The organism is Bacillus sp. M5A3_1b (genome assembly GCF_053345335.1).
Map to the genome: position 1 here is coordinate 1 of NZ_JBKEZY010000009.1, position 57,671 is coordinate 57,671.

Here is a 57,671-nt window from a genome sequence, read left to right on the forward strand (position 1 = left end):
TTGCTCTTTCGTCGAAATCTTATATTACTACTATAAATCACTTTTTCAATACTTTCTGTACACTGCATGTAGCCTACAAAAAGGTAACATTAAACCCCCTCTAAAAACTTGACAATCTTTCTTATTTCAGCATGTTTTCGTCGGATATAGCCTGTACTATAATGCAAGTCAAACGCTATTTGTTCTAAAGTCATTCCATCAACATACTTCATTTTAAGTATTTGATGATCTAATCCAGTAAACTTATTAATTAAAATCTTTAAATCGAACATTTCATTCATCTTATGTCCTAATTCATATTCAATAGCTTCCACACGACCTTCTACCTTAGCACCTTCTGATTCAGTAGTTAATCGTACATGTTGCAAGTCACCACTAGTCCAGCGCTTTAACTCTGCTTTTGATTTGTCTAAGTTAAATTCTATATACGTAATTTCTTCTTCTAGTTTCTGATAATCTTTCATCCAGTCAAGCATCTAATAATCCCCCTACTTTTCTTTAATTAAATTCTGTTTCTTATTAATATCACCAAAGGTAAAGTAACCTTTATTATCCTTTTAATCGAATTCACGAATATTAATTATGATTTATATTTTCTTAATAAAGCTTTTAATCTCTCACGCTCTTCTTCAATAGTTAACTCATTATTTTGTATAGGATGCTCTTCTGGAACTTCTTCTTTTTCACGTAGCCATTCTGGTACCAGTTCTTTTCGTTTGGTATACCCTGACCTAGATTGCTTCTTATTCTTACAAAGATCAAACTGTGCATCTAACACAACTACATCATTAATTGTTTTTACTTTTTGACTTTCCCAATTTTTAAGAATTCCACGTACATACCTCCACTTTGGTATATTCTCATCAATTGATCTCTTTACTGCTTCCAAAATTAGTTCACTACCTAATGCTTCGCAAAATTCACCCAGCTCTGCAATAGCTATTTCACTTAACAATATTCCATTCTTAAGCAAAAATTTATAACTTATTTTGAAATCTTCATTTATCAATCTTTGTGGGAGTGATTTTTCCTTATTATCATGATGATGATCCTTATTTTGTGTATCAGTGTTTAGTTTTTTAGTACTTTTTAAATCAGTATTTAGTAGCTTGCGATTTTCCACCAGTAGATTCCCAGCAACAGGATTATCAACAGGTGGGTTTTCCACTGGTGGAAAATCCTCCAATGGGATTTCGTAAATAATAGTCTCCCACCTAACAATTTTGTTTTTTACATCTTTAATAGGAAATCTCTTAATATATCCGTACTCTTTTAATTCCTTCATTCCAGCTCTTAAGCTATTAATACCATCTTTTGCGTGCTGCGATAATTCTTCCCTATAAAACACCCAATCATCTGGAAGTGTAAGTATGTATGCTAATATCCCCTTCGCCTTCCAAGAAAGCCTTTTATCTTTTAAACCCGTATTATTAATAACGGAATAATTATTATCCTTTTTAACTCTAAAAATCCCCATACTATCTACCTCTCCACTATTGTTAAGATCAAATACCTACATTCGAGATTCTGTACTCACTATCAATAACTTCCCCATGATGAAACCTACTTTTTATTCCTTTCAAACCAACACAACATTAAAAAGAACTTTAAGTTCGATTTATTACTAAAAAAAAGAGCATCTATACTCATATCAAAATACTTAGCAATCTTTTTAGCAATTCTCATTGAAGGGATTCTTTCTTTTTGATCAATCATTCGAATATATCGTTCCGTAACCCCACAATAACCAGCAAGTTCTTTATATAACTTCTTTTCCGGTTCATACATTTTGTTACTAATTAATCCACCTCCGTAAGAACAATTAGTTCTAAATATAGATTAAAGAACTAATTGTTCGTTGTCAATGTAAAAAGGAACTTTTTGTGCTAAAATAAACCCAAAGAGAACAATTAGTTTAATTAGAGAGGTGAACAATGTGATAGGAGTTAGAATAAAATCCTTACGAAAAAAAGAAAATTTAACACAAAAACAATTGGCTGAAAAAATTGGAGTATCCCAAAGAATGATAGGCTACTACGAATCAGAAGAAAGATTCCCTCCACATGATGTTCTAACTAAATTAGCGGATTGTTTTTCAGTTTCAGCTGACTATTTACTAGGACGAGCTGTTACGGACGAAACTAAGAAGCAATTAACGCCAAAAGATGAGAAAGACATAGCAAAAAGAATGGAAGAAATAAAAAAAGACCTTCAAGGAGAAGATGGCTTAATGTTCTCTGGTGAACCTATGAGTCAAGAAGCTGTAGAATCACTATTAGATGCAATGGAGTATATTGTAAAACAAACGAAAGTAATCAATAAAAAATACGTGCCTAAGAAATATCGTAAACCAGACGATAACTGATGCGAGCTTAGGAGGGAATACATTGAAATTCGTCATTAGAGATCTAGTCCAACAACTTAGCAACAAATACAACACGACAAACCCCTATGAGCTTGCAGATTACTTAAAAATACATGTACTAACATGGGATTTACATGAAGAAATAAATGGTTTTTATAAATATGAAAAAAGAAATCGTTTCATTGTTATTAATACTAATTTATCTCCATCTATGCAGAGAACTGTTTGTGCTCATGAATTAGGACATGCAGTCCTACATACTCATGCAAATACACCTTTTCTGCGTAAGAATACATTCTTTTCCGTTGACAAATTAGAGATAGAAGCAAATACGTTTGCTGCGCTTTTGTTAATTGACCAAAAGACCATTCAGCCTGGTGATACAAAAGCATGTATAGCATACAAAAATAATATTCCAGTTGAACTCTTAGAATTTTATAAACCTTGCTAAAGGAAAAAAGACATTTTATTTATTAAAAACAAGGAGAAAGCCCCCATTTGAGTGCTTTCTCCTTGTTTTTATAAGTGGACCTTGTAGGACTCGAACCTACGACCGAACGGTTATGAGCCATTTGCTCTAACCAGCTGAGCTAAAGATCCAGAGCATAAATTTTACTTTATAGGACGTATTCACATATACTACTTCTTTGATCTCAGGTTCCTCAACAAATTTAAGATCGTTCCCGTATAGATTAAAAATCTGGTTCTTTGCATCCTCTTTTGATAGAGTACTAGACTGATTTAAGTCTCCCTGTTGCTGTAAATCTTGAGCACTATCTCCTGAAATGCTTGTAAGTACACCTTCATCAAAATTATTAAGTACTCTTAATATGTTTAAGTTAAAAACAAATCAAGCTATTTATAGCGTAACAAAACATTGAACTCAAGTCATTGAATTTGTATTTCTATATAATAATTGAGTTGCTTATGATATTGAAATTAAATTATTATAGTTATGTTTCAAAAGAATTGGACAAACTAATTCTTAAACTAAATACGGTAAAAGTAGAGGCTTATTTCAATTGCCTAATAGCCTCTTTCCTAAGATCTGTTTCTATATGCTATACTGACTCTTAATTACTTGTAGAAGAAATGATAAAAATAAAGGTTTTTTTATCTATTATTTTGTTTAGTTCTCCTTCATTTAAGTATCTTTCTTTACATTATATTGACTATTAATCATTATATTATATATTGCAAATATAACGATATAAATAATACCAAGGAGGTTTACAACATGAAAAACATAATGGAACTCCTCAACAATCCATATATTAAATATCCATTAATTGTGATTTCAGCTATAGCTATAATAAAAACAGGTTATGATTTAGGTTCCTTTATTAAAAAATTAAAAATGAGCCCGGTACATACCGGACTCACTTTTATCAAGCTGCCTAATGAAATAACCGTGTCTAACTTTTAGGGGGCACTTCACAAAATGCTCTTTTTGTTTTTATTTCTTATGTTCGTGCAAATGATTACACGGAGAACATTGAAATGGAATTTTATCTAAGCAATTAAAGTTTGTTTCACAAATTTGTTCGATCGTTGGGACGAACGGTATGACCACAATATTACTTTCTATTATTTGTGTAACAGGCGGTAACACTGTACCTACTTGATGTTCGAAGCGAATACTCGCTTGATTTATATAATTTCCTGAACCACTTGGCGCGCTCTGAACTACTACTTGGAACGAGACTGTGAGTGCTTCACCTGGATTTAAACTTCCTATAAGAAATCCTGATATTGGGTTTACATTTGGCACTGGCGTATTATCAACCGTTACACTTCCAAGGACAAATTGAACACTACTATCTAACATATCTTGAAAACGAATATTTTGTATCGCTGTATCTCCCGTATTTGTAATAACTGTCGTAAACGTAATAACATCTCCTATTGTTGCTGTTTGATGGTCTGCCACTTTTACAACAGTCGTTGAGACATTTTGAGGAATAAACGGGATAACAACTGTATTGCTATCGCCTTCAACTACTACAGGCGGTTCATTTGGATTCACAATTGCAAGCCCACTCGCCGTAGCTGTATTTGTAACTAAGTTATTTATTTGCCCTCCTGTTATTACAACTTGGAAATTAATAATTGCTGCATCATTTGGCTGAAAATCACCTAACGGAATACCTGTATTCGGGTTGGCAAATGGAAAAGGTACATCATTTACCGTTACCGAGCCATTTATAAATAACGTATTCGGATCAATGATATCCGTTAAAACAATATTCGTCACAGGAACTGTACTATCATTTATAACAGCAATTCCGTAAGTGACGACATCTCCTACCATTGCTACTTCAAAGTTTGCTCCTTTTGCAACAAATAAGATTGCAGTATTTACCGTTACAATAACTGTATTACTCGTGTCCATCACTGTAACTGGCGGCTCTCCTGGTACTAAAATATATTCTGCTGATGCCCCAGCAACGTTCACTACTGTACCACCATCTGGAAAACTTGTAATGGTAGCTTCATATGTTACAAGTGCCGTCTCACCCACTGGGATGTCTGGTATCGTAAATCCAGCCTGTGGATTTAACCCTGGTTGCGGAACTCCATTTATCGTTACACTATTTGGAACAAACTCAGCTTCCTGAGATAACACGTCTATAAATTGAACATTCATCGCATCAGCCGTACCAGTATTTAATATACGAACAGTATACGTTACCGTTTCTCCCACTCCAACAATCGGATGATCTACTTCTTTCAGCATATCTAAACTACCTCGATTTACTGGTGTGACTGTCGTATTACTTGAGTTCGTAATTGTAAACGGTGGTTCTCCTGGAATCAATTCGAAATCACCAGTTACTCTCGCTGTATTCATAATGCTACTAGAAGGGGGAATTGTGATTACATTTACTTCAAATGTAATTAATATACTGTCCCCTACTGCAAGATTTGGTAATGAAAAGCCTACAAATGGATCTAAACCTACTTGCGGAATCCCATTTATTTGTACACTTCCTGGAACGAATTCTAAACTAGGTGATGGAACATCAATAAACTGAACATTTGTTGCAGCTACCGTTCCTGTATTCGTAACTTGCACACTATAAGTTAACGTATCCCCTAATCGTGTTGCTTGCTTATTTACGGTTTTTATAACATTAAATCTCCCTCTATTTACCCTTGTTATTGTCGTATTACTCGGTTCAGTTACTACAACCGGCGGCTCTCCTGGTACTAAAGTAAAGCTTCCTGTTATATTTGCAACGTTCGTAATGGTTCCTGATGACGGGATGTTTGTAACTGTCGCTTGAAACGTCACGATAACTGTTTCACCAACTGGTATATCTCCAACTCCAAAGCCAGTAATCGGATTTAAGTTTGGTTGCGGGGCTCCATTTATCGTTACACTATTTGGGACAAATGACGCTCCTGCTGAAATCGTATCAATAAACTGAACATCATTTGCTGTTACTGTTCCCGTATTCGTTATTTGAACTGTATACGTTAATACATCTCCAACGAGAGTAGCTGCTCTATTTACTTGTTTAATAACATTAAATCGTCCTCTATTTACAGTTGTGAGCGTCGTGTTACTTGGCTGATTCACTACAATTGGTGGTTCTCCTGGTACTAATATAAAACTTCCTGTAACATTTGCCGTATTGACAATTGTTCCGTTTGATGGAACATTGACAACTGTTACTTGGAATGTAACTTCTACACTTTCACCTGGATTTATATCTGGAAGTGGGAATCCATTATTAGGATTGAATCCAGGTTGTAGCACACCATCTATCGTTACACTATCTAGTACAAATGTAATCGAGGACGGCAATACATCACTATATTGAACATTCGTCGCTACCACTGTACCTGTATTTTGAACTACTGTTGTATATGTGATTGTATCGCCTACTGCAACAACCGGCTGACTCACTGATTTTAAAACATTCAAACCGGGTTCATTAATTTCTGTTAATGTCGTATTACTTGTTGTTGTTTCTGTAATAGGCGGCTCTGTTTCACTTACAGCAAATGTAGCTGTAACGTCTACAAAGTTAACAATCGTTCCCCCCTCAGGTATGCTCGTAACCACTTCCTGATATGTGACAAGTACAAAATCATCTACAGAGATATCTGGAACTGTAAAGCCAATGAAAGGATCTAATCCTGGTGCCGGCACCCCATTTATGCTCACACTTCCCGGTACAAATGCTACACCGGCGGAAGTTGTATCTATAAATTTAACATTCGTTGCTGCCACTGTACCGAAATTAAAGATTAATACATCATACGTTAATATTTCTCCAACCGTCGCTACCTCTTTATCAACTAGTTTTAATGGAAATATAGACGCTATATTAATTGTCGTAACGACTAAATTCGTTAATATCGTTTCCGTAATTGGTGGTTCCTGCGGATTTGGTTGTGAAGTAAATGTAACATCTGCATCATTTAATATGACTTCATTATCTGGAATCTCCGTAATCGTCACTTGGAACGTCACAGCAATATTTGCACCTGCATTTAATAACGGACTAACTGGAAATCCTGTTTCTGGATTTAAGCCAAGTTGCTGCCCCCCACCTATCGTTACACTATTTGCTACAAATATCGTTCCTTCTGGTATGACATCTTGAAAGAACACATCTGTAACTGGTATAATTCCTACGTTTGAAATTAGCACAGTATACGTTAATACATCCCCAACCGCTCCAGCAGCAACATCAACTGTTTTTGTTGCTGTTACTTCACCAGGAGGAGGTAACGGTATCGTAACTACTGTCGTATTACTTGAATTGGTTGTTGTTACAGGGGGCTGTAAAGGATTTAATAAAAAAGTGGCTGTTGCAGATGCCGTGTTTAATACGGCTCCGCGCGTGGATGGCGCAACTACTGTTACTTGGAACGTTGCAGTCAATGATGTTCCAGCAGCGATATTAGGAAGCGTAAAACCTATATTTGGATCAAATCCAGGTTGAGGCGTTCCATTTATCGTTACGCTATTTGCTACAAATGTTGTTTCTGGAGCAATTGGATCAATGAAGGAAACATTCGTTGCTGTTACTGTGCCGTTATTTCGAATGACTACAGAATACGTGTAAGTCTCTCCAAGTGCAGCTTGTTGTACAGATGAAGATTTTTGTATATTTAATCGAGCAGTGTTTACTTGTGTCACAACGAAATTACTATTCGTAACAGTCGTTATTGGAGGGTTTGCTGGATTTATAAGAAAACTTGCAGTAACGTTCGATTGGTTTCTTATATTTCCACCGCTCGGAACACTCGTCACTGTAACTTGAAACGTAATCGTAGATGTTTGCCCGACCGGAATATTTGGTACTGGGAAACCTACCATTGGATTCGCGCCTTGCTGAACGACTCCGTTTATCGTCACACTATTTGCTACAAACGCAGCACCAGACGGAATTGGATCTTGAAAAATAATATTCGTTGCAGGAACAGTTCCTGTATTTTGAATGCGAATCGTATACGTTAGCGTATCTCCTATACCTGCTTGGGGTGTATTTACACTCTTCATTACATTAAGTGATCCTACATTCACTCGCGTCACAACAATGTTACTAATCGTTACAATTGTAACTGGTGGCTGGAGAGGACTTACTTGGAAATCAGCAGTTACATTCGCATTATTCGGAAGAACTCTATTTGGTGGTACACTCGTAATCGTCACTTGAAAAGTAACTGTTACCATCCCTCCTACCGGAATGTTAGCAAGTGGAAATCCAATTGTTGGGCTTAAACCCGGCTGAGGTGTTCCATTTATCGTTACACTATTTGCTACAAACGTTGTTCCAGATGGAATTGGATCAACGAATGATACATTTGTCGCTGCTACTGTTCCACTATTTTGTATACGAACTGTATACGTTAACGTATCTCCTACACCTGCTTCAGCAGCGCTTACACTTTTTATTACATTTAATCCTGAAGAATTCACCACTGTCATAACAGTATTACTTGGTACTGTTACAGTTATCGGTGGCTCTGTTGGATTTACAAGAAAATCTCCAGTTACATTCGCATTATTTACGACATTATTTCCTTGGGGAATTTCATCAATTAATACTTCAAACCCAACAATTACACTCGCACCAGTAGGCAAATTATTTAATGGGAATCCAAGTTCTGGATCTGCCCCTTCTTGTAAAACCCCATTAACAACTACACTGTTTTCAATAAATAATGTCCCTTGTGGAATTGAATCTTGAAAAAACACATTTGTAGCTGTTACACTACCTGCATTTATGATTTCAATTGTATATACTAAAACATCCCCTACCGTTGCAATATTCGTATTGACTGATTTCACAACTTCAAAGTTCCCTGATTGTACTGTTGTATTCACAACATTACTCGGAACATTGATTGTTACTGGTGGTTCACTCGGATTCACTTGAAAACTCGCTGTTACATTTGCTTGATTTAAAATATCTTCATTTTCTGGATCCTGTACAATTAATACGTCAAATGTGACTACAACTGTTTGAGCCGCAGGAATATTCGGAAGAGAGAATCCTGTATTCGGATTCAATCCACTTTGTGGTACTCCATTAATTGTTACAGAATTTGCAACGAATGAAACAGCGGAAGGAATAGGGTCTTGGAAAAATACATTTGTTAACAGTACGTTTCCTGTATTTTGGACGGCAATTGTGTATGTTAAAGTATCCCCTACCGCCGCTTGCATTGTATTCACTTCTTTTATTACATTTAAACCGCCTGTATTAACTTGTGTCACAACTGTATTCGTTTGTCTATTAATCGTTATCGGTGGCTGATTCGGAATAACGACGAAATTAGCAGACACATTTCCACGATTTGCAATCGTACCTCCTGATGGTGTAGATGTCACTCGTACTTGAAAAGTCACTGTCCTACTTCCGCCAGGAGATATATTCGCTACGGTAAACCCAGTCGCAGGATTTGCCCCAGGTTGTGAAACCCCATCTACAGTCACACTATTTAGGATAAAAGTCGTTCCAATTGGGATTGGATCTTGAAAAATAACATTCGTCGCAAGTACATTCCCAGTATTCTCAATTGTAACGGTGTACGTAAGAACGTCATTAACTGTCGCAAAAGCTCTATCTACTGTTTTTCTCGTTCTTATATCAGCTATATTAATTGTAGTAAATACAGTATTACTTGTCGCTTGGCCTGAAATTGGTTGTTGACCAGGTACTGGAGTAAAGTTAAATGTTACACTCGCACGATTTGGAATTGGATTTACAAGCGGATTAGATGTTACTCGAACTTGAAAACGCACTACCGTCGTTTGCGAAGCATTAATACTTCCTAGATTAATACTACTTGCTGGATTTGCTCCTGGACGTGCTACCCCATTTACCGTGACACTATTTGTTATAAACGTTGTTCCAGCAGGTATACTATCAACAAAAATAACATTATTTGCAGCGACATTCCCATCGTTCGTGACATTCACTGTGTACGTTAATACATCATTAATTGTTGCCGTCTGTAGATCTACAGATTTTTGTAAACTTACATTTGCGCGATTTACCGTCGTCTGTACTGTATTTGAAGAAGCTGTACTTGTGATAGGAGGACTTCCAACAAAAGGACGGAATTGGTATGACACCATCGCACGATTTGAAATTGGATTCGGATTCGGGAATGACGTAACTCTCACTTGAAACGTGACAACTCTTTGAGCATTATTCGGTATCGTTCCTAAATTAATTCCACTAGCTGGATTGGCGCTCGGCTGAGTTACTCCACCTACTGTAACACTGCCTGCTATGAACGTAGTTCCATTCGGAATACTATCTTGTAATACAACGTTTTCTGCACTTCCTGTCCCTGTATTCGGAACAGTAATCGTATAGGTAAGAATATCACCTACTGCTGCAACGGTTTTATCAACAGATTTAACAGGATTTATAATTGGCCCTGTCGCATCAATTTGAACACCAAAACCAGCTGCAGCATATCCATCTCCATTTGTAACGAAGCGAACAGTCGCTGACGTTTGATTATTTACTAATGATGACGAGGCATCTACATTCGTAATATCCCATCCTTGTCTTCGGACGGCTAAAGCTATCCCTAACGGCTGATTCAAATTTCCAAAGGTGCCAGTTGTATCTAAATTCCCACTATCATTACAAATTTGTGACTGAAAGAAATTATTTGCGGGATTTCTCGGTCCGAATACAGCAACTGTAGCATTCGCATTCGGCCCAAAGCGAAGTTGATCTCCAACAATGTTAGAATCACCTTCTTGAGCAGTTACGAGCACCCGTCCTGTTACAGCTCCTGTGGCTGGAGTAGCAAATCCTGAAATAGTAGCATCCACTGGTGGTGATGAAGCATCGATAATTTCTTGACCTGCATAAACTGATAAATTCCGAAGTGGCAAACTAGCATTTTGATACACAACCTCAAGTGTCCAACCAGCCGAACGACTAATAGTTGGATCAAATGAAGTTCTTGCAGCTGGCACTGCACCTGTAGTATAAGTTCCTGCCCCACCTGCACTAACAAGATTCGTTACATTGGCAGAGCGCGCATAATAAAACTGGTTCCCTACTGAACCTTGCTGCGCAGTTGCAGGATCTGGTGTAACAGAAAACGTTCCTGCCGGTGTTGTAAATGTAATGTTATCATTTAAAAAAGCTGAAACATCCTCTGTATCGGTCCGGTATGTGCCGGCCCATACTAGTTCTGCGTATAAAATACTACTCCCTGCCGGAAGATTCAAAATTGCACTTGAAGAATTTAATGGCCAGTCATTCGTCGTTCCTGCTGGGAATCCAGGTACTTGGAGCGATGTATTTACCGTTGTAAATACATCAATCGTACCGAAGTTATTATTTGGTGCAGGCGATGTAGGACTTAGTCCTAACGTGTTCCCAGTGAACGTGACGGCACCAGTTACTGTTGTTGTAAAGCGATTCATAAAAGGCACACAATCATCTCATTTCAATTATAGTAAAAAGTGCTCTATACTATAAAATGTAGACAAACTATACAATGTACGTTGTCCAACAAAATTCCACATATATGGAGAGGAGTTTACTACACTATGCGCTACGTTATCATAACAGGAACTTCACAAGGTTTAGGTGAGGCAATCGCCACACAATTATTAGAAGAAAATACAACCGTCATCTCTATTTCTAGAAGAGAAAATAAAGAGCTTACTAAACTCGCAGAACAATATAACAGTCATTGCATTTTTCATTCCTTAGATCTTCAAGATGTACATAAATTAGAAACTAACTTTAACGAAATCATTTCATCCATTCAAGAAGATACTGTATCATCTATTCATTTAATTAATAACGCAGGTACGCTCGCACCCATGAAACCAATAGAAAAAGCTGAGAGCGAGCTTTTCATTACAAACGTTCAAATTAATTTACTTGCACCGATGATTCTTACCTCTACTTTCATGAGATATACGAAAGACTGGAAAGTAGATAAACGTGTTATAAACATTTCATCTGGTGCAGGAAAAAATCCTTATTTTGGATGGGGCGCTTATTGTACAACGAAATCTGGTGTAAATATGTTTACACAGTGCGTAGCAACCGAAGAAGCAGAAAAAGAATATCCAGTAAAAATCGTCGCTTTTGCACCTGGTGTTGTTGATACAAGTATGCAAGCACAAATTCGTGAAACAAATAAAGAAGACTTCATAAATTTAGACCGCTTCATCGCACTAAAAGAAGAAGGAAAACTACTGTCACCTGAATACGTTGCGAAAGCAATTCGTAGCTTACTAGAAACTGAGAATTTCCCGCAAGGTGAAGTCATTCGAATTGATGAATAACAAAAAGGCACGCTCTAATAGCGTGCCTTTTCATTTTATTTCTCTAAAAATATAAGTACAGACTCCGCAATTTTTTCATAACCAATTTCTTGATAAATTTTATTAGACGTAGGGTTTGCTAGATCAGTATATAACGTAGTCGTCTTATATCCTTCATCTAACATACGTTGACTAAGTGCAGCGACACAACTAGATGCGTACCCTTTTTTCCGCGCTTCTTTCGGTGTATATACGAAATTAACTGTTATATTGTTTGTAGTTGGTCTCGTTTTTGCAGCTACAGAAACAAGCTTCCCATCTACTTCTAAACCAAATAGACGACGGTTCGTAATTAATGTATGAGCGGTTTGTTTCGCTTCTTCTTTCGTAGTAGGAAGCCTTACATCTTCGCAAAATTGATAAATCCACTGTTCTATTAATGTTAGCTCATCACTACTTACTTCTCGAAATACTCCATCTCCGTTCCACTTTTTCTTCACTTGTTTTAATTGATATATACCTTGCTCCATTGCAACAGTAGTTTTCTTATTTTCTAACACTGCAATCTCTTCCGCTAATTTCTGTACAATTTTCTTATTACCAATTAATCCAGGAACATTTGAATATACTTTCGTTAATTTTTTTGCAAGTTCCACGATATCCTCTTCCGCAATTTCAGACGTAGCAACAATGATTTGTTTCTTTTCTTCTGTTTGAAGAAATACAACTGCAATTTCTTCCTCTTGTTTTGCTACCCCCATAAATATCGGTTGTTGGACCATTTTTAATACACCTAATATGAGATTATTTTCCTGCTCATTCTTTTCTAAAAATGGTGTAACCTCTTCTTTAAAATTAAGAATCTCTTCATATACATGTAATTGAATCATCGACAATCTCTTCCCTCTATTTATAGTTTCATTAAGTATTGGCGATTATTTCATTAAATCCTTCTTTTACGATTCAATACTATGCGAAGTTAACATATTCAAATCAGTTTCAGCTTGTAAAATTCTCTGTTTTTCTTTTTCAAATACCTCTTCTTCTTTTTGAAATGACTCTTTTCGATTTTTAATCATACGCTCCATTTCTTTTTTACTCGGTCCACCGTATACATTTCTTTTTTGAATAAATGCTTCTGGCGATATAATTTCATTCCACTCTTTTTCTAATAAATTCACTTTCAAATTTTCTTGTAAGTATACATTTATGTCTTTGAAATTTAATTCATGTAACTCCTTTTTCTGCTCCAATGACATATTCGCAATCGCACTTGCTGCATGATGTGCATGCCGAAATGGAATGCTATAGTTTTTTGTTAAAACATCTGCGAAATCAGTTATCGTAATTGCATGTTTATAAGAACGACTCTTCAACGTTTCTTCTTCTACTTTCATCGTTCGAATCACTGCATTCATAATACAAAAAACACGAATGGTCTTTTCAATCCCTTTATATAAATACGGCTGCAAATCATCTTCTGTATCGACAATATCACCAAATGGTGTATTATGGATCATTTGAAATACTGTAAATGCTTCTCCTAAAGCGCTACTCGTAATCGCACGGGCATGTTCAATGGAAACTGGATTTCGCTTTTGCGGCATAATGCTACTTATTTGTACATATGGCTTTGCAACAGTAATACCATCATATTCTTTCGTCGCTAATAATAAAAAGTCATGAATCCATCTGCTCGTATTCGTCATAATTACCATAAGTAACGAGCTAACTTCTAATAAATAATCCGCTCCAGCAACAGCATCATATGAGTTCTCAATTACATTTGTAAACCCAAGTAAATTGGCAACTCGCTCTCGTTTAATTGGGAAACTTGTTGTAGAAAGAGCGGCGGCTCCCATTGGAGACTGATTTAAAAGTTTGTACGTTCGTTTCATTCGTTCTAAATCTCTCTGCATCGTATCATAAATCGCTAACGTATAATGACCAAATGTTGTGGGCTGCGCTGGTTGTGTATGTGTATAAGCTGGCATAATCGTTTCTTTATGATCAGCAGCAAGTTGTAGTATACTTTCTTGCAATAATAAATGATGTTCCATTAATCGTAATACATATCGTCTTAAACTCATACGATACATCGTTACACCCATATCATTTCTACTTCTACCAATATGCATATTACTTACAAAATCGCTTTTCGCTTCTTGAGAAATTAAATGTTCCACTAAAAAAAAGAGATCTTCATGCCGCTCTGTATAGAGCAATTGCTCTTCTGGAATTCCCTCTACCTTTTTTAATGCGTGTAGTATAACTTTAGCTTCTTCCTTTTTCATTAAATTTTCTTCAGTCAGCATCATGATATGCGCTTTATGCACTTGAAACATATCTTTCAATAAGTAATTTCGCTGAAAATGAAATACATGTTGTAATACGCAATCTACATATGTTTTTCCAGGGAAATCAGCGCCTTCACTCTTTATAAACTCTTCTTTACTTTGTTTCATCACCTTTTCCCCTCTCACCTAAGTATTACTCCCCATCATACCCAGAGATAGGAAAAAAGTGCTTGTACATAAAGTGAAACTTTAATCAGTGGGGGTTTTCTTCATCCCCACTGATTATCAGCCCTCACCAATCGGACTTTTAGGGGCAGCCCGACCCCCACCTAACTTCTTTGCTTCCGCTGAATTTTGAGGTGGGGGTCTTACTGCCCATTAAAGCGGGATAAAAATAAACTCGATGCTCTCTGCACCGAGTTTACTTAATAAAAGTCGCATCATACTTATCACTTTGCAACACTTGGAAATGTAAGTTTGCTAAATGTTTCCGTATTTCTGCACTGTCGTCCTCATTTAAATTATTGGCTAAAAACACTATTTCTGTACAGTTCCCACGTTTATCCATCGCATAAACTGCTTTTGTAACTGTCCATGGCGTATAACCATTCTTTTGCCCTGCATGTCTAAATGTTTTACGATATTTTTTAGCACTCATATCCGTTTCAACGATATTAGCCCACACTTTTTCTTCTGCGTCTGTTAGGCCACCTTTATGATTTGCCTTTTGAAGCAGTACCATATAATCGTTTGCAGAAGCTGCTGGTAATCGATCTGACCAAATTTTATCGTAACGTTCCTCTAAATAAAGAGGTATGTCCTTCTGTAATAATGGTCCCTTCTTTTTTAAGCGCTCATGAATAATCATCGCATATTCACGATATTGCTCTTGAGACATTTCTTTTAATTTTTTCTCTATTTTATATTTCGGAACATGTAATTCTTTATGCAAATATCCAGGGATGTATAAAGATGAAACAATCGGAAATAGCGGCTGATGTGCTGGAAGGGATAAACTTTGTAAATTTCGATTAATATTATCTAACCCTAACACTTCCATTAAATATTCAGCATTCGCATTCGAACTAAACTTAACCATTCCTTTTGCCACTTCTTCTAAAGAAACTGCCCCTTCTGTTATCTTGTCTGTCTTTTGCAAATACCTTTGCCATCTATCTTGTGCACCGCCATCTGTATTCGGCACATAATAACGATTTATATCATTAATAGAAATGAAACTAGACGGATCAATTTTCCCTTCCGTAACTTGTTTCGTATATTCAAGCGCCACAATTAACTTCATCGTACTAGCAACTGGCAATACAACATTTGGATTTACAGAATAAACAACTTTATCGTTTCTCTTAACGAGAAGCGCACTATTTTTTTCATCTTTATGTTCTTCAATAAAGGATGCGATATACTGTGCATCATCATTATTTGAACTCCACACTTTTTTCACTAAAAAATTACCCGATATTAGCAAAACGAAAATACCCACAATCACTGCGCATACTATAGTTTTTTTCAAGTAAAATTCCTCTCCTATTGTATAACTCTTCTCTATCTATCTCTTTCAAACAAAATAATGGAGATGATTATTTTAGTAATCATCTCCATTATTTTAACTTGTATTCTCCTATTATGTCTACGTCATAATTTTCACGAAGTCTTCGAGAAATTTTTTATAGTGCAATGACCAACCAATTCGCACCCAATTCTTTAAGGATTTCGCATCAGGTTGTGGACGGAAATCAGCAATACTTTCTCCCTTTGCAATCCCCACTGTATCTACATCGACACGACGGTACACATAATCCAAAATAGACGGATTCGCCGCAACCATCATTGTAACAACATCATGTACTGGGCTACCTGTTATTTTCGGATTTAACTTTTTATACGCTTTATAATAATACGTAAATATTGGTTCAATTAATTTATTAAAATTCGTTTTAGAGTGTTTCGTAATATATTTCACCATTTCTGGCGTAATAATTGCTTCAGATGTAACGTTAAGTGGCACTAATGTCAAATTCTTGGCATTTTGCATAACTAATTGTGACGCAATCGGATCACCATGAAAATTCGCCTCTGCGACTGGTGTCACATTGCCGGGCATTAAAAAAGCACCACCCATTATATAATATTCTTTCACATACTTCATCATCGGCTTTTCTAAAATAAATGCTGTTGCTAGTGTCGTTGACCTACCAGCATCAACAATGATTAATTCTCCTTTATACTTTTCAAGAATATCAAAAAAAGCACAAAAAGGTTTTATATTTGGAGAAAAAGCTTTTGGAGGTTTAATTGGCCCTAAACCGTCTGCCCCATGAATTTCTGGATAATACGTTGTAACATCTCCGGATAAAGGAATTTTCGCACCATTAATAACAGGTATATCTTCCCGCCCTGCCATTTGCAGCAAATATGCTGCATTACTTGTCGCCTTTTCTTGTGTTACATTTCCATATCCGGTTACAACACCAACAATATCTATATCAGGATGCATAATTCCATACATGATGGCTAAAGAGTCATCAATTCCTGGGTCTCCCAAAAATAACACTTTTTTCATCGACCTCAACTCCATCCCCTCAATTGTTATTAATTTATGAATAACCTTACATATACAGAATAAAAAAGAATAAATTCACACAAAAAAACGTAGTCCTCTATAAGGACTACGTTCTTCCTCTAACCTATACTGTTTTTCTTCACAGCACTCATACTTCCAATGATATAAGCGATAAACGCAAAACAAATTGGGAAGACAACTGTATGTATACCGAACGGATTTGGATAGAAAAGATGAATACACATATATGAGCCTACCCCAACTAAAATAGAGGCAAGCGCTCCTGTTGCATTTCCTTTTCTCCAATATAACCCTAATACGATTGGCCAAATGAATGCTGCTTCTAACCCACCGAAAGAAAATAAATTTAACCATATTAAAAAATCTGGTGGTTTAATTGCTGATGCATAAACGAGCAGCCCTACGATACCAGTAATCCACAAACTTCCTTTTCTAATCGTACTGTCTGCTGCATCTTTATTTATGTAATTTACGTATATGTCTTTAATAATTGATGAACTTACAAGTAACAATAACGAGTTTACTGTAGACATAATTGCTGCCATTGGCGCAGCTAAGAAAACTCCAGCTAGCCAAGGTGGCAACACTTCCATCGCGAGTAGCGGCATGACTTTATCCGGTACCGTTATCCCCGGAAGTACGACTCGCGCAAATACACCTGTTAAATGCATACCAATCATGATTGTACCTACAACAACCGTTCCAATTATTAACGCTTGGTGCATAGCTTTTGAATTTTTATAAGACATGGCACGCACGCTAATTTGCGGTAACCCAACAACACCAATTCCAATTAAAATCCAAAATGATGTCACATATGATTTCGTTAAACTACCATCCGCTCCGAATGGTGTAATTAAATTTGGATTGATTTGAATAAGCTCCTGCATAATCTTTTCAATTCCACCACCAGCAATGACAGTAGCAATTAAAATGATTGTCGTTCCAACTAACATAATGATTCCTAATAACGTATCTGATAAAGCAACTGCACGAAATCCACCAATTAATACGTACACAAGTACAGAAAAAGTAAATAAAAATAGTGCTGTTGTATAAGATAGACCCGTTAGTGATTCAATTAATCGGCCACCGCCGACCCATTGAGCTACTGTTGCTGAAAATAAGAAGATAATAATACATAACGCAGAAAGTATAACAACTGCTTTATTATTGTATCTTCCCTTTAAATAGTCGATAAGAGTAATGGCTTCCATCTTCCTAGCGATAATTGCAAACTTTTTACCGATAACCGTTAAAACGATATACCCTGTTACAACTTGAATCGCAGATAATAATACCCATCCGAGGCCCATATTGTACGCAATACCCGGACCACCAATAAAGCTACTAGCACTACCGTACGTAGCAATCATTGTCATCGCTAATAATAAACCGCCAAGTTCACGCCCACCAAGAAAATATTCTTGTAAAAATTTATTATTAGCAGTCGCTTGTACGCGTCTTGAAGCATATACACCAATTAAAAATACAACGATAAACGAAATTATCATTGGAATGATTACATACCAATTCATCTATTATTCCTCACTTTTTTCTTCCTCATCGAGTGAAATATCTTGAAATACAAAACGAACAACTAAACTAAGTAAAATAACCATAACGATAAATCCAACGATACAGCTATAAAAAAACCATGCTGGAAAACCGAATACATATGTATATTCACTTGGATTTTCACTACCAAGCCCATAAGCAAATCCGTACCATATTATAAAATTGATAATTGCAAGTCCAAGACCAATTAACGCTTCTCTATGGGCAATTCGAAAGCGTGGATCATCATGATAATTCTTCATTTTCTCCCTCCTCTCACGATGTATTATTGTACCATTGTTCTTCTAGTTTTTCCTACTAGAAAGCAAAAACAAGCAGGATTTTTTATAATCATATAGAAGTTTCTCTTACATTACATATTTTTTACAATTGTAACACAAATGAAATTTGAATTTTCAGTATTTGTTAATTATGATTAAAATTAGAGGCTTTCCATCTAGTTCCCACATCCTTGATTTCGGAATAAACGCCGTCTCGTACTGCGTTTACATTATATTTTCAAGGGGGTTATACAATGAGTCAACTAGCTGTAAATCTTCATGAAAAGGTAGAAAAGTTTCTTCAAGGTACAAAAAAGTTATATGTGAATGGATCTTTTATCGAAAGCGCTTCCGGAAAAACATTTAAAACGCCTAACCCAGCAACCGGCGAAACACTTGCCGTCGTTTCTGAAGCTGGTCGAGAAGATATTCATAAAGCTGTCGTTGCAGCTCGCATGGCTTTCGACGAAGGTCCTTGGTCTCGCATGAGCACTGCTGAGCGAAGCCGTCTTATGTACAAGTTAGCTGATTTAATGGAAGAACATAAAGAAGAGCTTGCACAGCTCGAAACGTTAGATAACGGAAAGCCAATCCGTGAAACAATGGCAGCAGACATACCACTTGCAATTGAACATATGCGCTATTATGCTGGCTGGGCTACGAAAATCGTTGGTCAAACAATTCCTGTTTCCGGTGATTATTTTAACTATACACGCCATGAAGCTGTTGGTGTCGTTGGTCAAATTATTCCTTGGAACTTCCCACTTCTTATGGCAATGTGGAAAATGGGAGCGGCGCTTGCTACAGGATGTACAATCGTTTTAAAACCTGCAGAGCAAACCCCATTATCCGCTCTATACTTAGCTGAATTAATTGAAGAAGCTGGATTTCCGAAAGGTGTTATTAATATTGTTCCTGGATTCGGTGAATCAGCTGGACAAGCTCTCGTTAATCATCCACTCGTTGATAAAATTGCATTTACTGGTTCTACTCCAGTCGGTAAACAAATTATGCGACAAGCATCTGAATCATTAAAACGCGTTACACTTGAGTTAGGCGGTAAATCACCAAATATCATCTTGCCAGATGCTGATTTATCTCGCGCTATTCCTGGTGCACTTTCTGGTGTTATGTTTAACCAAGGACAAGTATGCTCTGCTGGATCACGCTTATTTGTTCCGAAGAAAATGTATGATAATGTCATGGCTGATCTCGTCCTCTATTCAAAAAAACTAAATCAAGGTGTCGGTCTTAACCCTGAAACAACAATCGGTCCTCTCGTTTCTGAAGAACAACAAAAACGTGTAATGGGCTACATTGAAAAAGGGATTGAAGAAGGCGCTGAAGTACTTTGCGGAGGAAGCAATCCATTCGATCAAGGCTACTTCGTTTCTCCTACAGTATTCGCTGACGTAAATGACGAAATGACGATCGCAAAAGAAGAAATTTTCGGTCCAGTTATTTCTGCAATACCTTTTAACGATATTGATGAAGTAATTGAACGTGCAAATAAATCACAATTCGGCTTAGCGGCTGGTGTGTGGACAGAAAATGTTAAAACAGCACATTATGTTGCAAGTAAAGTACGTGCTGGTACTGTATGGGTAAACTGTTATAACGTCTTTGATGCTGCATCTCCATTTGGAGGATTTAAACAATCTGGTCTTGGCCGTGAAATGGGATCTTACGCATTAAATAACTATACAGAAGTGAAGAGCGTTTGGCTCAACTTAAATTAACGAAAAAAGAACCTGGCCTATCCGGTCAGGTTCTTTTCATTATGTATTCCTTTAAACTTGTAGTCCTCCGCTCACATTCAATACTTCTCCTGTAATATAGGATGCGTATTCTGACGCTAAAAAGGCTGCTGCGTTCGCAATATCTTCTGGCGTTCCAATTCTACCAACTGGAATCGCGCCAACCATCTTTTCTTTCACTTTATCTGGTATCGTTTTTGTCATATCTGTATCCATAAACCCTGGACAAATCGCATTGCACGTAATGCCGAAGCTTCCAACTTCTTTCGCCGCTGTTTTCGTTAAACCTACAACTCCTGCCTTTGTAGCAGCATAATTCGCTTGACCTATGTTTCCTTCTCTACTAATTGAAGATATATTAATAATGCGTCCATACCCTTGTTGTCTCATGTAAAGAAGCGCTGGCTGCATACAATAAAAAACACCTGTTAAATTTACTTGCAGTACTTGTTCCCATTCCGGTTTCTCCATTTTATGTAACATAGCATCTCGCGTAATGCCTGCATTATTTACTAAAATGTGCAGTGTACCAAATGTTTGGACAGCGTATTCAATTAAGGATTTCGCATCATTTTGATTACTCACATCACAACGATACTGCTTCACTTCATATCCTTCATCTGCTAATTCACGTGTCGTTTTTTGTAGCTTCTCTTCATTTACATCGCTAATTAATACTTTCGCCCCTAGTTTTGCATAAACCCTTGCAATCTCTTTTCCAATTCCCTGTGCAGCTCCTGTTACTACAGCTGTTTTCCCATTTAAAAACTCCATCCCTATCCCTCATTTCTATTACTTATACTGTATATTTCGGCTCTTTGCTTCCCAATTCCTCTTTGTATAAAAAAGTCTATTTGTGTCAAACTAACTTTGCAACGTCGCATAAAACACAAGGAGATTGTGTCGAATGAACAAAAAAAATTTCAAGCAAAACAAAGCTGCTGATGGCATTGATGTTGAGTTCTCTCGCGAACTCGCTGACCACAATGACTTAGAAGCAAACGCACGTGCAAATGCCGCTGATGCACGTCAAAAACGCCAGTCAACAGAAAAATAAGGAACGCACAACCTTATTCTTTTCAACAGGGACCTACTACCCAACAAAATAAACCGAGAGATATCCTCTCGGTTTATTCTCTATATTTTTTTATATAATGTGCCAAAGTAAGTAGCGGATATATATATGCATAGCTATGATAACGAATATAAAACCCACCTGGCAAACCTGTTCCGGTAGGATATTTTTCATTCACATAAGGATTCGCAAGCAAATATGAAATACCTTTTCGAATAGCTGGTGTTTCTTCATCATGGTAAGAAATGAGAGCATCTAACGCCCATGCTGTTTGGGATGGTGTACTAAATGGTAAAGTAACGAACCTTTTTTCCACACTACTGTGGCACGATTCCCCCCACCCACCATCTTCATGCTGTATATGTTCTAACCATAAAGCTGCTCTTTTCATTGATGGATTGCTAGATGGAATTCCGAGTGACCGTAAACCAGTCATAACAGCCCACGTACCATATATATAACAAATTCCCCATTTCCCATACCATGATCCATTTTCCTCTTGCACATTCATTAACCAATTTATCGCACTTTGTTTTTGTTTCTCAGGCAATTCATTTTGCGCGTATGTCCCGAAAAGCTCTAACACTCTTCCTGTAATATCTGGTGTAGAGGGATCTGTAATCATATCGCTTGCATTTTCGATTGGTAAATTTGCTAATAAATTGCTCGTCACACCTTTTTCAAACGCTCCCCAGCCACCATCATTATTTTGTAATCCTTTAACCCAATTAACCCCTTTCTTCCAAGCATTATCTACATTTTCGTTCCCTCTACTTCTTGCCAATGCTCTTAGCACAGCTGTTGTATCATCGACATCTGGAATTGTCGTATTCACATCCGAAAAACCCCAACCGCCTGGAGTCAGCGCCGGAGCATGTACGCTCCAATCAGCTTTTTTTGTATGCTGTTTTTTTAATACATACGCTGTTGCATGTTGAATCATCTTATTATCTTTTGAAGCGTGGGCCTCTTGTAACGTATAGCTGAGTAAAGCCGTATCCCATACAGTTGAAGGAGAATTTTGCAAATGATTCCCTCTTTCCATCTTCCATATATAAGATGTTATCCCTGCTATAGCTTTTTGAATCATCGATGATTGAAGAGAATGTCCTAACGCGAGTAAAGCATAAATCATATAAAATGAGGCAGTTGCGTAACTATATAACGTTCCATTTTCATCAATACGCTCTTTCATAAAACGTTCGACTTCCTCATATCCTTTATGGTGTAAAGAAAGTGGATACGATATGATTTGTTTTACATCACTTAATAACGTTTGAAACAACGGAGACCGCTCCTCCCGAAACCATTCCCCTCCCCCGCCTGCGATATGATTTAAATTTGGCAGTAACTTTTTTCCTACTCGAAATCTTTTATTTAAACAAACCATCATCGGAATTAAATGGATACGTGCTGAGCTACTCAATTCAAATATACTGAGGACTGAATCATTTTGCAGAAACATAATCGGTGTTGGCAAATGAAAGAGCGAAGGGTATTCATATTCTCCATGAATTGCTAATAAAAACTTCGTCATAAAATGAGCACGCGCCACGCCTCCACGTTCCTTAATAAACATTTCGGCTCGCCTCATATTCGCATCTTCTTTTGTATATTTTTTTGAAGCTAGTAAGGCAGCATAAGATTGAATTGTAGCAGATAAATTGCCACCCACTTCATCTTCATACAATTTCCATGTTCCTTCATTTGTTTGAAGTGATGCTAATCTTTTTACAAACGGTTCTATCTCTTTATCTCTACCTAATAATTTTAATAAAAAAATCATATGGCAATCTGTTAATGGTGCTCCTTCAAAACAAAACTGCCACGTACCATCTTGCCGTTGCATCGTTTGAAGTGCAGTTGTTCTTCTCACTATTTCTTCATGCACTTTTTCATATAATAACAAGTTACTCACCCACCCTTTCGAAATCCGTATAACGATATTCAAAAAGGTAGCTAAATATGTATGAAAACAAAGAAAAACAGAACATATAAAATGTTCTGCTCATAAGCAATATCCCACTCCGACAATAATCCCTACTAAAGCACCGACTACTACTTCATACGGTGTATGCCCGACAAGTTCATTTAACTTCTTATATTCTGTTTGTCTACCGTGAAAGAACTCATTCAATATTTTCGCTTGTTTACTAACTGCAAGTCTTACTCCTGAAGCATCATACATAACAATTATTGCAAAGATAGCTGCAATAGCAAATAAGGTACTTTCTACACCTTCCACAACGCCAACACCTGTCGCAAGTGCTGTAACAGTTGAAGCATGAGAACTCGGCATCCCACCTGAAGCGAAAAACTTTGCAAAATCAAATTCACCCGTTTTGAATAATTTAAAGACTACTTTCGTTAATTGTGCTAGAAACCATGAAATTACAGCGGCCATAAGCGGATCATTATGTAAAATTGTTTCCACGTTCTCAGCTCCCTACTGACTATAATGGAAATCTATATAGTATCAGTATAAAGAAAAATGCGTAGAAAATACTACGCATTATGATACTTTTGCTGATTTATTTTTTATAAATTTCGGTTGTTTCTGCACTAAAAACTTTGTTTTCGCTATTGAAAACACAAATAATGCAACCCATATACAGAAAAATGCCATCATATGAGTAGATGTGAAATGTTCACCAAATACGAATACACCTAAAATTAAACTAATCGTTGGTGCAATATATTGTAAAAATCCTACCATATAAAGCGGAATAAGTTGTGCTCCTTTTGCAAAATAAAAAAGTGGTAAAGCTGTAACAATGCCTGCTCCTATTAATAGTAACGTCGATGACATGGAAATAGATCCAAACGAACCGAATCCATGCGCTCCTGTCATAACGAGATAAATAATCGCAAACGGCGTCACTAACATCGTTTCCATCGTAAGACCAATTGTCGCATCATAGTTTAACAATTTTTTTGTTAATCCGTATAATCCAAATGAAAAGGCAAGTGATAAAGAAACCCACGGAATAGATCCGAAACGGACTGTTAAAATGATAACCCCTATTCCAGCTAAACCAACTGCAACATATTGCCAAAAGTTTAACTTTTCCTTTAAAACGACTGTACCAAGTAAAATACTAATAAGCGGATTAATATAATATCCAAGACTTGCTTCAATGACATGATTATGATTAACGGCCCATATGTAGACAAACCAGTTTCCGCTAATCAAGACTGAAGCTATTGTTAATGACATTAATAATTTAGGTCGTTTAAAAAGATTCACGAACTCCCCAATAAACTGACGAAACCTCTTCGTAACACCTAACACAAGTAACATAAAAACGAACGCCCAAACGATACGGTGTGCTAATATTTCATCTGCTGGAACTTCCTCAACCCATTTCCAATAGATTGGTAGGATTCCCCACATCGTATAAGCACCAGCCGCATATATAATTCCTTTTTTTTGCTGTGCTGATTGACTCCCCATCTTCCCTTTTCTCCTCTTCTCATTTTTCTCCATTATACGGTCCCGCATGCTCACTTTACCAATAATCAATCTGCAATTCTTTCGACATTTCTCATACAGCAAAAAGTAAACATACTGTTATAACGATAAGTAACGGTATACCGAAAACAAATTTCTTTTTATGTGTTTTATGGTGAAACATATACATACCGATCCAAGCACCAACTGCGCCTCCAGCTGCCGCTGATAAAAACAGCGTACTTTCTGGCGTTCTCCACTGTTTCTTCTTCGCTTTTCGTTTATCAAGACCCATAAGGCTAAAAGCTATAACGTTAATAATAACAAAATAAATCCATTTCATCGCTTTCTCTCCCTATGAAAAATTCGCTTAATGGTAACATGAAAAAACGATGGAAACAACTGAAGAACACTTTTTATTAATTAATTACCTTTATATTTAAATAATCAACTAAAATCGTAGTTAAAGCAATTAAATAGAAAGATATTATGAGCAGAATTTTATATTGCATTCCCTTCATCCACTACTATATCATCGAAAAAACTTCTCTCAATCTCTTTTTCATCAAAATGCAGAACTACAATTAGTCCTACATATAAAGAAACAAAATTTAGAAACCATTCCCCATTATCATCTTTCTTAGCTAAACATTTAAATATCTCTTGAAATTGCATACGTTCATCTGCAGCAACAATCGGGCGCACACCAAAATATTTCAATACGAAATGTAGGTTCAGATGCACGGATAATGATAAAATATATTTTAATATCTCCGTATACTCCGCACTATCTTTTTGACTATACAACTTCACAAGCTTTTGATGTAAAATAGAAATCGATAATTCTTCGTCAGTCACTTTAGTTGCTTCTATCGTTTCAATCATCTTTTTCATATTCATTACATTCACCCCTTCTGCAAAAAAACAAAAGCCAAAGCGTATTTATTTTATAATCAGCAATAATTGAGTATTTCGCATCTCTCGTTCTTCTTCACTAACCAAATCATACTTTTTTAAAAGATGAAAGATATCATTTAATATTTTCTGTGAATGATTCCCTCGCAAAAATACCTTTAACTCTTTAAAAATCACTTCCGGTAAAAAACTCTTTTGACTTTCAAGTTTACTCATTACATCTTCCATAGAATGATCGATATTACACGCCATACTAAACTTCCCCCTCTATCCTCTATAAATAATATCCTCCGCTAACGATGTAAACACTTCTCCTACAAGAGACTCTTCATCATATACAGATGAACCGTTATTTTCTTCTCGTTTTGCAAACGGTATTTGTGCAATCACTTCTGTTTGCAATTGTTCTGCAAGCATTTCGCCGCCACCTTTTCCGAAGAGATAATTTTTCGATCCATCTTGTTCTTCATAATAAGCCATATTTTCTACAATACCTAAAATCTCGTGTTTCGTATGTTTTGCCATAACACCTACTCTAGATGCTACGAATGAAGCTACGTTGTGTGGTGTTGTAACGATAATTTCTTGCGCCTGCGGGATCATTGCTGCAACATCAATAGCTACATCTCCTGTGCCAGGTGGTAAATCAAGAAGTAAATAATCTAATTCTCCCCAGTGCGTATTTGCAAGGAAATTTTGAATCCATTTATTTAACATCGGTCCGCGCCACATAACTGGGTTATTTCCTTCCGTAAAAAATCCCATCGACATAATTTTAACACCGTGACTGACAACTGGAATTGCTGTTTGCTCAATCATCGTCGGTTTTTGATTCGTTTCCATCATAGCTGGAATGCTAAAACCATATATATCTGCATCTAATATCCCCACTTTTTTGCCCATACGAGCTAAAGCAGTTGCAAGGTTAATTGTCACCGTTGATTTTCCAACTCCACCTTTACCGCTCGTTACAGTAATAAATCGTACCCCTGAATCAAGGCGAAGCATGCTCGGCATTCCAGTTTCTGTTCTACTATTTTTCTTTAACTTCTCTGTTAGCGCAGCTCGTTCTTCTTGTGTCATAGAACCAAATGTCAAATCTACTTTAGATGCACCAATTGCCTGAAGAGACTCTTCCACATCTTGTTGAATTTTTGCCTTTAATGGACAACCTTGAATCGTTAGCACTACTTCAAGTTTAACCTCTGTTCCATTCATTTGTATATTTCTAACCATATTTAATTCTACAATACTTTTGTGTAACTCCGGATCCTCTACATGCTTTACTGCGTTCATTATTTGTTCTTGAGTAATCATAGAACTCATCCCTTCTCGTATTCGAATTTATATACAACATCTTCTTGGCGAAAAAGCTTATTATCCTCCACTAACGGGCGGGATTAATGCCACTATATCTCCAGCTTTTATCATCTCTTCATCCGTTACAAACTCTTCATTAACAGCCACCATCACTCTATCAAGCGATTGTAAGCAATAGCTTACTTTGAACCATTCTTTTAATTGCTGAACTGTCATTTTTTGCTTTTCTAAAATTACTAGTCGATCCGATCCGACTTCCTCACGTAAATTTGCGAACAATAAAATTGTAATCATCTTCTCATTCTTCCTTCTTCGGTTTTCCATCCGGATATGCCGTATTTTCAAGTTGATCACCAATCCACATCGTTCCATCTTCCCAAAATTCTTTTTTCCAAATTGGGACGATTCGTTTTATACGTTCAATCGCGTATTCATTCGCTTCATACGCTACTTTACGATGCGGTGATGAAACTGCAATAACGACCGCAATATCCATGATTTCTAGCCGCCCTACTCGGTGCGTAATTGCTACTTTTGCGTCCGGCCATTTTCCATTAATTTCTTCACCAATTTTCGTAAGTTGTTTTACTGCCATCGGTTTATATGCTTCATACTCTAAATGTAATGTTCGTTTTCCTTTTGTTAACTCTCTCACCGTACCAATAAAAGTTGTAATTGCACCTGCTTCTCTTCTTGCGACTTTATTCGTTACTTCTTCAACTACAATCGGTATATCTACAATCTCAAATAGCGCTTGTCCCATTAGAAACACCTCTCACTTTATAAAGTGCCCAAGGCCATTCACTACCTTCGTTATCTTCCAGCAAGAGAACATCTACGAACATATCTTTTTTATAACCTCTCGTACCACCTGGAAGTACAATAAATATATTTGTCTCTGCTAGAGAAGAAACCGAGCTAGATTTATCAAACCCTGACGGATAAGCAATTAATTGCCCTTCGTTATATGTCAGTTTTGCTCGCACAAATCTTGTAAATGGATTTGGTTTTAAAAAATCTTCTCCTAATAACGCTTTTTCTCTTTTTACATGTGCTTTTTCACTAAACATATACGTCCGAATACATGGCCTTACAAATAATTCAAATCCTACGTAACAAGCAGATGGATTTCCTGATAAACCAAATAATAACTTGCCATTTAATTGTGCTACAGTCGTAACACTTCCTGGCCGCATTGCAACTTTATTGAAAAGCACCGATGCACCTAACTTTTCGTAAATAGCTGGTAAATAATCGTAATCTCCTACTGATACACCGCCTGTTGTAATGAGCATATCCACTTGGCTTAACGCTTCTTTTACAGCTGTGAAACATGTATGAAAATCATCGCTAATCTTCCCAAAATATTTTACTCTTCCGCCCGCTCTTCGAATTTGAGACAATATCATATACGTATTACTATTTCGGATTTTCCCTGGCTGTAATGAATCATTTACATCCAGTAATTCACTACCAGTCGCTAACAATCCAATTACAGGCTTTCTCGCCACTGGTACCTCACTATATCCGAACGTAGCAAGAAGAGCTGAAATCCCTGGATGAATGTATGATCCTTTTTTTGCAAGAACCGTTCCTTTACGAGCATCTTCACCTTGAAAAGAAATATTGTCGCCCATTTTGAATGACCGCTTCACTTCCATATAATTGTTGCCAGCTTCCTCATATTGACGGGTCAGCTCTAACATAACAACCGCATCACACCCATTCGGAATTTGTGCTCCCGTCATAATTCGAACCGCTTGAAACGGCCCTACTTTCTCGTGAAATATTGATCCCGCACCAATTTCACCAACTACTTTAAATACAATTGGCGTTTCATAACCCGCTAAATTCGTATCTTCTGCTCTAATAGCAAACCCATCATACGGTGAACGATTGAATGAAGGTACGTCATGGTCAGCTATTAAATCCTCTGCTAATATACGTCCGTAAGCTAATTCAATAGGTAGTAACTCCTTTAATCCCTCATTAGCAAATCCCATTACTTTACGAACAGCTTCTTCAACCGTAATTGGCACTCTTCTTTCCATTATTGACAACCCTTTCTATTAACCGAATACGTGATAATATAATTGTTTCGCTTTCGAAATATCATTTGTACCATGAATGAAAACACGACCATCTCGAAAAATAACGACGCGGTAATCATCTAGTTGGCAAGATAGTAAATACGGATTCCGATCTACTTCCCCCAATTTTTTTAATACTTTTTCTATATCGTCAAAATCGTACTTCCTATTTTCTACCGGCCTAATTTGCACTGTATTTCTTCCGCATAAAACAGCCACCTTCGTTTGGTTTTCGTATGATAAATAAGGATAAGTTCGATTCAAACCGCACGAGGGGCAATCTTCTGTTTTGATTTTCCCTAGTTTTATAAAATGGTTTTGATTACTCCATATATCAAACATGAAAAATGTTTTTCTAATTGCTGAGAAATCTCCAACTAAAATTTTGAGTGCTTCCGCCACTTGATATGCTGCGACGATTTGAACAGTCGGGCTAATAATTCCAGCGGTATCACATGTCACACCTGTAACAGGAACGTTCTTCAGCACACAATGTAAACACGGTGTCTCTTGCGGAATAACCGTATAACTCATACCGTACGATCCAACGCAAGAACCATATACCCACGGGATATTATGTTTTTGTGATAAGTCATTTATTATGAATCGAATATCAAAATTATCTGTTGCATCAATTATTACATCTACACTTTTTAATAGGTCCTCCATATTTTCTGCAACTGCATCCATTACGAAAGCATGTATTTGTACTTCCGAATTAATTTGTTCTAGCCGATTTTTAGCAGCGATTGCTTTCGGCATTTTCTCTCTCACATGTTGTTCAGAGTACAGTTGTTGCCTTTGTAAATTACTCCATTCAACGTAATCACGATCAATAATCGTCAATTTGCCAATACCTGCACGTACGAAACTTTCGGCACTTGCACTTCCTAATGCGCCTGCTCCTACAATTAACACATGTTTATTCCGAATTTTTTCTTGCCCTCTACTCCCAATTGGTTTGAACAACTGTTGTCGTGAATACCGCTCAGCCATTACATATCCTTCCTCTCACGAACTCTATTTCATATTAGAATGTTGTTTTTGATAACAAGCAAAATAAGCAAATCCAACAAATCCAGCTCCCCCAATTACATTTCCGATAAAAACAGGAACAAAATTTCTAGCAAGATCCATCCACGTCAGATGACCTGCAAAAATAACTGCTGAAATAACAAACATATTTGCTACCACTTGCTGAAATCCAATCACTACAAATGCCATAATCGGAATCCAAATTCCGATTATTTTCCCGACAAAATCACTCGTCCCATAAGCGAGCCAAAGCGCAAGACAAACGAGCCAATTACAACCAATTGCTAAAATTAAAGTTCTCCCAAATGATTCATGTAATTTCCCTTCCGCTATCGCTACCGTTTTATTTAAATAATCTCCCTCTGTTAATCCGCCAAGATGACCGAAACAATACGCAACAAAAATAGCTCCCACGAAATTCATGAAAGTAATCCAAACCCAATTATTTAGTACACTTACCAATGTAATTTTCTTTGCATAAAGCGCCATAGAAAGTGACATCATATTTCCGGTAATTAATTCTCCTCCTGCTAATACGACGAGCATTAATCCAACAGGGAAAACCGCTCCTCCTAAAACATTGACTAAACTACCCCAGCGCTCAGGTAAATTACCTAAAACACGAATGTTAAGCAAAAAACCTAACGAAATAAACGCTCCTCCTAAAAAACCGAGAATAAGCATTGCTGGCAACGTCTGACTTACTTTTTGAACACCGGCCTCAATTACAAGCTCAGCAATTTGTTCCGGTTTATGAAATGCCATTACCAATTCCTCCATTTTCTCCAAATAAAAAAGCAGCTTCAAAAAACCTCCTCAAAATAAAGGTTTTTGAATGCTGCTTAATTTCTCTGCACATCTTTTACAGAGATATCAATCATCACTTTTACTATAAAATAGAAAATCTACAAACGTTGCATACTTTCCATTTTGTATATACTTCCTCAAAGCGTCACTCTTATATATCAACCACCAATATGTGACATTTCAATTTTAGGCGATCTTTTTTTACTTGTATGACTTAAGCGTTCATCTGAATAACGATCTTCTCGGTTGTTCCATATATCACGTACGATATCTGTTATTTCCTCGTCAGTGTATCCAGATCGAAGTAGTTCCCTCAAGTCATTTCCTTTAGAAGCGAACAAACAAGTATATAATTTTCCCTCTGCAGAAATACGTGCTCTCGTACATGATGAACAGAAGGAATCTGTTACTGATGAAATAATACCTATCTCTTCTTCATTTCCAATATAACGATAGCGAGTCGCAACTTCACCTGCATAATTTGCTTCTATCCGTTCTAATGGCATAACTTGATGAATGGCATCTACTATCTCTTGTTTCGAGACGACCTCTCTTAATTCCCAACCGTTATAATTCCCAACGTCCATATACTCAATAAAACGAAGAATATGCTTATTTTCCTTAAAGTATTGCGCCATCTGCAAAATATCTTGTTCATTTTTCCCTTTTTGAACGACCATGTTAATTTTAATTTTCATACCAACTTCAGCTGCAGCCTGTATGCCTTCCAGGACCCTTTGCACTTTGCTTCTATTGCCATTCAAATAGAAAAACCGATCTTCTTCTAAGGAATCTAAACTAACTGTCACACGTGATAAACCCGCCTTATATAAATCAGGAGCAAACTTTTTCAGTAGTGATCCATTGGTTGTTAAACCTATATCCTCCACACCCCCTATTTTATTAAGGCGCTCAATAAGCTGCGGAAGTCCTCTTCGAAGTAACGGTTCTCCGCCCGTAATTCGTAACTTTCTTACACCTAAAGAAACAAAAATACGTGTTATCCTTTCAATCTCATCAAAAGATAAAATTTTATCATTAGACAAAAACGAATAATCAGGACCAAATATTTCTTCCGGCATACAATAACGACAGCGGAAATTACAGCGATCAGTAACAGAAATACGTAAATCCTTTAAAGGACGTTGTAGTTTGTCTAATGTGACAGATTTCATATTTATTGCCTCGCTTTTACTTATTTTATATTTAAAACACGCTCCGGATGCGTATATACATTTAAGGATTGATTTCGAATAAACCCTATTGTTGTAATACCTAATTCTTCAGCCAGCTGCAAAGCCAACTCAGTTGGAGCTGATTTTGAAAGTATAATTTCACAACCAATCTTTGCAACTTTCAATAATATTTCCGAAGAAATACGACCACTAAAAACAATGATTTTATCACTTATAGAAATATTATTTTTTAAGCAATAACCGTAAATTTTATCTAACGCATTATGTCTGCCGATATCCATTCGGCTTAAAATAATAGCATTCACATCACACAAAGATGCATTATGAACGCCGCCTGTATGACGAAATGTCTCTGCAGATTGCTGCATTTCTTTCATTAATCGAAAACAGTCTTCTGCAGCAACCTGTACATGTATGCCATTCATTTTTTTCGCGCTTAATGCATCATTTGCAAAAACAAACCCTTGTCTACTCATACCACAGCATGAAGTAATATAACGTTTATTTTGCATTTGTTCGTAATACGGATTCACTTTTTTCGTTGTGACATGTACAAATCCTTCTTTCTCTTGTACCCATATGTCATCAATATCTTCATACTTCCGGATGATTCCTTCAGATGCTAAAAAGCCTATTACCATATCTTCTATATATTCTGGAGTACTAACCATTGTAACAAACTCCTGTCCGTTCATTTTAATCGTGACAGGAAACTCTGTTACAATACTGTCCTCTATATGTTTAAACGCCCCTTGTTCATAACGAAAGATTTCTCTTTCTACCTGTATCGGTTTCACGATCAGTATCCTTCTCTCACGTTATATTTTTATCAAAAACAAATACCGAAACTGCAATATCCTCTTCTACTTTCATATCTGAAAATAAATTCACTAATTTCGCTCCAACAAGTTCCTCCAAATGTTCACGGGAATTCGCAGCATACACTTCTTGAATCATTTTCGTTCTAGCCAAATGAACCATTTCCGCACCGTCCATCGTACTTGAAATGAATTTTTCAGTAGGTGTTAAGTTTCCGTAAAGGGTCGCAATCGCCATATTTTCAGCAAAAACAGTATGAATTCGTTCTGGTCCTTTTCCGAAAAGTTCCTTTCGAAGTTTTCGTATCATATCATTAAATTCATGTACTTTTTTTGACATACAATTATACCTCCCAAAAATCCTCATTTTACTTTATTATATATTTTACCAAAATGACCCTTCCGCCCAAACTATTTCATACAAACATTTGGGCGAAAAGATTCACTTCATGAAGATTATTCGTCTTTTAACCCTTTACCCATACCTTTTAAGAAATGAAGCCCAAACCCGATAGCACGGTTAATATCTGGGTCTTTCAATACTTTCATAAGGTCAAATACCCCTATTTTTTTATTACTCTCTAGATGTTCATTACCTTCTTCTAACCCTACTAATAAGCTACCTATAAGCTTTTTCGTAAGTTCTGGATCAAGTTCTGTTAAAGCACCCGCAGCACCCATCATATTATTAATTAAATTTGTAACAGGTTCACGAGTTACTTGACCAAGAACTATCTTTGCGATTGGTTCTTTCGCCTTTAACATAGAATTTGCAGCTTCTAGCATTCCGATGTCATTTAATTCACCAACAATATTAAACATTTGATTTAAAGCCTCTTCATTATTAGCTAGGAGCTCTTTTAAATCATCTAATTTTTGCTGTTTTATTTCTTCCTCAGTTAATTCTTGTTTTTGAATCATTTTTATAGGTGCAGCCATATTTTTCTCCTCCTACTTATCCGTTAAATGCACATACCCTGGACGTGCCCACTTACGATGTACCTCAATGCCAGCTTGAGGGTGACGTTTTTTATTACGCGGGTTCGCTTTTGGCATCGGATTTGCGCCATCAACTTCTAGCACTTCCATACGCACTTTCGTCTGTTTATAAGCAGGTGTGTTCGTACGTACGTCCACAGCAGGACCTGTTAAGAAATTAATTGCTGTTTCATTATCTGTAGAGTTCATCGGTAAATATAACTCATTCGCTTTTACACGATCTGTTACAAGTGCACGTAATTTTAACGCTCCAAAAGGAGAGATAAGACGAACTAACGAACCTGTTTTTACTCCACGTTCTTTTGCAAGTGCTGGAGAAATTTCAACGAAAACGCCAGGTACTTTCGTTTGAATACCTGTTGATTTATTTGTCATATTTCCTTCATGGAAATGTTCAAGCATACGACCGTTATTAATGTGAAGATCGAACTCTGCTGGGAATTCAGCTGGACGTACCCAATCAGCAATCGCAAAACGAGCTCTTTTATCTGGGAAGTTAAATCCATCTTGGAACAGAAGTGGTGTATTCGTTCCATCAAAACTTCCCCAATGGAAACTATTCCACCCTTCAAGTACTTCATAGTTTGCTTGTGAGAATAGTGGTGATAAACTTGCCATCTCAGCAAAAATTTCACTTGGATGGCTATAATTCCAGTTTGCACCTAATTTATTCGCAATCTCCTGCACAATCCACCAATCTGGCTTCGCATCTCCAAGCGTAGGAAGAACTTGATACAATCTTTGTACACGACGCTCTGTATTTGTGAAAGTACCTTCTTTCTCCAGAGAGGGTGCTGCCGGTAATACAACATCTGCATATTGAGCAGTTTTAGATAAGAAAACGTCTTGTACAACGAAGAAATCAAGGCTTGATAACACTTCATGTACGTGGTTCGCATTAGAGTCTACAAGAGCCATATCCTCTCCGACAAGATACATAGCTTTCATTTTCCCTTTATCAATTGCGTGAAGCATTTCAATATTATTAAGACCTGGTTCACTATTAATTTTCACTCCGTAAGCCATTTCAAATTTCGCACGTTCCATATCGTTCGTAACGTGCTGATATCCAGGAAGCCATCCTGGTAAAGTACCCATATCACAAGCACCTTGTACGTTATTATGACCTCGAAGTGGATATGCCCCAGCACCTGGACGACGATAATTACCTGTTGCAAGCAGTAAGTTTGAAATCGCAGCGGAAGTATCCGATCCACCTGTATTTTGCGTTACTCCCATACCCCAAAGGATACATGTACCATCTGCATCACGAATCATTTCAGCCATTTGAATAAGTGCTTCTTTTGAAATACCAGTCATTTCTTCTGCATATTCAAGTGTATATTCTGTAAGACTCTCTTTAAAATCTTCAAAGAAGTTTACATTCTCATCAATAAATCGTTGATCATGCCAGCCTTGGTCAATCATATATTTCGTAACAGCCATTAACCATACTTGATCTGTTCCTTGTTTTGGACTAATAAAGACGTCTGAACGCTCTGCCATTTCTGTTTTACGAAGATCAGCCACAATTAATTTTTGTCCGTGTAATTTATGCGCACGTTTAATACGCGTAGCTAAAACAGGATGACCTTCTGTCGGATTACAACCTACAATAATAACAAGACCAGATTTTGCGATATCTTTAATCGTTCCAGCATCTCCGCCCATACCAATTGTACGGAATAATCCGTCTGTCGCTGGCGATTGACAATAACGTGAGCAGTTATCAATATTATTCGTTTCAAATACTTGTCGAGCTAATTTCTGAATTACATAATTGTCTTCATTCGTAATTTTAGATGAAGAAATAAAGCCGACAGCATCTTTACCGTACTCTTCTTTAATCGATCCTAATTTACTTGCAACTACATTTAATGCTTCTTCCCATGTAGATTCAACAAACGTTCCATTTTTACGAATTAAAGGTTTTGTAATTCTTTCTTTAGAATTTACGAAATCCCAACCGAATTTCCCTTTTACACAAGTAGAAATTGCGTTAACTGGCGCATCAGAAGAAGGTTGTACTTTAAGGATTTTACGCCCTTTCGTCCACACTTCAAATGAACAACCTACACCACAAAATGTACAAACTGTTTTCGTTTTCTTCGTACGAGTATCACGCATGGCCGCTTCCACTTCTGATACCGCAAAAATGCCGCTATATCCAGGCTCAACTTCTTTAATTAAATCTACCATCGGTTCAAGAATATCTGGTTTTAATCCCGTCATAAATCCAGCTTCACCGAGCATCGTTTTCTCCATTAAAGCGTTACAAGGACAAATGGTTACACATTGACCACAGCTCACGCATGAAGAATCATTAATATTTACTCCTTCATCCCAAATAACTCGTGGACGTTCCGCTTCCCAGTCTATTGATAACGTTTCATTTACTTGTAAGTTTTGACACACCTCAACACATTGACCGCATGCAATACATTGATTAGGATCGTAGCGATAAAACGGATGCGTCATATCAACTTCACTTGCATCTACTTTTGGTTCATAAGGATATTTTTGATGTTCAATCTCCATTAATTCTGCTGTATTATGCAGTTTACAGTTCCCATTGTTATTGTCACATACTGTACAGTATAATAAATGATTTTCTAGTAACCGATCCATTGCCTCTGTTTGTGCTTCTTTGGCATGAGCAGAATTACGTTCAATGTTCATACCTTCTGTCACTACTGCCGAACAAGAGCGCACTAACTTTCCGTCAACCTCTACAATACAAGTGTCACATGTTTGAATAGGATCTACTTCTGGCACGTAACAAATTTGCGGATGTTCAATCCCGTTCTCATTAATAACACCCAATATCGTTGAACCAGGCTCCGCTGTATACTTTTTTCCGTCAATTGTAATATGAACCATGTTGTTATTCATGGTCTTTCCCCCTTTTTGAGAATAAAAAAACTCCACCACGAAAATATACGCACCACATTTCGGCACGTTATTATCATGGTGGAGTAGTTTATTAGCACATCTTGCTAAAATACCAATCCATTTATTCATAAATAAAACGATAGATTCATAACAGGTCATATCACGATTCCATCTTTAACACTATAATTATAGCGTTAAAGATGGAAATATACAATATAAAATTTAAACTACGCATATGTCAGCACGGAACTATCCATAATAACCCATATAAAACATAACAAGGAGTAAGCAAACAAATGGGGTCTTTTAATAAATGGATACGTGGTGAAAAATCTTTCTCTGCACAAGAACAAGCTGATCACCTTTTAAATAAATCTATCTCTTCCTCTCTTTCCCTTAATCTAAAGCACTTGTCCAAACTTTTTAGCGGTATTCCAGAATTAATTACACGTACTTTTCCGTTAAAAAACGGAAAAGAAGCTGCAATTATATATATGGAAGGACTTGTAGACAAAACCGTTATTAACATTGATATTCTTCGCCCTCTCCTATTTAAAGAGTGGAATGAAGTTGATTGTTGGGAATCCTCAGTTACAGTCGGGAATATAAAGAAAGTTCAGCAGTGGTCCGACATTGAACATTCCCTTTTACATGGGAAAAGCATTTTATTTATAAATGGACAACTTACAGCATTAGAACTAGATACGCAATCGGCGCCAAAAAGAAGTATTGAAGAACCTACAACAGAAACTGCTATAAAAAGCTCCCACGAAGGATTTAATGAAGTAGCGAGCGACAGTCTTGCACTTATTCGTCGATATATTCCAAATCGCGAATTGAAAGTGAAGGAATTCACTGTTGGTGAACGAGCTACTTCAAAGGTTTTTTTGCTGTACTTAGCAGATGTTGCAAACGAAGACGTTGTACAAGAAATGGCATGCCGTATCGAATCAATCAAAGTGGATGCCATTATTACTACCGGAGAATTAGAAGGGTTTGTTGAAGATAATTCCTATACTCTCTTTCCGCAATTATCAATAACCGAACGCCCTGATACAACAGCCCATCACATTTTGGATGGACGAATTGCTGTTGTTGTAGACCGCTCACCCGGCGTATTAATTGGACCTATGACCTTTTCATCTTTTTTTCAGACGATAGATGATTACAGCTTCCGGCCAATGATTCCATCTTTCATACGACTACTTCGTTTTACCGGACTATTTATTGCAATATTTGCTCCAGCTCTTTATATTGCTATGATTTCCTTTCATTATGAAGTGATTCCACTTAAATTATTGTTAACAATTGGAGAATCTCGAGCTAAAATTCCTTTCCCCCCCATATTAGAAGCACTTTTGATGGAACTAGTACTTGAAATGCTCCGCGAAGCTGCGGTTCGGCTTCCTGGTCCCGTTGGACAAACGATTGGAGTCGTAGGAGGGATTGTCATTGGACAAGCTGCTGTCCAAGCAGGAATAGTAAGTAATGTTATGGTTATCGTCGTATCTATTACTGCAGTCGCTTCTTTTATCATCCCTAACATGGAAATGTCAGCAGGAATTCGACTTCTTCGCTTTCCAATGATGATAACCGCTTCTTTGTTTGGGGTCATTGGAATTATGGTCGGGATGGCAGTTATCATCATCCATATTCTTTCTATGGAATCACTTGGTGTTCCTTATGGTAGTCCTTTTTCTCCGTCATTTGCTTCAGATTTAAAAGACATTCTTGTACGTTTACCATGGAAACTAATGAAGAAACGACCACTATCCCTCAACTTAAAACAAGAGAATCGACAACGCGATATAGAAGAAACGGAGGAAGATAAGTGACAAAGCGTGCAAAGAGGGAGATTAGTTTATTTCAATACATTTTAACGATTAGTGGTGTTCAAGTAGGGTTCGGTGTACTTACACTGCCACGTGAAGTTGCGCAAGGGGCGAATACAGATGGCTGGATGTCTATTATAATAGGATGCGCTATCACTACTTTAGTCAGTCTATGTATTGTAAAAATTATGGAAAAACATCCCGGATATACTTTACTTGATGTGCTAACTCGTTATCTTGGGAAGTGGCTAGGAAGAGTAGGAATGATTTTTTGGATTTTATATGCTGTTCTTGCAGCTGTATCCTTAATTTTTTCCCTCTTATACGTTATTCACATTTGGATTTTACCTAGATCTCCAATGTTTTTAATCATGATGTTATTATCTATCCCAATGGTTATGCTCGCATGTAAAGGTGTTCTTATTATTAGCCGCTATGCTGTTTTTACTGTCTTATTTACACTCTGGATGCCATTGCTCTTATTTATCCCACTTAAAGACGGGCATTGGGTTTATCTGCTTCCTCTCCTTAAAGAGGGATGGCTACCAGTTTTCAACACCGTAAAATCAACTATTATTGCCTTTCTCGGATTTGAGTTTGCATTTGTCCTTTATCCTTATCTCAGTAATAAATCATCTGCAAAAAAAGGAATCGTTATTGCAAATATGATTACTTTATTCGTTTACCTGCAAGTTACGTTCGTTTCTTTCGTTTATTTTAGCCCAGATGGTATAACTAAGTTTTTATGGCCCACTCTTTCTCTTGTTACACCATTTCACTTTTCATTTCTGGAACGGTTTGAAATTATCTTTTTGTCATTTTATCTCTTCATTATTTTTGATTCTTGCATTCCTTATATTTTTACTGCCTCAGATGGAATCAATCAGTTACTTAACAAAAAAGGGAGTTCATTACCTATTTGGTTTTTATTATTCGGGTGTGTTTTCGTTTTATGTTTTTATATCCCATCCTCGTATCAAATAAGTGCATTGCGGGAATTTTGGGGAACTGCAAGTTATTTTATCGTTTTTCTATTCCCAGTCGTATTTCTCTTATACATGACACTTTATCAGCATTGGAAAAGGAGAAAAATTTAAATGAGACGCTTTATTTTCACTATATTTTGCTTTCTCATAACCTTTTTAACAGGATGTGGAGGAGATCGGCTCGACTTAGAAAAACAATCCATTTCATTAATTTACGGGTTTGATACAAAAGCAAAAGGAAAATTAATTGTATACCACGTAAACCCTATTTTTAATGAAGATGTGGAGAAAAAATACGAAACTCATGAAGCGACAGTACATACCCCTCGAGAAGCAAAAGCAACATTTAATAGTTCAAGTAGCGGTTTAGTATCTACAGAAAAGTTACAACTCATTTTATTTAGTACGAAATTTTTAAAACAAGAAGGAGCTATGCCTTACCTTGATGTTTGGTATCGTGACCCTAAAAATACTGGAAATATGCGCATGGTTGCAGTTGACGGTCCAATTTCTTCCGTTATATATAATAATTTTAAAGATAAGCCTGCACTTCCTGAATATTTAACAGATTTAATTAATACGAACAAACTATACAATCGAACCGCGTTTACGACATTCCATGAATTCCATAGACAAACTTTTAATAAAGGTATAACACCTGCTATCTCAGAAATAAAAAAAGGAAAAAAAGATATTATCGTTACTGGTTCCGCACTATTAACTTCTCGCGGAATTTATAAAATGTCTTTAAATCGATATGAAAGTGCCCTTCTTCTTCTATTACAAAAGAAAGCGAATATACCCGTTTCACTTACACTGAAAATCCCTTCTCATTCAGTTGAAAGTAATAGTCATCTAAAAGATACAGACGGCGACGACTTTGTAACAATAAATGTTCTTAGCATGAATCGTGACATTCACACAGGCTATAACGATAACCACTTCAAATTTAATATTGCAATGAATTTTAAAGTTTCCGTATCTGAACTTACATTCAACATGGATATAGACAAAGGTAGAAAGAAAATAACTTCACTTATTACAAAACAACTAAACAAAGATTTAAATGATTTAATCCACAAAATTCAAAAACAGCAACTTGATCCATTCGGGTTTGGTGATTATGCGAGAGCATTTCAATATAAAGAATGGAAAACGGTTGAAGACGATTGGCCGAGTGCCTTTTCAAAGTCTAATGTGAAAGTAGCACCTACTATTAAAATTTTAGAGAACGGGATTATTAAATAAAAAAAACACGCTACTTGCTCTTATACGTGTAAAGAGTAAGTAGCGTGTTTTCATTTTTATTTTGAAGCTTCCTATGCAGTTACGCTTCTGTTTCTGGTTCTTCGTTTTCCGCCTGTTCCAATCTTTGCTGCTCCGCAAGTTCGGCTGAAATCATTCCATAATAAATTTCTGGATACAATCCAAATATTTGATATACACTTCCTAAAAACGGCATCGGAATCCCTCTTTTCTAAAGTTGTATTGCCACTTTTAAGGATTCCCTATTCATTCATTATACATTCGTTTTTGGTGTTTCCTCTTCATCATGAACGCTTAATAAATTTTGCCATTTTTTATAAGGAGCACTATTTGGATCTACATAACCTTTCGCATACGAACGATCCCACAATTGTTTAATAAACATTTCTTTCTCTTTCTTTGCAACCATATCAGCACCTGTACCGTAATAATTTTGGAAATATAACTCAATTTCGTCAAGGAATAATCTTAATAATTCATCAGAAGTTTCTTCTAACGTTGGATCATATTTCGCTTCACGGTCGTACATTAAAATCATATCTAAAATATTATGGACATGCTCTTTACGAAGCCATCTAATATCTTGAGCACCTAATACGAACGGATGTGTATATAAATGTCCGCCCTGTATCATAGCTTTTTCTTGTTCTTCTTCAAATCTGGACAAGATGTTTTCATAAATAAACGGATTATGAAGCAATGCTCTGTGTAATTTATAACTTTCACTTGAAATATTTTTTCCCATCGACTGAATTAAGAAGCTACGTCCAACACCGTTATATTGATACACGAACTGGCCATCAACAGCAACTAAACTAATCCAGCGATACATATACGCGTATAGAAGAGCGCGATTACATTTATCGTAATCCAACTTCGTTTGCGTTGCATTTAAGTCTGGCATGAAAGCTGGCAAGTGCCAATATTTATCTAAATGCGGCGTTAAACTAGATTTTTTACTATTCAACTTGTTCACACGGCGATAGTAAGACTGAAAATAATCACCTTTATCATTCATAAATCCATTTGCAATATGTCCTGACGACAGCTTAGGAAAGTCTTGTAGTGATAAACCGTAATGCGCACGATAACAAATGACTTCAAATGGCGAAAAAGCTTCATGTACTGTATCTTTTTCTTTAAACATTTCTTGAATTAATTCCTCTTGCAATTCTTTCTTTAAAGATGGATGTATACCCCAATATTGTAATTCCCTATGATGGGAAACTTTCGGAACGAATGGACTTGCTAAATGGAATAAGTCTTCAATTTTTTCACGGACGTATTCATCACGATCACGCTTCTTATAATCCGCCTCTTTTCGTAACGCCTCAACGATATTCAGCTCTAATTTATCACGATAGCGTATTTGTAATTCATCGTAGCAATAACTTAGTATGTGCTCACGATAAAAATCTTCTACTTTTTTCGATTGAATCTCTTCTGTTTTTGCATCCCGGCAATATTCCCCGTATAAACTCATATAAATTTCCGCAGATATATCTTTCGGTAACACTCCCAAATTTAAATGTTGCTGCATATCTTGCCATATCTTTTCTTGCAATTTCTCTTCAGCTAATACGTATACATTCGTTGGGTTTGTTTTCCCTTCAAATTCCTTGCTTCGTTTTTGAATTTCGAACAATAAATTTTCACGTGTTTCGTATAAATTATCAAAAAACCTTTCCCAATATTGAATCATTTTATTAACCGCTTGATATAGCGATTGATAAACGAGTTCTAATAGCATTTCTTTACGATACTCGTTTAATTTGTGTACGTACTGCGTTACAATATCTTCAAATTCTTTTTTAAATAAACGCTGCTGATTATTAATCATTTTTCCAAACCAGCCTTGTTGCTGCGCGATTTCTACCCGGCGAACAGCTGTTACCGTTCCATCAATATTACTCACATTAAATTTCTTATCGTAGTTTTGAATTAAATTGCGCTTTTGTTCATTATTTTCATGTAGTCGATTCATTTTCTCGACTAACTGCTTTCGAATTTCATACAACATAAAACGAGCTGATACTGGATGAACAGGATCCGTTTTCTTTAAAAACCATGTATTTAATTGATAGGACTGCCCTTCAGAACCACTTGGTGCAAAACGGTCTGATTCAATCATGTCATACAATAGTGTCGTTACATGCTCATGTACGCGGCTCGGAATCGCATACGCATATAAACGAACCGCATGATCCACCCTTGCTACTTCACCTTTCATTTGCTCCATCATTTTCAGTTTAGCAGCCGAAATTTTACACTCGTGCTGCAGTCGGTTTAATTCCTCATCTTTTTGCACCGTACGCTGTACATAACTTTCTACAGCCTCTAAAAACAGTTTAGATTTCGCAACACCGACCTTACCGCCCTCTGCTCCTTCACGCGTTTCATTGTACATTTGTCTATAAAAAATATGAGCCTGTTCTGGACGGGTAGCAAGATGTTCTAAGTCTTCTAAATAACTTTTCCCACGCTCTGGCTTTTCACGTTGCATCCCGCGTTTGACGTCTTGGTCATATCTTTGCTTCTTCTCTTGAAACAGTTGATCTAAATGCAGCCAAGACTCATCTAAACCTTGCACAGCCCATTTTAAAGCACAATATTTTAACACGTGCTCATACGGATAAATAATCTTTGCCGTTCCTGCCCCGCAATATCGTCCTTTCCCACTTGATTCTGCTAATTGCTGAATTTGATTATCTTCCTGTGCAAAATGATTTGCAGACATCGGACTAAATAACTGTAAATAAATCGTATTTGCCATTTGCTCCATATAATCTGATAAATTGTGCAGATGGTGTCCATGTAGATTTTCGTAATCGTATAGGAAACAATAATTGTATGGTAAATGATGTTGTTTAATCGTATGATTCGTTCTTCCATCTTCATCTATTTGATCAGGTCGATATTCTAATTCAATCGTCACACCGCCACGTTTTGATAATTCTCCAGTGGAACCGAGTGTAATGGCATGTAATTCTTTTAACGAGGCATAGCCGTTTGCTTGCACCGTTTCAAACTCTTTCGCACTAACCGTTCTCGTCTTAACTAACACATCCGGCATTAAAAACGCACCACGTATTAAAATGTTGTGATGCTGCAGTTTTTTCCGAAGCATTTCACGTAAATATAATGCAATTTGTAGAAACATCCCTGAACCTGTTCCGCCCGCTAGTGATGTTACGATAATGACACGCACTCCATATTCCGTTTGATCGCTTGTAACCGGAAAAATCTTCTCGATTTCTTGCCAAAAGGATGTCAATTTATCTTCTTTCATCGCAGCAAGTAACGCTAAACGGGAAATGACGCGTAACTGTCCTGCCCCTTCTGTCAGTGGTTTATCAAGTATAGTCGGGTCCATCGGAAACCACTCTGGAATCGTTGGATCTCCTGCAATATACTCTCTTGGCGTTTTACTAGAACTCGTTTGCGTCTTAAACTTTCGAATATGATCAAATTTACTCAATGTATTCACATCTGTATCAAATACGTGCATTGCTACCTTTTTTCGGCGCTCCTCAGGTAGCCTTTCATATATTTGATGTGTCACAGTACTACCGATTCCACCTAAACCAATTAATATCGTTGGAACTTGTAACGTCATGTGAACCACCTTCCTATTCTTGCTTGTTTGAAAAGAGGGGAGAAAGATAAGACTCCCTCCTTTTCCCTATCTACTATTCACACTCATATTTGTAAATTTCTTTACCATACCCTCTATCAATTACTAAAAGTTCATTTGGATATAACGTCTTATGTTCCATTCCAACCTCATCTTCTGTTATAAACATCCCATCAATAATCATTCCTACTACTTGTGACTCTTTCGCTACAAATATTGATTTCGATCCTTTCTTTGCTATAAACGTAACGGATTGCACAGTCTTTCTTTCTGCCCTAAACGGAATGCCAAAATAATGTTTCCACCATTTATTTTTAAGTAATTCTGGCTCAGATTGATATAACCAATCTTTCGCTACCTCTTGATCCCATTCGTAATACAATAGTGCTTTTCGGTGAAATCTTGGACGAACAATCCATCCTAAAACGATTATTCCTACTACTAACAATAATAAAGTGATAGGAATAACAAACTTAAAAATAAGCGCATATTTTTCATAGAACGGTGCATTTTGAATATGAAGTGATATATTTTTCTTTACTTCTTGTAATTTTGAATCTTGCACTACGATGGTAGCTTCTACGGTGCCGGTATCTGTAAAATTGAATGTGTCGGAGTAATGAGGGCGAGGATAAATATAAATTTGATTATCCTGTTGTTTTATTTCATAGTTGATTGATTGTTTAGATGTGACACCAGTAGATTTTAATAGTTTCTTTACAGCTTCTTCTGTCATCGGCTTACCATCTAACTGTGGTTGTATAATAAACGGTTTACTATTCTCTAAATTCGTTACTTTTTCCTCATAATCTTTCGTAATAGTTTGCAATGATAATTTTGGTTTTTCAGTTACTTCGATTTTAAATTCCTTCGTCTGTCTGTAAAACCCCTTTATGTTCATATGAACTTTCCCGCGCACTAACCCTTTATCGATCTTCGTTTCGTAGTAAAATACATGTTTTTTATCGTTCCACTTCATCGGATACTGTTTTCCGTCTATTTCTACTTCTGACTGAAAATATGAAGACTGAATTGGTAATTCCGTAGGCTTCGCTTCAATAACAGCAGTAACACCTTCGTACATTTTCTCCACATTTTTTTGACTACGATCATCTTTGTCATAAGTAGAAACAGTATAGTTAAGCGCCGGTTCAACTAGTACCTGTAGTCCTTCTTTCTCAATATCTCGATCCACTTCTATCGTATAAGTTCCTGGTTTAATAACTTCCTGATTTTCCGTACTGATATGAACTATATTTCCGAATAATTTCGCTTCTCCTGGTGCATGTATGGAATAAGAAGATTGTAATTGTAACGGTTTAGAAATTTGTGTGACCTGATAATTAGACAAAGAAGGCGATTGTCGTACAAGCGTCATACGCTTTAACGGGAATGGTGTTGTAATCTCTACTTTCTTTCCTACTACTTTCGTTTTTACAATCGATTCAACCGAGGAGAACGGATCACGATTTGCAACTAATGCTGCCACTTGATTGACGCTTTTTACAATACCATCCTCTCCACTAGATGGCATCGTAACGCCATTTATCTCTTTCTTCCATATTTCTTTAAACGTATTTAGTTGTGCCTTTTCTTGCTGCCCTAAATCCTCTTCCATCGTAATTAAAATTGGATGTAACGATATCTTTTTTGCATCCATTTCTTTCTTAAACTGTGCTAGCTTCTTTGTAATTTGTTCTTTTCCGCCAACCTTATCTTTCTCTAAATCATTAAATGCCCCGTCAGTTAAGACAATAAGCCAAAATTCACGTTTTCCATCTATATCTGCTTCCTTTTTTATAGATTGCATCGCCGTCTCTACTGCGCTAAACGGAGTATTTAAATACGTTTTCCATGCTCCAATTCCCTCAATTTCTGTTTGTCTCTTATCCTTCGTTAACGAAATGTTTAATGGATCATTCGGCTTGCTCATTGGAACATAAGAGAATTTATCTTTTTCATCTAATAGCGCAACTAAACTTTGCAAAGCATAATTGGCATATTTCCAGCGATCGTTATTTCTCATGCTGCCCGAATCATCATATACAAGTGAAACGACCCTTTCCTTTGCCTCCTCTCCTTTTGCAAAAGTCCAAAAAGGATGTAACCATATAAATAGAAACAACATGAATGTGGCACAAATTCGAATTTTCATGATGAGGCTTCGCCACCTTTGTAGACAAATTCCTATGTTTAAATTTATGAGAGGATACAAGATATATGACTTGTATTTTAGGACAACAAGCGCACCATAACTTTATTATGTAAACAGTTGTATAATAAAGTTATGATTCCTTCTAGCATTTTCTATCCGATAATATAAGTAAAAAAAGCCTGTTTAAGCTCTACACTTAAACAGACTTTCCCTACTTTTTATATTGAAAACACATAACAAAAAGTTTGATTTATTGCTTCACATACACTTCAACAATTGGATTATCTTTATGATCCGCATGTAAGCGTATATTCTCTTCACTTGTACTATAAATGTTAGCTAATAACATAATCGTTAACACATTAGGAGTTTTTGCATCGCTCCCATATTTCCTTTCCAGCGCTTCCTTATATTCAAAATCTAAATCCCCCTGCACATATGTATACACTTCAAAACCATCTTTTAAATTGCAAACTACTGTATCAATAATATCTGTCCCAACTTGCTTCTTCATTTCCTCTCGCAAAGCTTCAATAAACTCTTCCCACGGTACTTCGTATATTTGAAACTGATCTGTAGATTTCATTGCCTTTTCCTCCTTATATATCCTTCTCCTATATTTCCCCTTTCCTATAACAATTATGATAGATAGGACATTCGTACAAGCCGCACTTGTCCCCCTTACATATCGTATTACTGTAATGGGGAAGGAGGAAAAAACATGCATAGACAAAAATGTTACGATACGTGCCAACGTTATTTCGGTAAAGTCGTTCGAATTGAAGATCGTGATGGTCGCATTCATTTAGGCAAAATAATTGATGTGACAAACAGCTCTGTATGGATTGAACCAGTGCAACAGCGCTCATCTTTTGATACAGGATTTGGATACTATGACGCATATGCAAACGGTGGCTGTGACCTTTGTGGGGGCCTTAGCAGATGTGATAGTTGCGGATTTGGTTGTGGTGGTGGATTCAGCGGCTGTGGATGTGGCGGTCGTGGTTGCGGTAGTTGTGGTGGCTGGGGCGGCGGCGGCTGGGGCGTTGAACTCGGATTTGGTTTCATCTTCGGAATTACATTAGCTGCATTATTTTTCATTTAACATAGTAAAGAGTTGACTAGCTTTAGTCAACTCTCTTTCTTTATTTTTCACATATAAAAATACGATGTCCTAAAATATGTTGGTACATAAGTCGTACATTTTCATGCTGTACCCATGCCTCATATAATTCATTTGGAATATGCGAGGATACATTCCATTCTGGCTCTTCTATATAGCCCGAGATTGTTTCTGCAATTGTACCACCGCCAGCAATTGTAATTCTTTTAAAATTTGCTTTCTGAAATAATTGTACCCATTCACTCTCAGTTAATAGTTCTTTCATCCCGTATAACTGGGCAATCTTTTCTTCCTCACTCTTCTCAATGTGCCTATCAATAATCATTTCAATGACAACAAGCTTGCCCTCCTTCTGTAATACACGATAGCACTCCGAGATAACCCTTTCTTTCTCTGTAAAAGCAAGTATCGATTCTCCGAGTACGAACTCAAATGAATCATGCAAACAAGGTAATTGCTCTACACTTCCTTCAATTAATTGAATATCTATTCCTTCAAACGACCATCTATCTTTCGCCTTTTGAATCATAATCTCATTCTTTTCAACCGCCGTTACTTTATAACCACATTCTTTTGTCATATATGCCGCTGTTTTCCCCGTACCGCAGCCTATCTCAAGAACATTTGCTCCATATTTAAAAGGCAGTTGTGCTAACAATTGTTTTGTTAACGTAAAACCACCAGGATGAGCACTCCCTATTCCGTAATAAGCTAGGAAATCGATGTAAGTATTTCGTTCCATGGGATTCTCCCTTTTTTATTTTATATATTCGTGGAAGAAATAAAAGTGCATAGAAAAAGCATTTTCAATCGATCTAATACCGCAACTTGAAAATGCTTTTTCTTTTATCCTGCTATTTGCTGGGCAGCCTAATTAAAGTTTCACTTTATTATTTCTCTTCAATATATGCCCATTTGAAGCTATATTCCGGACTAATATTATGTTTCACAATTCCCTTTATATTTGGTTTCATAACATATGATTTAGCACTTTGATATAAAGGTACAAGCGCTACATCTTCCTCAAGTAACAATTTCTCTGCCTTCCCTAACTCTGTCCAACGTTTTTTTGCATCAGCCATCCATTCTGTCTTACTTTTAGTAATAATGTCATCATATTTTGAATCTGAGTAGCTCATCTGGTTTTGAGAATTTGTCGTTTCAAACATATCAAGATACGTCATTGGATCCGCGTAATCTGGATTCCAGCCACCATATGAAAAATCATAATCTTGGTCTGATTCTAATTTTAGCTTTTGCTTAAATGGTTGCAGTTTAATATTTACTGTCACGCCTTTTAGATTTTTTTCAACTTGATCTTTTACATACTCCCCAACTTTTTTTGCATTACCAGTATCATAATTTAACAGTTCAATTGTTACTTGATCTTTTCCAAGTTCTTTTTTCGCTTCTTCCCAAGCTGCTGCTGCCTTTTTAGTGTCTTGTTTTAAACCATTCTTGAACGTTTCTGCGAAATCTTTACCATCTGGTCCACTCGCTAAACCTTTTGGTACTAAGTAATCCACTGGTTTTGAGCCATCATTTAAAATGACATTCGCTAAAGCTTTCTTATCAATGGATAATGCGATTGCTTCACGTAGTTTTTTGCTCTTTAACGGTGTATCTTGCCCACCACGCTTTTGATTTAAACGTAAGTAAAACGTACTTGTTTCCGAATATGCGCCAAACTCCTCCTTATTATTTCTATACTTATCAACAAACTCTCCTGATAAAAGTGCGAAATCAATTGCACCTGTATCATACAAATTTACTCTAGTAGCTGGTTCTTTTACTACACTATAGTTAATTTCTTCTAGTTTTACAGTCTTTTTGTCCCAATACTGATCATTTTTCTTTAATTTCCAGCCTTGCTCATGTTTCCAATCAGTAAGAACGAACGGTCCGTTATATACTGTTGTATCAGACTCTAAACCGAATTTATTCCCTTTTTCTTTTACAAACTTTTCATTTAATGGATAGTATGACGCAAATGCCATTAAGTTCAAGAAATATGGTACTGGTCTTTCTAATTCCACTTCAAGCGTATAATCATCTACCGCTTTTACACCTAATGTAGAAACTTCTGCTTTTCCTTGATTAATTGTTTCTGCATTTTTAATATAGTAAGCAATAAATGCATACTCAGCAGCTGTTTTCGGATCTACTAGACGTTGCCATGCAAATACGAAATCTTTCGCTGTTACTGGATCACCATTTGACCATTTTGCATCTTTCCGTAATTTAAATGTATATTTTTTACCATCCTCGCTTTTTGTGCTAGATTCTGCTACAGCTGGGATTGGCTTATTATCTTTATCAAGACGATATAAACCTTCCATCGTATTCCCTAAAATTTGTGCGCCAAGTGTATCTGTACTTTTTGAAGTATCCATCGTCGGAATTTCATTCGTTTCAGTACGATTTAGCACTTGCTTTGCCGCATATTTAATATCAGATTTCTTCTCTTCTCCACCATTATTAGATGTCGTTGTCGTTTTCTTCTCCCCACCAGAAGATCCAGAACAAGCTGTTAACGCCATACTCATCGCTAAAACTGGCGCTACAACTGCCGTGAGCTTTTTCATCTTTTTCTTCATTCTTGTACCCTCCCCAATTATATGTACGAAACTAACTTTGAGAGATTTCCAATTTAAATTATCAGAAAATTATTACTAATTATCATTCTACTAATTTTTCTTGATTTGTAAAGTGTTTTTAATGAATATTCATAATAATTAATTTATTTAAATCAATAACAATCTATTACTACTATACGAATTCTCCCCCATCTACTATATGTAAGTACCACTTTTCTTATTCTTCTCTATTTATTTAAATTTAATTGAATAGTAAAAGAGCGTTTAAAAAATAAATAATATATTTTTCAAACGCTCTTTTTTCTTATTTCCCTTCCCTTACATACGCCCACTTAAAGCTGTATTCTGGACTGATGTTATGTTTCACAATTCCTTTAACATTCGGTTTCATTACATACGCTCTTCCTGTTTGATATAAAGGAACTAGCCCAGCATCTTCTTCAAGGAATAGTTTTTCAGCTTTTCCTAACGTTTCCCAACGTTTCTTCGCATCACCCATTAATTCATTACCTGCTTTTGATACCATATCATCATATTTGGCATTTGAATAACTCATTTGGTTATATGGGCTCTTAGATTCAAACATATCAATAAATGTCATTGGATCCGCATAGTCTGGACTCCAACCTGCATAAGAAATTTCATAATCTTGTGCAGTCTCTAATTTTAATTTTTGTTTAAACGGCTGAATTTTTGTATTAATTGTTACACCTTTTAAATTTTTCTCAATTTGATCTTTAACATAATCAGCAATCTTTTTCGCAGTTCCATCATCATAACTTAGTAATTCAATTGTAACTTGATCTTTTCCAAGTTCTTTTTTCGCTGCTTCCCACGCTGCTGCACCTTTTTTCGGATCATATTTCAGACCATTTTTAAATGTATCTTGGAAATCTTTACCGTCTGGTCCTGTCGCAAGTCCTTTTGGTACTAATTGATCTGTTGCTTTTGAACCATTATTTAAAATAACATTTGCTAAACCTTTTTTATCAACTGATAATGCGATTGCTTCACGAAGTTTTTTGCTCTTTAACGGCGTATCTTGTCCGTTACGCTTTTGATTTAAACGTAAGAAGAATGTACTTGATTCTGCATACTCGCCATATTCTTCTTTGTTCGATTTATATTTATCTACAAACTCTCCTGATAGTAGTGTGAAATCAATTGATCCTGTATCATATAAGTTTACTTTCGTCGCAACTTCTTTTACTACACTATAGTTAATTTCATCTAATTTCACAGTCTTCTTATCCCAATACTTATCATTTTTCTTTAGCTGCCATCCTTGTTCATGTTTCCATGAAGACATCACGAACGGCCCGTTATACACCGTTGTATCTGCTTCTAAACCGTACTTATCGCCTTTTTCTTTTACGAATTTTTCATTTAACGGATAGTATGACGGGAATGCTAGTAAATTTAAGAAGTATGGTACTGGCTTTTCTAATTCTACTTCTAGCGTATAATCATCTACCGCTTTTGCTCCTAAATCTGTAAGAGGTTTTTCACCTTTATTAATTGCTTCTGCATTTTTAATATAGTAAGCAATAAACGCATATTCTGCAGCAGTATTTTTATCGAGTAAGCGTTGCCATCCGTATACGAAATCTTTCGCTGTTACAGGGTCACCGTTCGACCATTTTGCATCTTTACGTAATTTGAATGTATATTTTTTGCCATCCTCGCTTTTCGTACTAGATTCTGCAGCAGCAGGAATTGGCTTATTATCTTTATCAAGACGGTATAATCCTTCCATCGTGTTTCCTAAAATTTGCGCCCCTAGCGTATCAGTAGATTTAGACGTATCCATCGTCGGAATTTCCTGTTGTTCTGTACGATTTAACACTTGTTTTGCTGCGTATTTAATTTCAGATTTGTTCTCTTCTCCACCACCACTAGACGTCGTCGTTGTTTTCTTCTCCCCACCAGACCCAGAACACGCTGTCAACGCCATACTCATCGCGAAAACTGGCGCTACAACCGCCGTGAACTTTTTCATCTTTTTCTTCATTTTTGTACCCTCCCCAATTATATGTACGAAACTAGATTTGAGTAATTTCCTAATAATTAGTTATCAGAAAATTCTTATTAATTAATATTCTACTATTTTTTCCGGTTTTGTAAAGTTATTTTTAAAATATTCTAAAAATTATTCTTTTCACAATAGAAACCTTATATTCATTACTTTTTACATTTAATCTCATAATAAAAAGCATTCCAAAAGTAAAGAATCTACCTTTGGAATGCTCTATTATTTTATCCTTCTATTGTGGACAGCGAGATTCTCAATGCAAGAATAAGATAAGGAACTTGCATATATCCACTTAAAGATAAAACCACTATTTAAAAATTATTTTCCATCTTTTTCAGTCATGTATGCCCACTTGAAGCTATACTCTGGGCTAATGTTATGGTGAACGATGCCTTTTGCGTTTGGTTTTTGAACGTATGCATCACCACGTTGGTATAAAGGTACAAGCGCTACATCTTGCTCAAGAAGTAATTTCTCAGCTTTTCCTAGCTCTTCCCAACGTTTCTTCGCGTCACCCATTAATTCTCCGCCAGCTTTTTTGATCATATCATCATATTTTGAATCAGCGAAGCTCATTTGGTTATGAGAATGATTAGACTGGAACATATCTAAGAATGTCATTGGGTCAGCGTAGTCAGGTCCCCAACCAGCATATGATAAATCATAATCTTGCTCTGTTTCTAATTTCAGCTTTTGTTTGAACGGCTGAAGTTTAATATTAACAGTTACACCTTTTAAGTTTTTCTCAATTTGATCTTTTACATATTCCCCAACTTTTTTCGCATTACCAGTGTCATAGTTTAATAGCTCAATTGTAACTTGGTCTTTCCCAAGCTCTTTTTTCGCTTCATCCCATGCAGCTGCTGCTTTTTTCGCATCTGGTTTAATACCATTTTTAAATGTCTCTTGGAAATCTTTACCATCTGGTCCAGTTGCTAATCCTTTCGGTACTAAGAAGTCCGCAGGTTTAGATCCATCATTTAAAATAACATTTGATAGATTCTTCTTATCGATTGAAAGCGCGATTGCTTCACGTAATTTTTTGCTCTTTAACGGTGTATCTTGTCCGCCACGTTTTTGGTTCATACGTAAGAAATAAGTACTTACTTGTGAGTATGTGCCAAACTCTTCTTTATTGTTTCTATACTTATCAACAAATTCACCTGATAGAAGTGCAAAATCAATTGCATTTGTATCATATAAGTTTACTCTTGTAGCTACTTCTTTTACTACACTATAGTTAATTTCATCTAGTTTTACAGTCTTTTTATCCCAATATTGATCGTTTTTCTTCAGTTTCCAGCCTTGCTCGTGCTTCCAATCAGTAAGAACGAACGGTCCGTTATATACTGTTGTATCAGACTCTAAACCGTATTTATCCCCTTTTTCTTTTACGAACTTCTCATTTAATGGATAGTACGATGGGAATGCTACTAAGTTTAAGAAGTATGGTACTGCTTGTTCTAATTCAACTTCAAAAGTAAGGTCGTCTACTGCCTTTACTCCTAGTTCAGTTACAGGTTTTTCCCCTTTATTAACGGCTTCTGCATTTTTAATTGGGAATGCGATAAATGCATACTCAGCAGCTGTTTTTGGATCTAATAGACGTTGCCAAGCATATACGAAATCTTTCGCTGTTACAGGATCACCATTTGACCATTTTGCATCTTTACGTAATTTGAATGTATATTTTTTACCATCCTCACTCTTCGTGCTTGACTCTGCCGCAGCTGGGATTGGTTTGTTATCTTTATCTAATCGATATAAACCTTCCATTGTGTTCCCTAAAATTTGAGAACCTAATGTATCAGTATTTTTAGAAGTATCCATTGTTGGAATCTCATTTGTTTCAGTACGATTTAGCACTTGTTTCGCTGCTAATTTTTCTTCTGATTTGCTATCTCCGCCAGAGCTAGAATTTGTGCTTGTCTTCTTATCTCCGCCTGATGTAGAACATGCTGTTAATGCCATACTCATTGCTAAAACTGGTGCTACAACTGCTGTTAGTTTTTTGATTTTTTTCTTTTTCACTTTCTGTACCCTCCCTAATTCTTAACGCTCTCATTTAAGAATTTTCTGATAATTCTGTTTTTCTTTATATATTTATCAGAAGATTCTTATTAACTATTATTCTACTAATTTTTTGAGTTTTGTAAAGTGTTATTATTGAAAATTTTTAAAAAATTATTTTTTTACAGTAATATTCATAAAAATTCCATAATCTTTCGAAACACTATATCTCATTGAATTCTATGTATTGATTTAATAGCCTTTATATCCTTCCACTATAAAATACTTGTAAATTATTGTTAATAAATAATGTATATCATAACAAACCTCTTTTCTACAAAAATAAAAAAGCAGGCATTACGCCTGCTTCAATTCTCTTCAATCTGCTTTTCACTTAATCCTAGATGTGTTCTAAGCGTATTACTCAAACTCTGTAGATCTTTTTTATTAGGGTTATAATAATATACACGTTGCCCATTTGGACCGTTAGGTAAATATAAATCATCTCCGCCTAATTGAATCTTTTCAACTGAACCATTTAAACCGTATTTATAAAAAGATAAAATATCATCCATTACTAAATTTGTTTTAAAATCGCCGTCAATCGCCTCAACTATTTTTTCTATCTTCGTAATCGAGCCTACACTTTTTAATTTACTTAACATCGCTTCAATAACAAGTTGTTGGCGCTGACCTCTCATTGCATCACTATCAATATGACGCGTTCTTGCCAGTGCAAGTGCTTCTTCCCCTGTTAATTTTTGTATTCCTTTTTTCAAATGGATTGCGTCAGGTTCATCTTTACTATTTTGCTCCGTAAATTCAACTGGGACATTTACTTCAATTCCATCTAATCCATCAACAATTTTAGTAAATGAATTAAAATTAAACTTCACAAAATAATCAACAGGCACTTGTAACAACTTTTCTACTGCTTCCACTGAAGCTTGCGGTCCTCCATCTTTACCATTTTTAACGAAACCACTTCCATATGCATGCGTTATTTTATCTTTTTTCTTTTCAACTGGAACATATGTATATGTATCACGTGGTATGCTCGTTAATTTCACTGTCTTATCATCTTTATTAAAAGTAGCTAACAGTAGTGCATCTGTATGGAAAGCACCATTATACTCCTTTTGTCGTTCTTGATTTTCATCAATTCCCATAATTAAAAGTGAAACATTGTTTGCAATTGGCTTTACAGTTTCCTCACGTAAATGTGATTTTTCACCACGCGCTAAATTTAAACTAGACTTTTGTACGAGATTAGAAGTTTTCATATACACATAAGCACCATATCCCACTCCGCCAAATAGTAATACTACTAACAATACACTTATTATCATTGTCTTCTTATATTTTCTTTTATTTTTCTTTTCTCTTGAAGAAGAGGTATTCTCCATATATTTCCCCCCGTTTTCTATTCATCTAATATGTTTTTCAATTTTTCATACTTAGCGCTATCCTTTTGAAATACATTCTCTTTCAATCCTTTATTTATTTGTATCCATTCAGTCGTAATCGAATATTGAATCATACCTTCGTGGAAACTAAGGAACTTTAGCATAATCCCCGTATTTTTCTCTACAACCATTTCAAATTTCCCTCTTAAATCTTCAGATGTACTTACAGGCATTTCTATGTTTATTGTCCCTTCTATTTTGTAGCAATCCAGTCCAAGATACTTCGTTTCTTTATAATTCCAATCTTTATATCGAATTAATAGCTCAGCAAATTCTGATTGCATACTATACTTCGCAAATCCCACATATTCGTCATCATATCGTTTCTTTTCACCTGATTTTCTCAATAATCTTTCCGTAGGATTTAATTTTAATAGTTCATAGTTTCTTTCCTTCGGGCTCCATTTTGTCTCTCTATATGTATACTTCTCATCATCAAATTCTTTTTTCTTGCCCTCGTTATATATAATTGTTCGTTTTTTCGTTAGTTTATCTTCTTTCGAAGAGATACCTCTTTGTTGCTCCGTATCAATCGCATATTTGTATGTTGTAGCAATTCTTGACGAACTAGAATATTCCTCAAATTGTCCTGAAATATTTTTAAAATGATCAATGGAATCCAGCATCTTTTCATGAATCTTTTCTTTATCTGGATAGTTTACGTTCGATTTTATTTCTTCTTCATTTTCATAATCAGAAAACGCCTTTTTCTTTACATATTCAAATACCCCACCATTTTGAGCAAAAATTTGATCAGAAAACTCCGACATAGACACAATGGACAGTGTTAGAACCGCAGCACTTATAGCCATCATATAAACTTTGTAACCTTTCTTTTTTACCGGAAGATTATGTAGTGTACGATTAATCTTTTCATTTAACTCTGGTGGTACTATAACATTCTCTTCTTTTATTCTCTTTTTTATTTTCTCATCAAATAATTTTTCGTTATCCATCCTATACACCCCCTATTCCATCTTTAATCGCTTTTCCAATTGTTCCCTCGCGCGTGACAATCTCGATTTCACTGTTCCTTTTGGCACTTCTAAAAGCTTCGCTATACTTTCTTGATTCATATCTTCATAATAAAAAAGCACCGTTACAGCTCTTAACTCTTCATGTAATGATTGAATCGCATTACACAAATCTATATCTTCATACTGATCATAAGCACTCATATTGTAATCATTTTCTTCTATTACCATTATCTTTTTGTATGATCTAATAATGTTGTTACACTCATTTATCAAAATTCGAATTAACCAAGTTTGAAAAAACTCTTCTTTCTTTAATTTTTTTATATTTTCATAGGCTTTTAAAATTGTTGCCTGTATCGCA

At 36.2% G+C, this 57,671-nt stretch carries 49 protein-coding genes, 1 tRNA gene and 1 pseudogene (1 of these 51 running past the window's edge); 10 read left to right on the forward strand and 41 right to left on the reverse strand.

Going from position 1 to position 57,671, the window contains the following annotated elements:
* Window positions 1–89: 89 nt before the first annotated feature.
* The 3 genes from ACLBWW_RS21860 to ACLBWW_RS21870 all read right to left on the reverse strand — a co-directional run bounded on the left by ACLBWW_RS21860 (window position 90) and on the right by ACLBWW_RS21870 (window position 1,800).
* Entirely contained in the window at window positions 90–476 is a 387-nt protein-coding gene (locus tag ACLBWW_RS21860; protein ID WP_098048271.1) for a hypothetical protein, read from the reverse strand.
* 104 nt (window positions 477–580) lie between these two features.
* A complete protein-coding gene (locus tag ACLBWW_RS21865) occupies window positions 581–1,477 on the reverse strand; it encodes a DnaD domain-containing protein (RefSeq protein ID WP_048543948.1) in 897 nt (298 codons plus the stop codon).
* A gap of 86 nt (window positions 1,478–1,563) precedes the next feature.
* On the reverse strand, window positions 1,564–1,800 hold the full coding sequence (locus ACLBWW_RS21870) for a helix-turn-helix transcriptional regulator (RefSeq protein WP_048543950.1): 237 nt from the start codon (window positions 1,798–1,800) through the stop codon (window positions 1,564–1,566).
* A gap of 136 nt (window positions 1,801–1,936) precedes the next feature.
* Between ACLBWW_RS21870 and ACLBWW_RS21875 the strand changes: the two genes are divergently transcribed.
* The gene (locus ACLBWW_RS21875) at window positions 1,937–2,365 is read left to right on the forward strand and encodes a helix-turn-helix domain-containing protein (protein ID WP_048543952.1); all 429 of its coding nucleotides are present in this window, start codon (window positions 1,937–1,939) and stop codon (window positions 2,363–2,365) included.
* A gap of 22 nt (window positions 2,366–2,387) precedes the next feature.
* A complete protein-coding gene (locus ACLBWW_RS21880; RefSeq protein ID WP_000673783.1) occupies window positions 2,388–2,816 on the forward strand; it encodes an ImmA/IrrE family metallo-endopeptidase in 429 nt (142 codons plus the stop codon).
* A gap of 75 nt (window positions 2,817–2,891) precedes the next feature.
* Here the strand turns inward: ACLBWW_RS21880 and ACLBWW_RS21885 are convergent.
* Window positions 2,892–2,965 (reverse strand) — tRNA-Ile (locus tag ACLBWW_RS21885).
* 28 nt (window positions 2,966–2,993) lie between these two features.
* A pseudogene (locus ACLBWW_RS21890) lies at window positions 2,994–3,173 on the reverse strand (M4 family metallopeptidase); the annotation flags it as partial.
* Between the two features lie 429 nt (window positions 3,174–3,602).
* On the opposite strand from ACLBWW_RS21890, the gene ACLBWW_RS21895 reads away from it, so the two are divergent.
* On the forward strand, window positions 3,603–3,791 hold the full coding sequence (locus ACLBWW_RS21895) for a hypothetical protein (RefSeq protein WP_098077977.1): 189 nt from the start codon (window positions 3,603–3,605) through the stop codon (window positions 3,789–3,791).
* 30 nt (window positions 3,792–3,821) lie between these two features.
* Here the strand turns inward: ACLBWW_RS21895 and ACLBWW_RS21900 are convergent, their stop codons facing one another.
* Window positions 3,822–11,294 (reverse strand): DUF7507 domain-containing protein, encoded by a 7,473-nt coding sequence (locus tag ACLBWW_RS21900; RefSeq protein WP_447614236.1) that lies wholly within the window; start codon window positions 11,292–11,294, stop codon window positions 3,822–3,824.
* A 117-nt stretch (window positions 11,295–11,411) separates the two neighbouring features.
* Here ACLBWW_RS21900 and ACLBWW_RS21905 point away from each other — a divergent pair, with 117 nt between their 5' ends.
* The gene (locus ACLBWW_RS21905) at window positions 11,412–12,161 is read left to right on the forward strand and encodes a (S)-benzoin forming benzil reductase (protein WP_098633765.1); all 750 of its coding nucleotides are present in this window, start codon (window positions 11,412–11,414) and stop codon (window positions 12,159–12,161) included.
* Window positions 12,162–12,196: 35 nt separating this feature from the next.
* Here ACLBWW_RS21905 and ACLBWW_RS21910 read toward each other — a convergent pair whose 3' ends face one another.
* The 6 genes from ACLBWW_RS21910 to ACLBWW_RS21935 form a co-directional block, all read right to left on the reverse strand.
* A complete protein-coding gene (locus ACLBWW_RS21910; RefSeq protein ID WP_098633764.1) occupies window positions 12,197–13,030 on the reverse strand; it encodes a GNAT family N-acetyltransferase in 834 nt (277 codons plus the stop codon).
* 66 nt (window positions 13,031–13,096) lie between these two features.
* Window positions 13,097–14,605: an argininosuccinate lyase gene (argH, locus tag ACLBWW_RS21915; RefSeq protein WP_048543963.1), complete on the reverse strand. Its 1,509-nt coding sequence runs from the start codon at window positions 14,603–14,605 to the stop codon at window positions 13,097–13,099.
* Window positions 14,606–14,858: 253 nt separating this feature from the next.
* The gene (locus tag ACLBWW_RS21920; RefSeq protein WP_098048265.1) at window positions 14,859–15,968 is read right to left on the reverse strand and encodes a serine hydrolase; all 1,110 of its coding nucleotides are present in this window, start codon (window positions 15,966–15,968) and stop codon (window positions 14,859–14,861) included.
* Between the two features lie 117 nt (window positions 15,969–16,085).
* Window positions 16,086–17,018: a nucleoside hydrolase gene (locus ACLBWW_RS21925; protein WP_000756434.1), complete on the reverse strand. Its 933-nt coding sequence runs from the start codon at window positions 17,016–17,018 to the stop codon at window positions 16,086–16,088.
* A 119-nt stretch (window positions 17,019–17,137) separates the two neighbouring features.
* Window positions 17,138–18,577 carry a sodium/pantothenate symporter gene (gene panF / locus ACLBWW_RS21930; protein WP_098641693.1) on the reverse strand — a complete coding sequence of 480 codons (1,440 nt, stop codon included), beginning with the start codon at window positions 18,575–18,577 and terminating at the stop codon, window positions 17,138–17,140.
* Between the two features lie 3 nt (window positions 18,578–18,580).
* Window positions 18,581–18,859, reverse strand: coding sequence for a YhdT family protein (locus ACLBWW_RS21935; protein ID WP_000800717.1), 279 nt, complete (start codon window positions 18,857–18,859; stop codon window positions 18,581–18,583).
* Between the two features lie 272 nt (window positions 18,860–19,131).
* Between ACLBWW_RS21935 and dhaS the strand changes: the two genes are divergently transcribed.
* The gene (gene dhaS, locus ACLBWW_RS21940; RefSeq protein ID WP_000080279.1) at window positions 19,132–20,616 is read left to right on the forward strand and encodes an aldehyde dehydrogenase DhaS; all 1,485 of its coding nucleotides are present in this window, start codon (window positions 19,132–19,134) and stop codon (window positions 20,614–20,616) included.
* Window positions 20,617–20,667: 51 nt separating this feature from the next.
* Here the strand turns inward: dhaS and fabG are convergent, their stop codons facing one another.
* Window positions 20,668–21,408 carry a 3-oxoacyl-ACP reductase FabG gene (gene fabG / locus ACLBWW_RS21945; RefSeq protein ID WP_048543969.1) on the reverse strand — a complete coding sequence of 247 codons (741 nt, stop codon included), beginning with the start codon at window positions 21,406–21,408 and terminating at the stop codon, window positions 20,668–20,670.
* A gap of 133 nt (window positions 21,409–21,541) precedes the next feature.
* Between fabG and ACLBWW_RS21950 the strand changes: the two genes are divergently transcribed.
* Window positions 21,542–21,691, forward strand: a complete 150-nt coding sequence (locus ACLBWW_RS21950; RefSeq protein ID WP_001035806.1) for a YfhD family protein — start codon at window positions 21,542–21,544, stop codon at window positions 21,689–21,691.
* A gap of 73 nt (window positions 21,692–21,764) precedes the next feature.
* On the opposite strand, the gene ACLBWW_RS21955 is transcribed toward ACLBWW_RS21950, so the two are convergent.
* The 17 genes from ACLBWW_RS21955 to fdhF form a co-directional block, all read right to left on the reverse strand.
* Window positions 21,765–23,618, reverse strand: a complete 1,854-nt coding sequence (locus tag ACLBWW_RS21955; protein ID WP_098641694.1) for a terpene cyclase/mutase family protein — start codon at window positions 23,616–23,618, stop codon at window positions 21,765–21,767.
* 99 nt (window positions 23,619–23,717) lie between these two features.
* Entirely contained in the window at window positions 23,718–24,143 is a 426-nt protein-coding gene (locus tag ACLBWW_RS21960) for a divergent PAP2 family protein (protein WP_000447816.1), read from the reverse strand.
* Window positions 24,144–24,221: 78 nt separating this feature from the next.
* Window positions 24,222–25,163, reverse strand: a complete 942-nt coding sequence (gene rarD / locus ACLBWW_RS21965; RefSeq protein ID WP_000535553.1) for an EamA family transporter RarD — start codon at window positions 25,161–25,163, stop codon at window positions 24,222–24,224.
* Between the two features lie 91 nt (window positions 25,164–25,254).
* A complete protein-coding gene (locus ACLBWW_RS21970) occupies window positions 25,255–25,503 on the reverse strand; it encodes a DUF1294 domain-containing protein (RefSeq protein ID WP_048543978.1) in 249 nt (82 codons plus the stop codon).
* 158 nt (window positions 25,504–25,661) lie between these two features.
* Window positions 25,662–26,060 (reverse strand): hypothetical protein, encoded by a 399-nt coding sequence (locus ACLBWW_RS21975; RefSeq protein ID WP_447614237.1) that lies wholly within the window; start codon window positions 26,058–26,060, stop codon window positions 25,662–25,664.
* 42 nt (window positions 26,061–26,102) lie between these two features.
* On the reverse strand, window positions 26,103–26,327 hold the full coding sequence (locus ACLBWW_RS21980; protein ID WP_048543982.1) for a hypothetical protein: 225 nt from the start codon (window positions 26,325–26,327) through the stop codon (window positions 26,103–26,105).
* 15 nt (window positions 26,328–26,342) lie between these two features.
* Window positions 26,343–27,392, reverse strand: coding sequence for a P-loop NTPase (locus ACLBWW_RS21985; RefSeq protein ID WP_447614238.1), 1,050 nt, complete (start codon window positions 27,390–27,392; stop codon window positions 26,343–26,345).
* Between the two features lie 60 nt (window positions 27,393–27,452).
* Entirely contained in the window at window positions 27,453–27,689 is a 237-nt protein-coding gene (gene moaD / locus ACLBWW_RS21990; RefSeq protein ID WP_141519874.1) for a molybdopterin converting factor subunit 1, read from the reverse strand.
* 4 nt (window positions 27,690–27,693) lie between these two features.
* A complete protein-coding gene (gene moaE, locus ACLBWW_RS21995) occupies window positions 27,694–28,158 on the reverse strand; it encodes a molybdopterin synthase catalytic subunit MoaE (protein WP_000529380.1) in 465 nt (154 codons plus the stop codon).
* Window positions 28,139–29,446, reverse strand: a complete 1,308-nt coding sequence (moeA, locus tag ACLBWW_RS22000) for a molybdopterin molybdotransferase MoeA (RefSeq protein WP_098122152.1) — start codon at window positions 29,444–29,446, stop codon at window positions 28,139–28,141. The genes moaE and moeA overlap by 20 nt, the downstream gene beginning before the upstream one ends.
* Before the next feature lie 18 nt (window positions 29,447–29,464).
* On the reverse strand, window positions 29,465–30,481 hold the full coding sequence (locus tag ACLBWW_RS22005) for a molybdopterin-synthase adenylyltransferase MoeB (RefSeq protein WP_098068968.1): 1,017 nt from the start codon (window positions 30,479–30,481) through the stop codon (window positions 29,465–29,467).
* A gap of 24 nt (window positions 30,482–30,505) precedes the next feature.
* Window positions 30,506–31,285 carry a formate/nitrite transporter family protein gene (locus tag ACLBWW_RS22010; RefSeq protein WP_033656377.1) on the reverse strand — a complete coding sequence of 260 codons (780 nt, stop codon included), beginning with the start codon at window positions 31,283–31,285 and terminating at the stop codon, window positions 30,506–30,508.
* A 200-nt stretch (window positions 31,286–31,485) separates the two neighbouring features.
* Window positions 31,486–32,502 carry a GTP 3',8-cyclase MoaA gene (gene moaA / locus ACLBWW_RS22015; RefSeq protein ID WP_098077955.1) on the reverse strand — a complete coding sequence of 339 codons (1,017 nt, stop codon included), beginning with the start codon at window positions 32,500–32,502 and terminating at the stop codon, window positions 31,486–31,488.
* Between the two features lie 20 nt (window positions 32,503–32,522).
* Entirely contained in the window at window positions 32,523–33,320 is a 798-nt protein-coding gene (fdhD, locus tag ACLBWW_RS22020; protein ID WP_098068969.1) for a formate dehydrogenase accessory sulfurtransferase FdhD, read from the reverse strand.
* A 16-nt stretch (window positions 33,321–33,336) separates the two neighbouring features.
* Window positions 33,337–33,681 (reverse strand): DUF2294 domain-containing protein, encoded by a 345-nt coding sequence (locus tag ACLBWW_RS22025; protein WP_000039580.1) that lies wholly within the window; start codon window positions 33,679–33,681, stop codon window positions 33,337–33,339.
* Between the two features lie 116 nt (window positions 33,682–33,797).
* Window positions 33,798–34,280 carry a DUF1641 domain-containing protein gene (locus tag ACLBWW_RS22030; protein WP_048543995.1) on the reverse strand — a complete coding sequence of 161 codons (483 nt, stop codon included), beginning with the start codon at window positions 34,278–34,280 and terminating at the stop codon, window positions 33,798–33,800.
* 12 nt (window positions 34,281–34,292) lie between these two features.
* Window positions 34,293–37,232: a formate dehydrogenase subunit alpha gene (fdhF, locus tag ACLBWW_RS22035; protein ID WP_048543997.1), complete on the reverse strand. Its 2,940-nt coding sequence runs from the start codon at window positions 37,230–37,232 to the stop codon at window positions 34,293–34,295.
* Between the two features lie 296 nt (window positions 37,233–37,528).
* On the opposite strand from fdhF, the gene ACLBWW_RS22040 reads away from it, so the two are divergent.
* From ACLBWW_RS22040 to ACLBWW_RS22050, 3 genes are read left to right on the forward strand one after another with little or no spacing between them, the layout of a single operon-like run.
* Complete coding sequence (locus ACLBWW_RS22040; RefSeq protein ID WP_048544000.1) at window positions 37,529–39,067, forward strand: spore germination protein; 1,539 nt, start codon at window positions 37,529–37,531, stop codon at window positions 39,065–39,067.
* The gene (locus ACLBWW_RS22045; protein WP_048544002.1) at window positions 39,064–40,161 is read left to right on the forward strand and encodes an endospore germination permease; all 1,098 of its coding nucleotides are present in this window, start codon (window positions 39,064–39,066) and stop codon (window positions 40,159–40,161) included. The genes ACLBWW_RS22040 and ACLBWW_RS22045 overlap by 4 nt, the downstream gene beginning before the upstream one ends.
* Window positions 40,162–41,298, forward strand: coding sequence for a Ger(x)C family spore germination protein (locus tag ACLBWW_RS22050; RefSeq protein ID WP_048544004.1), 1,137 nt, complete (start codon window positions 40,162–40,164; stop codon window positions 41,296–41,298).
* A 79-nt stretch (window positions 41,299–41,377) separates the two neighbouring features.
* Here the strand turns inward: ACLBWW_RS22050 and ACLBWW_RS22055 are convergent, their stop codons facing one another.
* From ACLBWW_RS22055 to ACLBWW_RS22070, 4 genes are all read right to left on the reverse strand, one after another.
* Window positions 41,378–41,512 carry a hypothetical protein gene (locus tag ACLBWW_RS22055; protein ID WP_001116178.1) on the reverse strand — a complete coding sequence of 45 codons (135 nt, stop codon included), beginning with the start codon at window positions 41,510–41,512 and terminating at the stop codon, window positions 41,378–41,380.
* Window positions 41,513–41,569: 57 nt separating this feature from the next.
* Entirely contained in the window at window positions 41,570–44,932 is a 3,363-nt protein-coding gene (locus ACLBWW_RS22060; RefSeq protein WP_048544007.1) for a tubulin-like doman-containing protein, read from the reverse strand.
* Window positions 44,933–45,005: 73 nt separating this feature from the next.
* The gene (locus ACLBWW_RS22065; protein WP_048544008.1) at window positions 45,006–47,105 is read right to left on the reverse strand and encodes a vWA domain-containing protein; all 2,100 of its coding nucleotides are present in this window, start codon (window positions 47,103–47,105) and stop codon (window positions 45,006–45,008) included.
* 250 nt (window positions 47,106–47,355) lie between these two features.
* Window positions 47,356–47,691: a hypothetical protein gene (locus ACLBWW_RS22070; RefSeq protein ID WP_048544010.1), complete on the reverse strand. Its 336-nt coding sequence runs from the start codon at window positions 47,689–47,691 to the stop codon at window positions 47,356–47,358.
* 135 nt (window positions 47,692–47,826) lie between these two features.
* On the opposite strand from ACLBWW_RS22070, the gene ACLBWW_RS22075 reads away from it, so the two are divergent.
* On the forward strand, window positions 47,827–48,210 hold the full coding sequence (locus tag ACLBWW_RS22075) for a hypothetical protein (RefSeq protein WP_048544012.1): 384 nt from the start codon (window positions 47,827–47,829) through the stop codon (window positions 48,208–48,210).
* Between the two features lie 40 nt (window positions 48,211–48,250).
* Here the strand turns inward: ACLBWW_RS22075 and ACLBWW_RS22080 are convergent, their stop codons facing one another.
* The 7 genes from ACLBWW_RS22080 to ACLBWW_RS22110 form a co-directional block, all read right to left on the reverse strand.
* On the reverse strand, window positions 48,251–48,970 hold the full coding sequence (locus tag ACLBWW_RS22080; protein WP_048544014.1) for a class I SAM-dependent methyltransferase: 720 nt from the start codon (window positions 48,968–48,970) through the stop codon (window positions 48,251–48,253).
* A gap of 148 nt (window positions 48,971–49,118) precedes the next feature.
* Window positions 49,119–50,825, reverse strand: coding sequence for a peptide ABC transporter substrate-binding protein (locus tag ACLBWW_RS22085; protein ID WP_048544017.1), 1,707 nt, complete (start codon window positions 50,823–50,825; stop codon window positions 49,119–49,121).
* A gap of 304 nt (window positions 50,826–51,129) precedes the next feature.
* The gene (locus ACLBWW_RS22090) at window positions 51,130–52,836 is read right to left on the reverse strand and encodes an ABC transporter substrate-binding protein (protein WP_447614239.1); all 1,707 of its coding nucleotides are present in this window, start codon (window positions 52,834–52,836) and stop codon (window positions 51,130–51,132) included.
* Between the two features lie 339 nt (window positions 52,837–53,175).
* Window positions 53,176–54,888, reverse strand: coding sequence for a peptide ABC transporter substrate-binding protein (locus ACLBWW_RS22095; RefSeq protein ID WP_048544021.1), 1,713 nt, complete (start codon window positions 54,886–54,888; stop codon window positions 53,176–53,178).
* A gap of 347 nt (window positions 54,889–55,235) precedes the next feature.
* Window positions 55,236–56,273, reverse strand: coding sequence for an LCP family protein (locus tag ACLBWW_RS22100; RefSeq protein ID WP_048544023.1), 1,038 nt, complete (start codon window positions 56,271–56,273; stop codon window positions 55,236–55,238).
* A gap of 17 nt (window positions 56,274–56,290) precedes the next feature.
* Window positions 56,291–57,289: a hypothetical protein gene (locus ACLBWW_RS22105; RefSeq protein WP_048544025.1), complete on the reverse strand. Its 999-nt coding sequence runs from the start codon at window positions 57,287–57,289 to the stop codon at window positions 56,291–56,293.
* Between the two features lie 12 nt (window positions 57,290–57,301).
* Window positions 57,302–57,671 carry the 3' portion of a sigma-70 family RNA polymerase sigma factor gene (locus ACLBWW_RS22110; RefSeq protein WP_048544027.1) on the reverse strand. It continues 164 nt past the right edge of the window, so 370 of the gene's 534 nt are visible here — the last part of the coding sequence; its start codon lies off the right edge, out of view — the gene reads right to left on this strand; it ends in the stop codon at window positions 57,302–57,304.

What these genes read in the sequence shown, in the direction of transcription:
- fabG (WP_048543969.1), bottom strand. Translation starts at nt 21,408, where the DNA reads ATGGAGTTTTTAAATGGGAAAACAGCTGTAGTAACAGGAGCTGCACAG.
- ACLBWW_RS22025 (WP_000039580.1), bottom strand. Translation starts at nt 33,681, where the DNA reads ATGTCAAAAAAAGTACATGAATTTAATGATATGATACGAAAACTTCGA.
- ACLBWW_RS21925 (WP_000756434.1), bottom strand. Translation starts at nt 17,018, where the DNA reads ATGAAAAAAGTGTTATTTTTGGGAGACCCAGGAATTGATGACTCTTTA.
- moeA (WP_098122152.1), bottom strand. Translation starts at nt 29,446, where the DNA reads ATGGAAAGAAGAGTGCCAATTACGGTTGAAGAAGCTGTTCGTAAAGTA.
- moaD (WP_141519874.1), bottom strand. Translation starts at nt 27,689, where the DNA reads ATGATTACAATTTTATTGTTCGCAAATTTACGTGAGGAAGTCGGATCG.
- ACLBWW_RS22075 (WP_048544012.1), top strand. Translation starts at nt 47,827, where the DNA reads ATGCATAGACAAAAATGTTACGATACGTGCCAACGTTATTTCGGTAAA.
- ACLBWW_RS21950 (WP_001035806.1), top strand. Translation starts at nt 21,542, where the DNA reads ATGAACAAAAAAAATTTCAAGCAAAACAAAGCTGCTGATGGCATTGAT.
- ACLBWW_RS22090 (WP_447614239.1), bottom strand. Translation starts at nt 52,836, where the DNA reads ATGAAGAAAAAGATGAAAAAGTTCACGGCGGTTGTAGCGCCAGTTTTC.
- ACLBWW_RS22040 (WP_048544000.1), top strand. Translation starts at nt 37,529, where the DNA reads ATGGGGTCTTTTAATAAATGGATACGTGGTGAAAAATCTTTCTCTGCA.
- ACLBWW_RS21905 (WP_098633765.1), top strand. Translation starts at nt 11,412, where the DNA reads ATGCGCTACGTTATCATAACAGGAACTTCACAAGGTTTAGGTGAGGCA.
- ACLBWW_RS22010 (WP_033656377.1), bottom strand. Translation starts at nt 31,285, where the DNA reads ATGGCATTTCATAAACCGGAACAAATTGCTGAGCTTGTAATTGAGGCC.
- ACLBWW_RS22030 (WP_048543995.1), bottom strand. Translation starts at nt 34,280, where the DNA reads ATGGCTGCACCTATAAAAATGATTCAAAAACAAGAATTAACTGAGGAA.
- ACLBWW_RS22070 (WP_048544010.1), bottom strand. Translation starts at nt 47,691, where the DNA reads ATGAAATCTACAGATCAGTTTCAAATATACGAAGTACCGTGGGAAGAG.
- ACLBWW_RS21865 (WP_048543948.1), bottom strand. Translation starts at nt 1,477, where the DNA reads ATGGGGATTTTTAGAGTTAAAAAGGATAATAATTATTCCGTTATTAAT.
- panF (WP_098641693.1), bottom strand. Translation starts at nt 18,577, where the DNA reads ATGAATTGGTATGTAATCATTCCAATGATAATTTCGTTTATCGTTGTA.
- ACLBWW_RS22085 (WP_048544017.1), bottom strand. Translation starts at nt 50,825, where the DNA reads ATGAAGAAAAAGATGAAAAAGCTCACGGCAGTTGTAGCGCCAGTTTTA.
- ACLBWW_RS22050 (WP_048544004.1), top strand. Translation starts at nt 40,162, where the DNA reads ATGAGACGCTTTATTTTCACTATATTTTGCTTTCTCATAACCTTTTTA.
- ACLBWW_RS21895 (WP_098077977.1), top strand. Translation starts at nt 3,603, where the DNA reads ATGAAAAACATAATGGAACTCCTCAACAATCCATATATTAAATATCCA.
- ACLBWW_RS22005 (WP_098068968.1), bottom strand. Translation starts at nt 30,481, where the DNA reads ATGGCTGAGCGGTATTCACGACAACAGTTGTTCAAACCAATTGGGAGT.
- ACLBWW_RS21980 (WP_048543982.1), bottom strand. Translation starts at nt 26,327, where the DNA reads ATGGCGTGTAATATCGATCATTCTATGGAAGATGTAATGAGTAAACTT.
- ACLBWW_RS22065 (WP_048544008.1), bottom strand. Translation starts at nt 47,105, where the DNA reads ATGAAAATTCGAATTTGTGCCACATTCATGTTGTTTCTATTTATATGG.
- ACLBWW_RS22100 (WP_048544023.1), bottom strand. Translation starts at nt 56,273, where the DNA reads ATGGAGAATACCTCTTCTTCAAGAGAAAAGAAAAATAAAAGAAAATAT.
- ACLBWW_RS22055 (WP_001116178.1), bottom strand. Translation starts at nt 41,512, where the DNA reads ATGCCGTTTTTAGGAAGTGTATATCAAATATTTGGATTGTATCCAGAA.
- rarD (WP_000535553.1), bottom strand. Translation starts at nt 25,163, where the DNA reads ATGGGGAGTCAATCAGCACAGCAAAAAAAAGGAATTATATATGCGGCT.
- ACLBWW_RS22060 (WP_048544007.1), bottom strand. Translation starts at nt 44,932, where the DNA reads ATGACGTTACAAGTTCCAACGATATTAATTGGTTTAGGTGGAATCGGT.
- fdhF (WP_048543997.1), bottom strand. Translation starts at nt 37,232, where the DNA reads ATGAATAACAACATGGTTCATATTACAATTGACGGAAAAAAGTATACA.
- ACLBWW_RS22080 (WP_048544014.1), bottom strand. Translation starts at nt 48,970, where the DNA reads ATGGAACGAAATACTTACATCGATTTCCTAGCTTATTACGGAATAGGG.
- ACLBWW_RS21975 (WP_447614237.1), bottom strand. Translation starts at nt 26,060, where the DNA reads ATGAATATGAAAAAGATGATTGAAACGATAGAAGCAACTAAAGTGACT.
- ACLBWW_RS21935 (WP_000800717.1), bottom strand. Translation starts at nt 18,859, where the DNA reads ATGAAGAATTATCATGATGATCCACGCTTTCGAATTGCCCATAGAGAA.
- dhaS (WP_000080279.1), top strand. Translation starts at nt 19,132, where the DNA reads ATGAGTCAACTAGCTGTAAATCTTCATGAAAAGGTAGAAAAGTTTCTT.
- ACLBWW_RS22105 (WP_048544025.1), bottom strand. Translation starts at nt 57,289, where the DNA reads ATGGATAACGAAAAATTATTTGATGAGAAAATAAAAAAGAGAATAAAA.
- ACLBWW_RS21910 (WP_098633764.1), bottom strand. Translation starts at nt 13,030, where the DNA reads ATGATTCAATTACATGTATATGAAGAGATTCTTAATTTTAAAGAAGAG.
- moaA (WP_098077955.1), bottom strand. Translation starts at nt 32,502, where the DNA reads ATGAAATCTGTCACATTAGACAAACTACAACGTCCTTTAAAGGATTTA.
- argH (WP_048543963.1), bottom strand. Translation starts at nt 14,605, where the DNA reads ATGAAACAAAGTAAAGAAGAGTTTATAAAGAGTGAAGGCGCTGATTTC.
- moaE (WP_000529380.1), bottom strand. Translation starts at nt 28,158, where the DNA reads ATGGGACAAGCGCTATTTGAGATTGTAGATATACCGATTGTAGTTGAA.
- ACLBWW_RS21860 (WP_098048271.1), bottom strand. Translation starts at nt 476, where the DNA reads ATGCTTGACTGGATGAAAGATTATCAGAAACTAGAAGAAGAAATTACG.
- ACLBWW_RS21970 (WP_048543978.1), bottom strand. Translation starts at nt 25,503, where the DNA reads ATGAAATGGATTTATTTTGTTATTATTAACGTTATAGCTTTTAGCCTT.
- ACLBWW_RS21985 (WP_447614238.1), bottom strand. Translation starts at nt 27,392, where the DNA reads ATGATTACTCAAGAACAAATAATGAACGCAGTAAAGCATGTAGAGGAT.